The sequence below is a fragment of the Novosphingobium sp. genome (assembly GCF_041905565.1).
GTDB lineage: Bacteria > Pseudomonadota > Alphaproteobacteria > Sphingomonadales > Sphingomonadaceae > Novosphingobium.
Map to the genome: position 1 here is coordinate 1 of NZ_JAYRKX010000005.1, position 55,128 is coordinate 55,128.

The window sequence follows — 55,128 nt, forward strand, 5'->3', positions numbered from 1 at the left end:
GCACCTTCGAGGCGGCAGAATGGCGAACATATCGGGCGGAAATTCCCGCCGGGAAGGCTGGTTGCCTTTCCAAGGGAATTTTCGTTCGAGATGGAAGCCATTCTGCCGTCCCGCAGGGATTTGGCCAAAATGGCCTCTCGCAGCGTCGAGAAGTCTTGAAATATCGACATATTCCTGTGCCTTCTCTCCTCGCGACAGGCCATTTTGACTCAAACCTCGAAGGTGCGGTGCATGGGGCCTGACCCTAGGCCCCATCCCGAGGGGGACGGGGCCTCACCGCTGGGCTGGCCTCAATCCGCGATGAGGCCGATCGCAAGGTAGATCACCAGCAGGCTGCCGAAGCCGAACACCGTGCCCAGCGCGAAGGCAATGCGCACCAGCGTCACGTCCCAGCCGAAATACTTCGCAATGCCCGAGCAGACGCCCATGAACCTGGCATTGGGCTTGTCGAGGCGGAAGGCGCCGCTGGAGGGGGTGTTGCCGCCACCCATGCGATCGACCGCGCTCACGCGACGACACTCACATAGGCGCCGGCGCTGTGGGCGGGGGCTTGGCTGGGGGTGTGGACGGTGCCCTGGATGGTAACCACCGAAAGCACGAGGGCGAGAGCGGCGGCGACAGCCTTTTCGCTGATGGTGTTGAGAGAGATCATGGTCTGGTCCTTCCTGTTCAATCTGTTTCGCGGCGCTTGCCGCAGATGCAGGAATGATTGCAGGGAGCGTGCCAATTTCGAAAAGGCCCGAAAAACCGGGCTTTCTTCTCCATGAACGGATTTCGCATCATCGGCTCATTTCTGACTATTGGTGATTTTTCCCAACTTTCAGCAAGCGCCTTTCGCGTGACTTCGCGCAGGCCCCGGCCTATCGACCGCGCATGGCGCTGACGCGGCTTACCCTCACCCAGTTCCGCAACCATGCCGCCAGCCGGCTGGACGGCGCGCGCCAGTTCAACCTGCTGGTCGGCGAAAACGGCGCGGGCAAGACCAACGTGCTCGAAGCGCTGTCGCTGCTCGCCCCGGGACGCGGGCTGCGCCGCGCGGCACTGGCCGATATACCTGCCCACGGCGGCGACGGCGGCTTCGCGGTCAGCGCGGACCTGGCGAGCGAAGTGCAGCTCGGCACCGGGGTGCGGCCCGACCGGCCAAATCGCCGCGTGGTCCAGGTCAACGGCGCCGAAGCTCCGGCGCTGCGGCTGGGCGAATGGCTCTCGGTCGGCTGGCTGACCCCGGCGATGGACCGGCTGTTTGCCGAAGGCGCGGGCGCGCGGCGGCGGTTCCTGGACCGGCTGGTGCTGGCGCTTGAGCCAGGCCACGCCCGCAACGCCAGCCGGCTGGAAAGCGCGCTGCGCGAACGCAACCGCCTGCTCGGCGAAGCGGTGGAACCCGATCCCGCCTGGCTCGACGCGCTGGAAGGACAGCTGGCCGAAGCCGGGGCGCTGGTCGCGCAGGCCCGCGCGCGGCTGGTGGCGCGGCTGGCCGAAACGCTGGCCGTGCTGCCCGAAGCGCCGTTTGCCCGGCCGCTGCTGGCCTACCAGCCCGGCGGCCCGCTGGGTCCCGCAGAGCTGGCCCAGGCCCTGCGCGATGGCCGCCGCCGCGACCGCGCCGCCCAGCGCACCCTGACCGGCCCACACCGCGACGAATTGGCCGTGACCATGGTCGGCAAGCAGCAGCCCGCCGCCGAATGTTCCACCGGCGAGCAGAAAGCGATGCTGATCGCGATCACCCTGGCCCATGCCGCGCTGCTGGACGATGCGCGCCCCGGCCTCCTGCTGCTGGACGAAGTCGCCGCCCACCTTGACCCACTGCGGCGCGAGGCGCTGTTTGACCGGCTGCGCGCCGGCACCGCACAAGTCTGGCTGACCGGAACGGAACTCGCCCCGTTCAGCGCGATTGCCGATGAAGCCGCCGTCTGGCGTGTCAGCGACGGGGCCGTGCTGCCGCTTTAGGCCGGCGCTTTGGGCAGGGCCTTGGCCACCTTGTCCGCCGTGGCCGCGACGATCCGGTCGATCCCCTGCAGCGTCGGATGGATGTGATCGGCCTGGAGCAGGTCCGGCTTGCCCATCACCGGTTGCAGGAAGAACGGCACCAATGCGGCGCCATGCTTTTTCGCCAGCGCCGGATAGATCGGATCGAACTTCGCCCGGTAATCCGCCCCCAGGTTGGGCGGCGAGAGCATGCCCATCAGCATCACCGGGATCTTGCGTTCGCCCAGCCGGGTCAGGATCGCATCGAGGTTGGCGCGGGTCTGTTCAGGCGGCAGGCCGCGCAGCACGTCGTTGCCGCCCAGACTGATCAGCACCAGCGCCGGGGGCGTCGGCTGGCTGTCCAGCGTGAAATCCAGCCGCGCCAGCCCATCGGCGGTGGTGTTGCCCGAAACCCCGGCATTGGCGATCCGCGCATTGATCCCGCGCGCGCGCAAGGCGGCTTCGAGATGGGCGGGATAGCTTTGCCCCGGTTCAAGCCCATAGCCCGCGAACAGGCTGTCGCCCAGCGCCAGCACCGGTACTTCGGGGCCCATCACCGGCAGCTCGTCCGCCGGGGCGGCCAGGCTGGCACCGGGCGCGGGGGCCGCCGCTTCCTGCGTGCCGCAAGCGGACAGCAACAGGGCAAGGCCCAGGGGGGTTGCAACTCGGGCCAGGCGCTTCCATCTCATGCAGCACATCTCCTTGCCTCTCCAGCTAAGGTCTTCTCCCCGCGTGACAAGCCCCCCTTCGCCGCCCGCCGCGATTTCCGCCTCCGCGCTTACCCTGACCCTTGGCAGCGGCGACCAGGCGGTCGAAATCCTGCGCGGGATCGACCTGACCGTGCCGCAGGGGCAGACCCTGGCGCTGCTGGGGCCTTCGGGGTCCGGCAAAAGCAGCCTGATGGCCGTCCTGTCCGGGCTGGAACGCGCCAGCGGCGGCAGCCTGCAAGTGGCCGGCGCGAACTTTGCCGCGCTGGACGAGGACGCGCTGGCCGCCGCGCGGCGCGGGCGGATCGGGATCGTGCTGCAGGCCTTCCACCTGCTGCCGACCATGACCGCGCTGGAAAACGTGATGACCCCGTTGGAGCTGGCCGGCCTGCCCGATGCCCGCGCCCGCGCCGAAGCGGAACTGCGCGCGGTCGGCCTGGGCCACCGCCTGACCCACTATCCCGCCCAGCTGTCCGGCGGGGAGCAGCAGCGCGTGGCGATTGCCCGCGCGCTGGCCGCCCGCCCGGCGCTGGTCTTTGCCGATGAACCGACCGGCAACCTCGATCACGCTACGGGTGAGGCGATCATGGACCTGCTGCTGGCCCGCCGCGCCGAAACCGGCGCGACGCTGGTGATCATCACCCACGACCCGGCCCTGGCGGCGCGGTGCGAGCGGGTGATCACGCTCGCCGACGGCCACATCGCCAGCGACACGGCACCGGCGTGAACAATCCCGCCCTGCCCTGGTCCACCGCCTGGCGGATCGCCCGGCGCGACCTGTCCGCCCGGTTCCGGGGGCTGCGGCTACTGCTGGCCTGCCTGTTCCTGGGGGTCGGCGCGCTCGCCGCAATTGGCACCCTGACCGGCGCGATCGAGCGTGAGCTGAAAGACCGCGGCCAGGCGATCCTCGGCGGCGACCTGCAAATCGAAGTGTGGCAGCGCCGCGCCAGCGATGCGGAGCTGAAGGCCTTTGCCGCAATGGGCCAGGTATCGGGCGGGATCCGCCTGCAAGCCATGGCGACACGGGGAACCCTCGCCTCGCCAGTGGAGCTGAAGGCGGTCGACACAGCCTGGCCGCTGGTCGGGCGGCTGGAGCTGGACGATGGCCGCACGGTCGGCGCGCCTCAAGCGGGCGAGGCCTGGCTGTCCGGCGATGCCGCCGCGCGGCTGGGGGTCAAGCGCGGCGACAGTTTTGCCATCGGCGGGCAGGCGCTGAAGGTTGGCGGGATCATTAAGACCGAGCCCGACCGCCTGTCCGAAGGCTTTGCCCTGGGCCCGCCGGTGATCGTGGCCGACAGTTTCCCGGCCAGCGCCGGACTGACCCAGCCGGGCGCAATGTACCGTGCGCGTTACCGCGTGCTGCTGCCCCAGGGCGGCGAGCCGGTGGCCGCGATCGACAGCCTGAAGGCGAAGTTCCCGGCTGCCGGCTTCACCTATCGCCAGCGCGACAAGGCCGCGCCGGGGGCCGAACAGTTCGTTGGCCGGATGGGCGAATTCCTGGTGCTGGTTGGCCTTGCCGCGCTGGTGATCGCCGGGATCGGGATCGGCGGCGGGGTGTCCTCCTACATGGAAGCCCGGCGCGGCAGCATTGCCACGTTCAAGGTGCTGGGCGCGACCAGTGGCGACATTGCCCGGATCTATGTGTTGCAAGTGGCCAGCGCCGCGCTGATCGGCGCCTTGGCTGGGCTGGTGGTGGGCGTGCTGGTCACGCCGCTGTTCACGCAGATGCTGGGCGAGCTGCTGCCCGTGGCCCCCGGGCTGGTGCTGGACTGGAGCGCGCTGGCGCGGGCCGCCGCCTATGGCCTGCTGGTTGCGCTGGTGTTCGCCGCGCCGCCGCTGCTGGCCGCGCGGCGCTTTCCGGCGATGGCGCTGTTCCGCGCGCGGGTCAGCCCGCTGGCGGGCGCGCGGCGCGAGGCGCTGATCCCGGTGCTGGGCGGCATGGCCGCGATTGCCGCGCTGGCCATGGCCACCGCCGCGCAGCCCAGGGTCAGCGCCCTGTTCCTGGCCGGCGCGGCGGCGCTGCTGGGCCTGCTCGCGCTGCTCGGCTGGGGTATCCGCCATGGGGCCAGCCGCGCGCCGCACCCGCAGCGGCCGCTACTGCGGCTCGCGCTGGCCAACCTCCACCGCCTCTCGGCGCAGACCGGGGCGCTGGTGACGGCGCTGGGCTTTGGCCTGTCGGCCTTTGTCCTGCTGGCAGCAGTCGAAAGCGCGCTCGATGCCAATATCGCCAAGCGGGTGCCGCAGAAGGCGCCCGACTATTTCGTGCTCGACGTGCCCAAGGACCGGGCCGACGCCTTCCGCACGGCCGCGACGCAAAGCGAGCCGGGCGCGCAGGTGCGGCTGGTCCCGGCGCTGCGCGGGGCGATCCTGGCCTATGGCCCCGAAGGCGCGATGACCCGCGTCTCCAGCCTGAAGCGCATTCCCGACGATGCCTGGCCGCTGCGCGGCGAACGCGGGCTGACCTATTCGGACGAGGTGCCCGAAGGCAACATCATCACATCCGGCGAATGGTGGCCCACCGGCTATTCCGGCGAACCGCTGGTGTCGGTCGATGAACGGCTGGCCCAGATCCTGAACCTCAAGCTGGGGGACAAGATCACCGTCGGCCTGCTGGGGGTGGAACGCAGCGCGCGGATCGCCTCGTTCCGGCGGATCGACTGGGATTCGCTCGGCTTCAACTACGTCCTGGTATTCTCGCCCAACGCGATCAGCGATGCGCCGCACAACATGGCGGCGATGGTCGACGTGCCTGAGGGCGTGGACAAGGCCCCGCTGCTCCAGCGGCTGGTGCGCGAATTCCCGTCCAGTTCGGTGATCGAGGTGGGCGGCGTGCTGCGCCAGGCGCGCGATCTGCTGCGCCAGGTTTCCACGGCGATCCTCGCGGCGGCATCGGTCGCTGTGCTGGCCGGGGTCGCGGTGCTGCTGGGCGCGATTGCGGCGGCACGGGCCAGCCGGCTGTATGACAACGTGATCCTGCGCGTGCTGGGGGCAAGCCGCCGGCAACTGCTGCTGCTGCAACTGGCCGAATACGGGCTGCTGGCGCTGCTGCTGTCAGGCGTCGCGCTGGCGCTGGGCAGCGGGCTGGCCTGGGTGGTGGTGGTCAAGCTGTTCGAATTCGAATGGCTGCCCGACTGGACCCAGGTGCTGGCCGTGCTGGGCGCGGGACTGGCGCTGGTGATCGCCTTTGCCCTGGCCGGATCGCTGCCGCTGCTGCGCGCCAAGCCGACGCAGGCGCTGCGCGAATTGTAAGTCCATGCCGGGGAGCGGCATGCCCGCCCCCCGGCACGGCCGCTGGATCAGGAAAACACGTCGGCGCTGGTTGGGTCCTTGGGATCGGGGCCAAAGCGGTTCGGCCCACGCGTCCCTTCGAGGCACATGAACACCAGCACGATCAGCCCGCCGATATAGGGGATGAAGCCAAGCAGCACGAACCACCCGCTCTTGTCCTGATCGTGGAAGCGGCGAACCTGCACGGCGATGCTCGGGATCAGGCTGCCCAGCCCCCACAGCGCCAGCAGGCCGATGCCGACAAACGACAGCACGCCCATCTGCGGTTCGCCGGTGGTTTCGTCGATCCCGCCCATGCCGCCGAACATCAGCCCCAGCAGCACGATCGACACGATTACGCTGAACAGGGTGAACATCCAGTATTCCTTGCGCCGCGACCGGCCGGAAAAATCGGCATAACGGCGATACGGCATCAGCATCCATTCGAGCATGGCTTTCCCCCTTCTGCTCCCGCGCGCAAGCTGCGCTGCTGGGGGTGAAAGCACCACAAACCCCTGATCTTGGCAAACAAAAAGGGGAGCGGTTGCCCGCTCCCCTTTCGTGTCCCTGCGGGCTGGTCAGCCTACCACTTGAACCGCACCGAGCCGCCCCAGGTGCGCGGCTGGTTGGGATAGCCCGAGATCGAGCCCGACTGCGCGACCGAGTCGAACATCGCCACCAGGTAGCGGTCGTTGGTGAGGTTGCGGCCCCAGACCGAGAATTCGAGCCCGTTGGCCATGGCATAGGTCAGCGAGGCGTTGATTTCGCTCACTTCCCGCTTGAACGGCCGCGCGGCATCGAACGCCGGCTGATAGCTGACCACCTGGCCCAGCGCATTGCGCTGGATGAAGCCCGGCAGCCCTTCGAGGATCGCGACCGGCGATTCGTAGTGCCAGTCGCCCCGCGCGATCACGCGGTCGCCATTGCCCAGCTCGTGGTTCCAGGTCGCGCCGATCGTGGTCGCCAGGCCCGGAATGCCGGCCGGACGGGTGCCGCTCGCATCGCCCAGCGGCGAAGCGACGAAGCTGTCGTATTCCGGATCGAGCCAGACCAGCGACAGGTTGAGCGTCAGCTCCTTGCCCGCCTTCATCGTGCCGTCGAATTCGACGCCCTTGGTGGTCTGCTTGCCGGCATTGGCCAGCGCAAAGCCGGTGCCGGTGAAAGTGTTCGACTGGAACCCGGTGATGGTCTGCTTGAACACGGTCAGGTTGGCGCTGGCGATCCCGAAGTTGGCCTTCAGCCCGAGTTCCAGCACCTTGGCGTCTTCCGGCCCGGCAAAGCGCGAGCCGGTGGTGAGGTTGTTCACCAGCAGCCCGGCACTGCCCAGCGCGGCCAGGTCGGAACCGAGCGGACGGCTGTCGCGGCCCAGGTTGAAGCTGGTCGCCTTGAAGCCGGTGGCATAGGAAGCATAGGCGTTGACGCTGTCGGTCACGTCCCAGGCCAGCCGCGCTGTCCACGAGAAGTCGCCGTCGCGGGTCTTGCCGCTTTCCACCGCGTTGGGGAAGTTGGCGAAGGGCGGCAGGAACTGCAGCGGCTTGAGCCCCAGCAGCGAATTGACCGCCGGGTTCGCCTGGTTGGCATTGGCAAAGGCCGTCGCACCCGAAACGATCGCGCTGTAGATCGCCGGCTGGGCCCCGGCAAAGGCGGCAATCTGCGAAGCATTGGCCGAAGTGCCGAGCGACATCGCCGCGCCGACCTGCTGCGCCACCACCGTGTTGCGGATCACCCCGTTGCCGATTGCCACCAGGTTCAGCCCCGAGAAGGCATCGGTGCTGGTGACGTTGGACCGCACGTCCTTGGCGTCGTGGGTATAGTTGCCGCCCAGGGTCAGGGTCAGCTTGTTGCCCAGTTGCACATCGACATTGCCGAACACCGACCAGGCGGTGTTTTTCATGGCGAAGCTGTCGAACAGGCCCTGGCCCTGCTGCTGGAACGTGTTCAGCGGCAGGCCCAGCACCTGGGTTTCAAGCAGCGTGACCCCGCCGCCCGAGAGCAGGTTGGCATAGGGCCGGAACGCCTTGCCATAGGTCAGCGCGTTGCTGGTCTTGACCTTTTCGTCAAAGAAGAACCCGCCCAGCATCGCGTTGAACACGTCCATGAACCCGGCCGAAAGGCGCAGTTCCTGGGTGAAGGTATCGATATCCAGCGAACCGGCGTTCTGGCCGATCAGGTCGGCGCTGGTGAAGTCCGAATCCTGGTTGGTGCGGCTCTGGCTGCTGCGATAGGCGGTGATCGAAGTGATCTTCAGCGGCCCGACCGAATAATCGGCCTGGCCCGAAACGCCCCAGTTCTCGATCTGGTTGCTGCTCGGGAAGTTCGAATAGCCGACATTGCCGAACGGGGTGTTGAAATCGTTGACCTTGCCGCCCAGTGCTTCCAGCGCGGTAGTCGCGCCCGAACGGCGCAGGTTGACCACGGCGCAGCAGGCTTCGTCGATCTTGTCGTAATCGGCGATCAGGCGGATCTTCAGCGCTTCACTGGGTTCGAAGCGCAGCTGGCCGCGGGTGAACCAGCGGTCGCGTTCATTGGTGCGCCCGCCATAGCCCAGGTCCTTGACCGTGCCGTCGCGCTTGTTGATCCCGGCGGCCAGGCTGGCCGCGATGCTGTCGGTCACCGGCCCGGTGACATAGCCCTTGAGCACCATGGCATCGTAGTTGCCATAGCTCGCCTCGACATTGCCGTGAAACTTGAACGAGGGTTCGCGGGTGACCAGGCTGATCACGCCCGCGCTGGCGTTCTTGCCGAACAGGGTCGACTGCGGCCCGCGCAGCACTTCGACGCGCTGGACGTCGGGCAGGTCGCCGATCTGGGCGGCGGTGCGGCTGCGATAGACGCCATCGACGAACACGCCGACCGACGGTTCGATCCCGGCGTTGTTGGCGCCGTTACCGAAACCGCGGATGATGAAATTGGTGTTGGCGCTGCTTTGCAGCTGGGTCACGCGCAGCGCGGGGACCAGGGTCTGCAGGTCCTTGAGGTCACGCACCACGGCGCGGTCGATGGTTTCGGCCGTGGCGACCGAAACGGCCACCGGCACGTCCTGCAGCGTCTGTTCGCGCTTGGTCGCGGTGACGACGATCTCGTTCCCGTATTGCTCGGCCTGGCCATCATCGGCGGGAGGGGCGGCCTGCGCCTCTTCCTCGGCCTGGCCTTCCTGCGCCATTGCGGCGGTCGGCAGGGCAAAAGCGGTGGTGGCGATGCCCAGCAGCAGCGCCGTGCGAAGCGAACCGGCAAACACGGCAGCATTGGATTTCATGGGTAATTCCTTGCAGCGTCCATTTCAGCCCCGCGGCGCAGGCGCACCCCTGGGACCTGCGGGCCAGATAGGTCCGCCCCGCATGACTAGCAATTGTCCTGCATCAAATAATTACACGCTCGCGCAAGGCTGTTGCACGCGGGGCACACGTGCCCCTTCAGCAAGCTTGCTCCGGAGGCCCGCTTCGGCTAGGGCGCGCGCGCATATTGCGGTGCAACACGCCCCGCCCGATCCCTCTGTTACCGAAGGCCCTCTCATGTCCGCCCCCCTGCCCCTGCGCAATATCGCCATCATCGCGCACGTTGACCATGGCAAGACCACCCTGGTCGACCAGCTGTTCCGCCAGTCCGGGACCTTCCGCGACAACCAGCGCGTGGAAGAACGCGCGATGGATTCGAACGATCTGGAAAAGGAACGCGGGATCACCATTCTCGCCAAGCCGACCTCGATCGAATGGAACGGCACGCGCATCAACATCGTCGATACTCCCGGCCACGCCGACTTCGGCGGCGAGGTGGAGCGCATCCTGAGCATGGTCGACGGCGTGATCCTGCTGGTCGACAGCTCGGAAGGCGCCATGCCGCAGACCAAGTTCGTCACCGGCAAGGCGCTGGCGCTGGGCCTCAAGCCGATCGTCGTCGTCAACAAGGTCGACCGCCCGGACGAACGCATCCAGGAAGTGCTGGACGAAGTGTTCGACCTGTTCGTCACGCTCGACGCGACCGACGAACAGCTCGATTTCCCGGTGCTCTACGCCTCGGGCCGCAATGGCTATGCCAGCACCGATCCCGACCGCCGCGAAGGCACGCTGGAACCGATGTTCCAGAAGATCGTCGATCACGTGCCGCCGCCGAACCTGGATGAGGACGCCCCGTTCAGCTTCCTCGTCACCCTGCTTGATCGCGACAACTTCCTCGGCCGCGTGCTGACCGGCCGCGTCCAGTCCGGCACGGTCAAGGCCAACCAGGCGATCCATGCGCTGGATGCCGACGGCAAGGTGATCGAAACCGGCCGCGCTTCCAAGATCATGGCCTTCCGCGGGCTTGACCGCGTGCCGGTGGACGAAGCCAAGGCGGGCGACATCATCAGCCTGGCCGGCCTCGCCGTCGCGACCGTTTCCAACACCATCGCCGACACTTCGGTCAGCGTGCCGATCAAGGCCCAGCCGATCGATCCGCCGACCCTGTCGATGCGCTTTGCCGTCAACGACAGCCCGATGGCCGGGCGCGAGGGCGACAAGGTGACCAGCCGCATGATCCGCGACCGCCTGATGCGCGAAGCGGAATCGAACGTGGCGATCAAGGTCACCGAAAGTGCCGACAAGGACAGCTTCGAAGTGGCCGGGCGCGGCGAACTGCAGCTTGGCGTGTTGATCGAAACGATGCGCCGCGAAGGCTTCGAACTCGGCATCAGCCGTCCGCGCGTGCTGTTCGGCACCGATGAGCAGGGCCAGCGCACCGAACCTTACGAAACGGTCGTGATCGACGTCGACGACGAACACTCGGGCACGGTCGTCGACAAGATGAACCAGCGCAAGGCGGAAATGACCGACATGCGCCCCTCGGGCGGCGGCAAGACCCGCATCACCTTCTCGGCCCCGTCGCGCGGGCTGATCGGCTACCACGGCGAATTCCTGTCCGACACGCGCGGCACCGGGATCATGAACCGCCTGTTCGAAAAGTATGGCCCCCACAAGGGCCCGATCGAAGGCCGTTCCAACGGCGTGCTGATCTCGAACTGCACCGGCGAAGCGGTGGGCTATGCGCTCAACAGCCTGGAAGAACGCGGCGTGCTGTTCGTGCGCCCGCAGGACAAGATCTATGAAGGCATGATCATTGGCGAAAACGCCAAGCCGGAAGATCTTGAAGTCAACCCGATGAAGTCGAAGCAGCTGACCAACTTCCGCTCGACCGGCAAGGACGACGCGATCCGGCTGACCCCGCCGCGGATCATGACGCTGGAACAGGCCATCGCCTATATCGACGACGACGAAATGGTCGAAGTGACGCCCAAGTCGATCCGCCTGCGCAAGGCGATCCTCGACCCGAACGAGCGCAAGAAGGCCAGCCGCAAGAAGGAAGCGGCCTGATAGCAGCTGCGGTCGGGGCGAGCCGGCCTTGTTCAGGTTTTTTCCACAAAACCTGAACAAAGGCTGCAAGCCCCGCACCGCCGGCGTTCAGGCGCCGGGGTCCATTGCGGGTTCCAACGCGGCGAATCACCTGGCACCGGGCCAGGACACGCCGCACCGGAGCACGCAATCATGGGCACCCTTTCGCTGAAGAAGACCGTCCTGGGCACCACCCTGCTGGCTACCGCGCTGGCCAGCGCCAGCCCGGCCATGGCCAACGATTCCCGCTATCGCCGCCATGACAATGGCGACACCGTGGGCGCCGCCGTGGTGGGCGGGATCATCGGCCTGACCATCGGCGCGCTGATCGCCTCGAGCGGCAAGAACAAGCGCGACCGCTGCGACGATCGCCGCCACGACGACCGCCGCTGCTACGCCCGCGACAATCGCCCTTATTACGATGGCTACAACGGCAATGGCGGCGGTTACTACAACGGCTATCCGCAGCAGGGCGGCTATTATGGCAACGATGGCCGCTATTACCGGAATGACGGCGGCTATGCCGATGGCCAGTACGGCCGCGGTTATCGCGGTTACTGAACCACCTTTCCCGCTTTCTCCCGCGCAGCGCCCGGGGCAGCAGTGCCCCGGGCGTCTGGCGTGTGGGCGCCACATCGGCTAGAGGAGCCGCGATGAACACCGCCGACCTTCGCATCGCGCTTGTCACGGGCAACTACAACTACGTCCGCGACGGCGCGAACCAGGCGCTGAACCGGCTGGTTGAATACCTGCTGCGTCAGGGCGCGCAGGTGCGCGTCTATTCCCCGACAGTCGATCAGCCCGCGTTTGAACCGCAGGGCGATCTGGTCTCGGTGCCGTCGGTCGCCTTTCCCGGCGGGCGCGGCGAATACCGCTTTCCCCTGGCGCTGAGCCCGCGGGTGCGGCGCGATCTGGCCGCGTTCCAGCCCAACGTGCTGCACGTTGCCTCGCCCGATGTGGTGGCGCACCGCGCGGTCACCTGGGCGCGAAAGCGGCGCCTGCCGGTCATGGCCTCGGTCCACACCCGCTTCGAAACCTATTTCCGCTATTACAACCTGGCCTGGCTGGAACCGGTGATCGAGGCGATGCTGCGCCGGTTCTACCGCCGCTGCGATGCGCTGGTCGCCCCGTCGGAATCGATGGCCCAGGTGCTGCGCGACCAGCGGATGAACTACGATATCGACATCTGGTCGCGCGGGGTGGACCGCGAGCTGTTCAATCCCGAATTGCGTTCGCTGGACTGGCGGCGCGAACTGGGGATCGACGATGACGAGGTGGTGGTCGGCTTCCACAGCCGGCTGGTGATGGAAAAGGGGCTCGACGTGTTTTCCGACACGATCGACGAATTGCGCCGCCGGGGCAGCGTGTTCCGCGTGCTGATCGTCGGCGATGGCCCCGCGCGCGGATGGCTGGAAGCCCGCCTGCCCGAAGCGGTCTTCGCCGGGTTCATGGCTGGCAAGGACCTGGGCAAGGCGGTCGCTTCAATGGACGTGCTGTTCTTCCCCTCCACAACCGAAACCTTCGGCAATGTCTCGCTGGAAGCGATGGCCTGCGGCCTGCCGGTGGTGGCGGCGGCGGCGACCGGCAGCCAGAACCTGGTCAATCACGGCACGTCGGGCCGGCTGATCACGCCCGGTGCGGTGCACCAGTTCGCCGAAGCGCTGCGCGGCTATATCGACAGCCCGGCCCTGCGCGCCGAACACGGCGCGGCGGGCGAGCGCCGCAGCCGCGATTTCAGCTGGGACCAGATCAACCAGGTCGTGGCCGATACCTATCTGCGGCTGATCCGCCAGAAAGCGGCGCAGCGCGGCTGACCTAGCGCAGGATGCCCAGCCCCGCCGCGCGGCGGCTATACCACCACAGGAACGCGATCACCGCCAGGATCACCAGGGGCTGGGCCAGGGTCAGCACCCCGGCCATGGCCTGCGCCGCATAGCTGACCACCGCTCCGAGGGCCGAGACGACGAAAGCGCCAACCGCGTGGCGCGAGCGGGCCAGCATCAGCAGCGAACCCGCCAGCGAGCCCCAGATGCCAAAGGCCCAGCCCGCATGGGCCCAGACCGGCATGTTGGCGATATAGTCCAGCAGTTCCGGCGGTGCGCCGGCCGTTACCGATGGGTCACCCAGGTTCGACAGCGTACAGAGATACGCACCCAAGCCGTTCCACAACAACCCGATTACTGCGATAACCCAATAGCTGCCCGGCACGCTGCCGCTGCGGTGTTCTTCCATGCTCCCGCCCCCCCTGTTCCCGGTGGATCAAGCGAAGCTAACATGGAATTGCGCCGTAACCAAATCAGCCATGCGCGGGGAGCTCAGGCGCTTCGCGTTCCTGCCGGTCGATGCGACCTTGCCGCTCACGATTGCCTTGCCCCATATCCTGCTCGAACGCCTGCAACCGCCTGATGCAAATTCCTGCATAAGGCACTAGGCAGCATGGTGATGAGCGAGTTGTTCCCGCCCGATTCTTCCCCCCACTCCGCGCCCCAACCGGCGGGTGCCGACGCGCCGCTGGCGGACCGGCTGCGCCCGCTGCACCTTGGCGAAGTGATCGGGCAGGACCACCTGACCGGCGCCGAAGGCGCGATCGGGCGGATGGTCGCGGCGGGCAAGCTGTCCAGCATGATCCTGTGGGGCCCGCCCGGCACCGGCAAGACCAGCATTGCCCGCCTGCTGGCCGAAGCGGTGGGGATGCGTTTTGCCGCGGTCAGCGCCGTATTTTCGGGCGTGGCCGACCTCAAGAAAGCCTTTGCCGAGGCCGAGACGGCGGCCAGGGCGGGGCAGCGCACCCTGCTGTTCGTGGACGAAATCCACCGCTTCAACCGCGCCCAGCAGGACGGTTTCCTGCCCTTCGTCGAACGCGGCACGGTGACGCTGGTCGGCGCGACGACCGAGAACCCCAGCTTCGCGCTCAACGCCGCGCTGCTCAGCCGGGCGCAGGTCCTGATCCTCAACCGGCTGGACGAAGCCGCGCTCGATACCCTGCTGACCCGGGCCGAGGCGCTGGAAGGGCCGCTACCGCTGGATGGCGATGCACGCGCCGCACTGGTCGCCAGCGCGGATGGCGACGGGCGGTTCCTGCTCAACCAGGCCGAAACGCTTTACAATGCGAAGCTGGCCGAACCGCTCGACCCGGCGGGCCTCGGCAAGTTCCTGCAGCGCCGCGTGGCGGTCTATGACAAAGACCGCGACGGGCACTACAATCTGATTTCCGCCCTGCACAAATCATTGCGCGGCTCGGACCCGCAGGCCGCGCTCTATTACCTTGCGCGGATGCTGACTGCTGGCGAAGAACCGCTCTACGTGCTGCGCCGGTTGGTGCGCTTTGCCAGCGAAGATATCGGCCTGGCAGATCCGCAGGCGCTGACCCAGTGCCTGGCGGCCAAGGATGCCTACCAGTTCCTCGGCAGCCCGGAAGGCGAACTGGCGATCGTCCAGGCCTGTCTTTACCTTGCCACCGCGCCCAAATCGAACGCGGCCTATGCGGCGCAAAAGGCTGCGTGGAAAAGCGCGCGCGAAACCGGCAGCCTTGCGCCGCCCACCAACATCCTCAACGCGCCGACCAAGCTGATGAAGGACATCGGCTATGGCAAGGACTACGCCTACGACCACGAGGCCGAGGACGGCTTTTCCGGCGCGAACTACTGGCCCGAGGGCATGGCCCCGCAGGCCTATTACCAGCCGGTCGAGCGCGGGTTCGAGCGCGAGGTGCTGAAGCGCCTCGATTGGTGGGACAAGAAGCGCCGCGAACGGCGCGGCGGAGAATGATCTTGCGTTTCGCCCTATTGGCCCTGCCGCTGCTGCTGGCTGCCTGCAACGATGCCCCGGCCCCGACCCCCGCACCAAGCGGAGCAGCCTCGCTCGCTGCCAAACCCACCGCGCCCGCCGCGCCCCCACAAACATCGCCCGCGCAGCGCCCCGATCCGGCCCGCTGCCCCGCGCTGACCCGGGACGACGAAAACGGCCTGCTCGAACGCAAGGCTCCCCTGCCCGTGCCGCCGGCGCTGGCCGGTGTGGTCGCCGCCGACATGAACCAGTTCGCCGTCACCACCCTGGGCGGGGCGCAGGGCTGCATCGACGTGCGCTGGATGGAACAGACCGGCCCGCTGGCACTGAGCACCGACGAACGCTTCCTGACTTTCGCCTGGCAGGGCTACGAAGCCTTCGGGTTCGTTGTGTTTGACCGCAGTGGCAAGGGCCAGGAAGTGGACACCGGCACTCAGCCCGCCTGGTCGCCCTCGCGCGCCCGCTTCGCGGCGGTCGACCTGGGCGAGGCCGCGTTTGGCGCGCTCAACGGCTTTGGCGTGTGGGACGTGCAGCCTGCTGGGATCAAGGAACTGTCCATCCAGGCCGACGGCTTGCCGATGGGCGAATGGCGCATCACCGGGTGGCGCGGCGAACAGTGCGTTGCCCTGACCCGGCAGGGCTATGAAGGCCCGCGCGAGAACTGGTTCGCCAGCGCCGCGCAGGGGTGGAAGCTGCAAGCCGGATCATGCCCCAAGGCGTGACCCGTTTCCGCCACTTCGCCGCGATTGACTGGTCCGGTGCGGCGGGCGAGCGCCACCGCGGGATCGCCTTGGCGCTGATCGGCGCCAATGATCCGGCGCCCGCGCTGGTCCGCCCTGGCCACCGCTGGTCGCGCGGCGAAGTGCTGGACTGGCTGCTGCATGACTTGCCGGACGATACGCTGGTCGGCTTCGACATGGGCATTTCGCTGGCCTTTGCCGATCACAGTGCGTTCTTTCCCGGCTGGGCGGACAGCCCCGGCGATGCCCGCGCGCTGTGGGCCATGGTCGATGCGCTGTGCGCGGCGGACCCGCACCTTGCCGCTTCCCGTTTCGTCGATCATCCCGAGGCATCGCGCCACTTCCGCCGTCACGGCGGGCGCGAGGGTGACCGCTTTGGCAGGGGGCGCGGCCGGCTGCGCGTGACCGAGCGCGCGCAGGAGGCGATGGGCTGCAAGCCCTATTCGAATTTCAACCTGGTCGGCGCGGCGCAGGTCGGCAAGTCCAGCCTGACCGGAATGCGCGTGCTGCACCGGCTGGGGGGCCGCCTGCCGGTATGGCCGATCGATCCCCTGCCTGCTCGCGGTTCGGTCGCGGTCGAAATCTACACCACCCTCGCCGCCATGGCTGCCGGGCGCAGCGCTGCAAAAAGCAAGATGCGCGACTATACGGAACTGAACGCGGCACTGGCAGAACTGGGCACCGGGCCGGTCGCTGGCGAAGGTCCGATTGCCGATCACGCCAGCGATGCCCTGCTCACCGCCGCTTGGCTGCGCGGGGCGGCGCACGATCCGGCGCTGTGGCACCCCGCCGGGCTGACTGAAGAAATCGCCCGCACGGAGGGCTGGACCTTTGGCGCGCGCTGACGCAAAGGGACGTTGCACGACAGTGGCCGGCTTAGCACAGTGGTAGTGCAGCGGTTTTGTAAACCGAAGGTCGGGGGTTCAAATCCCTCAGCCGGCACCAGTCCTAGCGCGCGGCGGGCAGCGCCCCGCGCGTGATCAGGCGGGCCGCGCCGTGGCGCAATTGCTCGAACCGCGCACGATCGGGAATCCGGCCCGCCATGGTCAGCACCACCAGCCCGTGCAGCGCCGCCCAATAGGCATGGGCGATGATGTCGGGATCGCCCTCGAGCAGCCCGGCCTCGACCATTTCGCGGACATAGCCGGTGAGCGTGCGGTGCGAGCGCGCCTCGGCCCGGCGCAATTCGTCGGACTTGTCAGCCTCGTCCTGTTCGAAGGCGAAGATCAGCTGGTAGGCGGCTGGTTCGCTGAAAGCGAAATCGGCAAAGGCCTCGCCAATCGCGCGCGAGCGGTCCCACAGGTCGCCGGGGCCGGCCCAGGCGGCCTCGATCCGGTCGGAAAAGCGGTCGTGCGCGGCGGCGCGGGTGGCGGCGAGCAGGTCGGCCTTGCTGGCGTAATACCGATAGAGCGAAGCCGCCGCGAGGCCGCATTCCGCCGCCACCGCGCGCAGCGAGACCCCGGCCGGTCCCTGCCGGGCGATATGGCGTTCGGCCACGGCGCGAATGCGTTCGCGCGTGGCGGTCACCTGTTCGTCGGTCAGCAGCACGGCCATGCGGCTTGCCATACCGAACAGTGTTAGTTACGACAATGCCAAACAGTGTTCGGTATGAGGATTCGCCTGTCATGACCACGCGCTACCCGCACGTCTTTTCGCCGCTCAAGGTTGGCCACACCCAGATCAAGAACCGCATCCTGATGGGGTCGATGCATACGGGGCTGGAAGACCTGCCCGATGCCGGGCGGCGCATGGCGGCCTATTTCGCGGAACGCGCGAAGGGCGGCGTCGGGATGATCATCACCGGCGGGATCGGCCCCCACCCCACCGCCGGGCACGGCGCCAAGCTGCTCGGGCCGGACGATGTTGCCACCCACCGGCAAGTGACCGAGGCGGTCCACGCCGCCGCGAGCGACGTGAAGATCTGCATGCAGATCCTCCATTCCGGGCCGCTGGCCGGCACGCCCGATTGCGTCGCCCCGTCCCCGGTCAAGTCGCGCATCGCCCGCTTCACCCCGAACGAGCTGACCGAGGAAGGGATCGCCGAACAGATCGCCGCCTTCGCCAACTGCGCCGCGCTGGCGAAGGAAGCGGGCTATGACGGGGTCGAGATCATCGGTTCGGCCGGCTACCTGATTTCGACCTTCCTGGTCGAAAAGACCAACCAGCGCACCGACCAGTGGGGCGGATCGTGGGAAAACCGGATGCGCTTTCCATTGGAAGTGGTCCGCGCCGTGCGCGCCGCGGTCGGGGCGGACTTCATCTTCATCTTCCGCATTTCGGCCATGGACATGCTGCAGGGCGGCCTGGCCTGGGAAGAAGTGGTCAGCCTGGCCAAGGCGCTGGAAGGGGCCGGGGTGGACGTGATTTCGACCCACTTCTGCTGGCACGAAAGCTTCGTGCCGACCATCGCCACTATGGTCCCGCGCGCCGCTTTCACCAGCGTTACCGGGCGGCTGCGCAAGGAACTGTCGATCCCGCTGATCACCAGCAACCGCATCAACATGCCGCAGGTTGCCGAAGACGTACTGGCGCGCGGCGATGCCGACATCGTGTCGATGGCCCGGCCGATGCTGGCCGACCCGGACCTGGTCAACAAGGCACGCGAGGGCCGCGAGGACGAGATCAACACCTGCATCGCCTGCAACCAGGCCTGCCTGGACCACACCTTCACCGGCCAGCTGACCTCTTGCCTGGTCAACGCCCGCGCCTGCCGCGAGGTGGACGTGGTGGTCGCCCCCACTGCCGCGCCCAAGCGGATCGCGGTGGTCGGCGCGGGTCCGGCGGGCCTCGCCTATGCCACCATCGCCGCCGAGCGCGGCCACCAGGTGACACTGTTCGATGCGGCCAGTGAGATCGGCGGGCAGTTCAACCTCGCCAAGCAGATCCCGGGCAAAGAGGAGTTCCACGAAACGCTGCGCTATTTCGCCCGCATGGTGCAGGTGCGCGGCGTGGATCTGCGGCTCAACACGCGGGTTGACGCGCAGCTGCTGAAGGACGCCGGGTTCGACGAAGTGGTGGTCGCCACCGGCATCACCCCGCGCACCCCGGCGATCCCCGGGATCGATCATCCCAAGGTCGCCCGCTACATCGACGTGATCCGGGGTCAGGCGCCGGTCGGCCGCAAGGTTGCGATCATGGGCGCGGGCGGGATCGGCTTCGACGTGGCCGAGCTGATCACCCACGCCGGGACCAGCGCCGCGCTCGACGTGGACGTGTTCGCCAAGGAATGGGGCATCGATTTCAAGCACCACCCGCGCGGCGGGGTGACGGGGATCGAACCGCAGGTTGCCCACAACGAGCGCGAAGTGACCCTGCTCCAGCGCAAGGCCACCCCGGTTGGCCAGGGCCTGGGCAAGACCACCGGCTGGACCCACCGGCTGACCCTGCAGCGGCGCGGGGTGAAGATGGTTTCGGGCGTCGAATACGTGAAGATCGACGATGCGGGCCTGCACTGCGTGATCGGCGGCGAGCCGCAGGTACTCGATGTCGATACGGTGATCCTCTGCGCCGGGCAGGAACCGGCGCGCGGCCTTTATGACGAGCTGGTGGCCATGGGCGTGCCCGCCCAGTTGATCGGCGGCGCATTCGAGGCGAGCGAACTCGACGCCAAGCGCGCGATCAAGCAGGCGACGGAACTGGCGGTGGCGGCCTGAGCGGCCGCCCCGTCATTCCACCATGTAGTAATCGATCACCACGTGGTCGGGCTTGCGGATCCCGCGGGCGACGAAGGCGTGGCGCTGCATCCAGTCCAGTTCCGGCGCGCCGACGCGGAAATTGGGCGTGGTGCGGAAATAGTAGAGCGCGGGATCGACGTCCTCGCCCCGGGCCAGCCGTTCGACCACTTCGGCGGTCGCGGTGCGCAGGCCGGGGTTGGTCACCTCGATCACCGCGCCACTGTCGGTCTTGAGGAAGTATTTCGCTTCGACCTTGGTCAATCCGGCGGGCAGGATGGTCTGCCAGTCGCCCCCGCCGGGCAGCACCTTGCCATGCAGGCGCGGGCCATAGACCTCGCCCCCGGTGACCGCGATGAAGCGGCGGCGGCCGCCTTCGGACGGACCAACCTCGATCGCGGGGTCGAGCGTGGCCTTGACCGAGAAGACATAGGTCAGCGTCGGCGCGGGCGCGGATGCCGCGCTCGGGACATCGGCCCCGGCCGCCCCGGCAAGCGTTGCAAGACCAAGCGCGGCGGCTGCAAACAGAGCTTTCATCGTGCTCTCTCCGTCAGATCGGGAAGTGGCCGGGCTGGGTTTCAACCGTGATCCAGCGGGTTTCTGTAAAGCTGTCGATCCCCTGCTTGCCGCCGAAGCGGCCATAGCCCGACGCACCAACCCCGCCGAACGGCATCTGCGCCTCGTCATGCACGGTCGGGCCGTTGACGTGGCAAATGCCCGACTGAATGCGCTTGGCCACGGTCAGCCCCTTGGCAATGTCACGCGTGAACACGGCGGCGGACAGACCGTACTGCGTGTCGTTGGCCAGTTCCACGGCGTGCTCGCCGTCGCGCGCGCGGATCATGGCGACCACCGGGCCGAAGCTTTCGTCGCGGTAGAGGTTCATCGCGGCGGTCACGCCGTCAACCACGGTGGCGGGCATGACCACGCTGGTGCCCTTGCCGCCGGCGATCACCCGGGCGCCCTTGGCTGCGGCATCGTCGATCAGCGCATTGACGTGGGCCACGGTCTTCTGGTCAACCACCGCGCCGAGCGGGGTGTTGCCCTCGCGCGGATCGCCGGCGGCCATGCTGGCAGCCTTGGCGGCGAACTTTTCGGCAAACTGGTCGGCCACGGCATCGACCACGATGATCCGCTCGGTGCTCATGCAGATCTGGCCCTGGTTCATGAAGGCGCCGAACGCCGCCGCCTTGACCGCTTCGTCAAGGTCGGCATCCTCGAGCACGATCAGCGGGGCCTTGCCGCCCAGTTCGAGCAGGCAGGGCTTGAGGTGCTCGGCCGCGCGCTTGGCGATGATCCGGCCGACATTGGTGCTGCCGGTGAAGTTGATCCGCTTGACCTCGCCAGCGTCGATCAGCGCGCCGACCACTTCGGCCGCATCTTCCGGCGCGTTGGTGACGACCTGGACCACGCCTTCGGGAAAGCCCGCTTCGGCAAAGGCCTCGATGATCAGGGCATGGGTGCGCGGGCAGGTTTCGCTCGCTTTCAGGATCACCGCATTGCCGCAGGCCAGCGGCACGGCGATGGCGCGCACGCCCAGGATGATCGGGGCGTTCCACGGGGCGATCCCCAGGATCACGCCAACCGGCTCCTTCAGCGCCATGGCCAGGCAGCCCGGCTTGTCGCTGGGGATCACTTCGCCGGTGATCTGGGTGGTGATCGCGGCGGCTTCACGCACCATCGATGCGGCCAGCCCCAGATTGAACAGCGCCCAGCCGGCGGTCGATCCGGTTTCAGCCATCATCGCGGCAACGAAGGCATCCTTGCGGGCTTCCAGTGCATCGGCCGCCTTCATCAGCACGGCGCGGCGGGCGTTCGGCCCTTGCGCGGCCCAGGCGGGAAAGGCGGCGGCGGCCCGCGCGGCAATGGCCGGGATGTCCCCGGCCTTCATCGCCTGGGCAGAGGAAGCGGCTTCGCCAGTGATCGGATTGATGCGCGTGAATTCCATGTCGACTCTCCCGAATTGCTATGAAGCATAGCAATGAGCGCGGTGCCGTCAATATCCGCCGCCTCATCCGTTTGCATGATGTCGGTGCGGCCCGAACCTGCGAAGCGAGATGGTACAAGGCGCGGGACACCTTGCCCACGCGCCGGGGAGAGGATGAGATGACCGATCTGCCCAGCCTGCTGGCCCGCGATCCGCAGGACTTCGTCACCCACGACTATGCCGAAAGCTTCGCCCTGGGCGAGAAAGAGCGCGACGAGGCCCAGCTTGAGGCGGCCCGCCAGCGCTTTGCCACGCTGGCCCCGCGCATCGCCCCGCTGGGGCGGATGGCGGCGGAAAACGGCATCACCGAGATCACCCGCTGGGAAGACCTGGTCCCGCTGCTGTTCCCGCACACCGTCTACAAAAGCTACCCGCTGAGCTTCATCGAACAGGGCCGGTTCGACCGGATGACCAAGTGGCTCGGCCCGCTCACCACCACCGACCTGTCGGGCGTGCAAACGCAGGGCGTCGACACCATCGACGACTGGCTGCGCGCGCTGGAAGCAGGCAGCGATCTGGCCCCGATCCACACTTTCGGCACCACCGGCAAACTGTCGATCATGCCGCGCACCAAGGCCCAGATCGACCTGACCGTGCGGATCAACGCCAATTGCATCCGCGATTTCCAGCCCCAGGCGAACGGACAAAAGCGCGACCTGCTGGTCGATCACCTGCCGCTGATCTCGCCCTCCTACCGGCTGGGGGCCAGCGCGATCGCGCGGGGGATGAACCGGCAGGCGGAATTGTATGCAGGCGGGCAGGACAATGCCCTGTTCCTCTATCCCGACGCATACTTCAGCGCCGACGTGCTCTCGCTCGCCGGACGGCTCCGCGCGGCCGAGGCGCGCGGGGAAGCAGGCCAGCTTGCCCTGCCCGCCAGCCTGATCGCCCGGCGCGACGAATTCGCCGCGCGCGAAGCCGGCCGGGCGGCCGACATGGACCGCTTCTTCGAAACGGCGCTGCAGCGTTACGGCGGGCAGGACGTGTTCCTGTTCGCGGTCTGGCCGATCCTGTTCGAATGGGCGGAAGAAGGCCTGAAGCGCGGCCTCAAGGGTGTGTTCGGGCCGAATTCGATCCTGACCAGCGGCGGCGGGTCCAAGGGCAAGGTACTGCCCCCCGATTACAAGCAGCATATCTTCGAATTCCTCGGGTTCGAGCGCTGCCTCGAATTCTTCGGGATGACCGAACTGATGGCCAATGCCCCCAAGTGCGAGCATGGCAATTTCCACTTCCCCCCGGTGGTGGTCCCCTTCCTGCTCGATCCCGACAGCGGCGAGATGCTGCCGCGCGATGGTCGGCGCACCGGGCGGCTCGCCGTGCTCGACCTGCTGCCCGACAGCTACTGGGGCGGGATTGTCTCGGGTGACCGGGTGACCATGGCCGGGTTCGACGCGCCCTGCGCCTGCGGGCGGCACGGCCCTTATCTGGAACCCGACATCGCCCGGTTCAGCGATCTCAAGAACGGGGACGACAAGATCAACTGCGCCGGCGCGCCCGAAGCGCATGACAAGGCCATCGATTTCCTGCTGGAGAAGACCCAATGAGCGCCCCCTTCCGCGTTCCGCTGCTGCTGCGCGGCGAAGTGATCGAACAGGACTGGATCGAACATGGCGGCCGCCGCGGCGGCGCGCAGTTCACCGCGCCGGACCTGGCCGCGCACCTGCCGCGCCTGCCACTGGCCAACCCGTCCTCGCTGGGCGAGCTGTACAGCCTGACGCTGGACGAGATCATCGCGTTCCTGGAACAGCTTGGCGACCGGCTGGTCCTCGCCGACAATGCCTACCTGCAGGAAGCCTTCGAGCTGTCGCGGCTGACCTCGGGCCTGTCGGACCCGATCCTGCGCTATCATTACGAGATGATCCCGTCCTATTTCAGCGCCCGTTCGGTGCGCGACATTGCCGAGAGGACCATCGGGATCGACTACCTTGAAGGCTGGGTGCGCCAGCCCGACGCCGATCGAAATGCGCCGCCGGTGTCGATCCGCGCGGTCGGCGCGCGCGGCGTCCACATCATCGCCGGCAATGTGCCGGTGGTTGGCGTGACCACGGTGATCCGCAACGCGATCACCCGCAGCGACGCGATCATCAAGACCCCGTCGAACGATCCGCTGACCACCGCGGCGCTGGTCCGCACGATGATCGACATGGCCCCCGACCACCCGCTGACCAGCCACGTCTCGGTCGCCTACTGGAAGGGCGGGGACGAGCGGATCGAGCCCGCGCTGTATGACCCGCGCCGGATCGAGAAGATCGTCGCCTGGGGCGGCTTTGCCGGGATCAAGCACCTGACCCAGTATCTCCAGCCCGGGCTCGACCTGATCACGCTGGACCCCAAGCATTCCGGCTCGCTGATCGGCAAGGAAGCCTTCGCTGACGAAGCAACCTTGCAGCACGTGGCCCAGCGCCTGGCGGTGGACATCGGCGCGATGAATCAGGAAGGCTGCGTCAACGCGCGGGTGATACACGTCGAAAGCGGCACCGATGCCGAAGGGATCAAGCGCGCCGAACAGCTGGGTGAACTGACCTTCGCCGCGCTGCAGACGCTGCCGCAGCACCTGTCCACCCCGCACAAGGCATTCGACCGCGAATTGAAGGACGAGATTGACGCGCTGGCTTTCGTGGACGACGAATACACCGTGTATGGCGGACGAAGCAACGAAGGCGCGATCATTGTCTCGCGCTCGGCCAACCCGGTCGATTTCGCGCGGCAACTCGCCTGCCGGGTGGCCAATATCGTGCCCGTGGACGACGTGTCCGAGGCAGTGCGCAGCGTGAACAGCTATACGCAAACCATTGGCATATATCCCGAAAACCTCAAGACCCGGCTGCGCGATCAGTTGGCCTGGCATGGTGCCCAGCGCCTGGCTTCGCTGGGCGGGGCAGCAACGCTCAACCAGGCACCGGGGCCGCAGGACGGGATCGAACCGCTGCGCCGCATGGTCAAGTGGATCGTCGATGAAAGCGGCGACGAGGCCGCTCTGGCGGCCCAGGCCCTGGGATGACGGACGACTGGCAGGCCCTCTCGCTCGCGCTGCTTGGCGGGTTTGCCGAACGGCCGATGTGGCAGGGCCTGCTGCGCGAAATGGCGACGCGGTTCGGCGCGGGCCACATCGCCATCGCGTTCGATCCCCCGCCGGGTGGCGACGCGGGGATGGAAATCGCGCACGGCACGCCGGGGCCTGACGGACAGACGCTCGAGCAGCCGCTCGGCGGCGCGACCTTGCGCCTGTGGCGGGCCGGACCGGCGTTCCCGGACGAGGTGGCCGAGCGGCTGCGCGCAGTTGTGCCGCTGCTGAACCAGGGGGTGGCCCTGCTGCTCCACCAGGCGCAATTGCTGCGCGAACAGCGCATCCTGGCGACCGTAGCCGAAGCCGGCGAACTGGCCGTACTGGCGCTCGATCCGCGCGGGCAGCTGCTTTACGCCAACCCGCTTGGCCAGCAGTTGCTGAGCCAGCAGGACGCGCTGGCGCTGCACCACGGGCGGATCGCCTGCCTCGATCCGCGCACCACGGCGCGGCTGATCGAACTGGTGCGCCACTTTGCCGGGGAACAGCAGGCGGCGACCACGCGCGGGCTGTTCGCCCCGCTGGCCCTGCCCCGCAGCAGCGGCGAAGCGCCGCTGACCGTGCTGGTCCGCCCGGGCCCGGCGTTCGAGCCGGTCAATGCGCCCTTGCAGCGCAGCGCGATCCTGATCGTGCGCGATCCGGCGCGGCGGCCCAGCCTGTCGGCCGAAACGCTCGCCCACCTGTTCGACCTGACCCCCGCCGAAGCCGCGCTGGCAAGCGAGCTGGCCAAGGGCCTGACGCTCGACGATGCCGCCGCCGCGCTCGACATCAGCCGCAACACCGCGCGAAGCCAGTTGCAGGCGGTGTTCCGCAAGACCGGGGTCAGCCGCCAGAGCGAACTGGTGCTGCTGCTGCTGGGTTCCGTGGCAACGCTGAGCGGTTAGGCGGGATGCCGTTGCCCCACACTAACCCGTCACCCCGGGCTTGACGCCGGGGTGACGATGATGGGGGCTGTGGGATAGAAGCCCGCGGCCGGTCTGGAATCCGACCCGTCATCGACCGCCGCAGGGCTTGGCGCATCCGTTCTCTCCAACCGTTGTCGTGTTTGCCCGGCAGGCAAGAACACTTCCGGCTAGAATACATGTCGCAGGATGTATCGAACCGGCCAAGCTGGGCTTTGCCGCGGGCAAATCCGGCTGGGCTTGCCAAGCGCGCGCGGCCTGCGCATCATTCGGCCTTTCTCCCAAGGAGTTGTCCCGATGCGCCATGCCCTGATGCTGATTGCCCCGCTTGCCGTGCTGGCCGCCCCGCTCGGCGCGGTCAAGGAAACCGCCGATCCCGCCGCCGTTCCGGCCGGCACCTACACGGTCGACAACACTCATGCGACGGTGCTGGGCAAGACCATGCACCTGGGCTTTTCGGTCAACACCATCCGGTTCGACACGATCAACGGGTCGGTTACCTATGACCCGGCCAAGCCCGAAGCCAGCACGGCCGACATCACGATCGACACGACCACGCTCAATTCCGGCTTCACCCCGCGTGACAACCACCTGAAGGGCGCGCAGTTCTTCAATGTCGCCGCTTTCCCCAATGCCACTTTCAAGGCCGACAAGCTGGTCAAGACCGGGGCCGATACCGCCGACCTGCCCGGCCAGTTGACCCTGCTGGGCGTGACCAAACCGGTGACGCTGAAGGTCAAGTTCAACGGCTTTGGCAAGGGCATGGACGGCCAGCCGCGGATCGGCTTTGCCGCGACGGGCGCAATCAAGCGCAGCGATTTCGGGATGAAGGCTTTCGTCCCCGCCGTGGGCGATGACGTGGCGCTCGAAGTCGATCTCGAACTCGCCCGCAAGCCCTGAGCCGATGAGCGGGGGCATGGCCGCGCCGGCGCGCTATCACCGCGCGGCGATCACGCTGCACTGGCTGATCGCGCTGGCGCTCGTCGCGCAAGTGGCGCTGGGCTTCCGGTTGGAAGGGATTCCGGCCGGGCTGCTGCAATTCGATGCGTTCCAGTGGCACAAGTCGCTAGGGATCATCGTGCTGCTGCTCAGCCTGGCGCGGCTGGCGCTGCGCTTTGCCCTTCCCCGCCCCGCCCCGTTTGGCAGCGGGCTGTCGCTGCTGGCCGCCAGGGCGGTCCACGGCCTGTTCTACGTAGTGATGATCGGCGCGCCGCTCAGCGGCTGGGTGCTGGTCTCGACCGCCAAGATCAAGCTGCCGACCATGGTGCTGGGACTCGTCCCCTGGCCGCACCTGCCGCTGGGCCGGGCCGCGCATGAACCGGCCGAAGTGGCGCACGGCGTGCTCGGCTGGCTGCTGCCAGCGCTGATCGCCCTGCACGTGGGCGCGGCGCTGTGGCACCATGCCAAGCAGCACCCGGTGCTGGAGCGGATGCTGCCCGCCGGGCGCAATCCAAACGTCGCGCTGGCCTTGGCGGGCGTGCTGCTCGCGGGCGGCGCCTGGCTTGGCTGGACCGGCCCCGTGCCCAACTTGTGGCGCAGCGCCGCCCCGGCGGCGCCAGTCGCGGCGGCCAGCGAAGCGGCGGAACCGGAACCGGACGCCAGCACCGCGGCCCAGCCGGAACCCGCACCCAGCGCCAGCGAAAGCGCCGATGCCAAGGCCGCGCTCAGTCCCGACTGGACCGTCAAGGGCGGCACGCTCGGCTGGACGACCCAGTGGTCCGGGATGCCGATCCAGGGCAGCTTCAAGCGCTGGACCGCGCAGATCCGGTTTGACGAGACCGATCTCGCCACGGCGAAAATCGTGGTCGACGTGGACCTGGCCAGCAGCAGCAGCGGCGATGCCAGCCGCGACGAATCGATCCAGGGGCCGCAATTCTTCAACACCGCCGCCCATCCCACGGCGCGCTTCACCAGCACGCGGGTCAGCAAGGCGGGCAAGGGTTATGTCGCCGACGGCACGCTCGCGCTCAACGGCGTGACCCGCCCGGCGCGGCTGCGCTTCACCCTGAAGATCGACGGTGACCGCGCCGTGGCCACGGGCACTGCCACGCTCAGCCGCTTGGCCTACAAGGTTGGCACCGACGAATGGCAGGCGACCGACCAGATTCCCGATGCGGTGGCGGTCACTTTCACCGTGCGGGCGCAGCGCAAGGCCAGCTAGGCAAGGATCGCCCCGCTTTCGAACACATAGCGCACCAGATCGGCCTGCCCGCGCAGGCCTAGCTGGGCGTAGATTCGCTTGGAATAGTTGCGCGCCGTTTCCAGCGTCAGCCCCATGTCCGCCGCCGCCTCGGCGATCGAGCGCCCCTGGCTGAGCCGCAGCGCCAGTTCCGCCTCGCGCCGGGGCAGGCCCGACAGCTGGGCGAGCAGGGCCGCGCCCATGCCCCCGCGCGGGCGCGGCAGGCGGCAGAGCACCTGCACCACCGGCAGGCTGGAAGCGGCGGCGGGCTGGCTGCCGTTGGGCAGCAGCACGGCTTCGACGCGGGGCTCGGCGCTGAGTTCCAGCGCCTGCGGTGCAGCGGCGGGGTCCTGCGCAAAGCGGGCCGCGGCCTGGGCCAGCTCGCGCTCGGCCGCCGGATCGGGCAGGCGCAGGCGCTCACCCTGGCGCAGGGCAAAGCCGGGCAGCGCGCCCAGCCGCTCGGCCAGCCCCGCCTCGGCCGCGACCAGCCGCGCCTCGCGGTCAAGCAGCAGCCAGCCAGTGCCGCACCGCGCCAGCGCCGCGCCGTTCATCTCGGCCTCGATCCGGCGGCGTTCCTCGATCAGGAAGCCGCGCAGGGCCATCGCGACATAGGGCGCGAGGCTGGCCAGCAGCGCGCTGTCGGCCGCGCTGCATTCACTGCCGCGCGCCACCAGCAGCCAGGCGCTGATCCCGCCGTCCAGCGCCAGCCGCACGATCCGTTCATCGACGATCCCCAGCGCGGCGATGTAGCGCGCCCGAAACATGGCATAGTCGGCATCGACATCGCCGAATTCGCTGACCGCATAGACCCGCCCGGGGCGCAGCCGCTCAAACGGGAAGCGATCGAGCAGGTCAAGGCTGTCGAACCCCAGTGCGCGCGCTTCGCCGCGCAGGTCGCGCCCGGCGTGGAATTCGGTCACCTCGTGCATCGTCCGCTCGCCCTGGCGGAAGAACAGCCCGGCATAGTCCGCCTGGGTGCGCCGCCGGACCCGTTCGAGGAAGGTGGCGAAGCGCTGTTCCTCAAGCATGCCGGACAGCAGCGGCAGCAGCAGTTCGGTCTCGTCGGTGCTGGTCAGGGCCATACCCTCCCATATGGGAGGTTAACGACCGTGTCACCCCTGTATCACGCCGTCCCAGCGATACCCGCACCCAAGGATTCGGCCATGGCCCCAGCGCACACTCCCCTCACCCACCTCCAGCGGCTGGAGGCCGAGGCGATCCACATCATCCGCGAAGTGGTGGCCGAGGCGGAGCGGCCGGTGATGCTCTATTCCGTCGGCAAGGACAGCGCGGTGATGCTGCACCTGGCGCGCAAGGCGTTCTATCCCGCGCCGCCGCCGTTCCCGCTGCTGCACGTCGATACCACCTGGAAGTTCCAGGACATGTACGCGTTGCGTGACCGCATGGCCAAGGAAAGCGGGATGGACCTGCTGGTCTATCACAACCCCGAAGCCGCCGAACGCGGGATCAACCCGTTCGATCACGGCGCGCTGCACACCGACATGTGGAAGACCGAAGGGCTCAAGCAGGCGCTCGACAAGTACGGCTTCGACGCGGCCTTCGGCGGCGCGCGCCGCGACGAGGAAAAGAGCCGCGCCAAGGAACGCATCTTCTCCTTCCGCACCGCCAGCCACGGCTGGGACCCGAAGAACCAGCGGCCCGAGCTGTGGAACCTGTACAACGCCCGCAAGAACAAGGGCGAGAGCATCCGCGTCTTCCCGATCAGCAACTGGACCGAGCTGGACGTGTGGCAATACATCCACCTCAACGATATTCCGATCGTCCCGCTCTATTTCGCGGCCAAGCGCCCCACGGTGGAACGCGACGGACTGCTGCTGATGGTCGATGATGACCGCTTCCCGCTGAAGCCCGGCGAAGTGCCGGTCGAACGTTCGATCCGGTTCCGCACGCTGGGCTGCTATCCCCTGACCGGCGCGGTGGAAAGCGAGGCGAAGACGCTGCCGGAAGTGATCCAGGAAACCCTGCTCACCACCACCAGCGAACGCCAGGGCCGCGCGATCGACAAGGACGCGGGCGGCGCGGGCATGGAAGTCAAGAAGCAGCAGGGGTACTTTTGACGTGCCACGGAATGCGCAGCGTTCCGCAACGTCAACCCCGGACTTGATCCGGGGTCAGGCTTCCTTGCCTTGTGCCCAAATCAACAGCTGGATCCCGGATCAAGTCCGGGATGACGGGTGAACCTATGACCGACGCAATCTATCAGACCGACGCCCTCATCGCGGACGACATCGACGCCTATCTGGAAACCCACCAGCACAAGACCATGCTGCGCTTCATCACCTGCGGGTCGGTGGACGATGGCAAGTCCACTTTGATCGGACGACTGCTGTACGACAGCAAGATGATCTTCGAGGACCAGCTTGACGCGCTGCACGCGGATTCGAAGAAGGTCGGCACCCAGGGGCAGGACATCGATTTCGCCCTGCTGGTCGATGGCCTTGCCGCCGAACGCGAACAGGGCATCACGATCGACGTCGCCTACCGCTTCTTCAACACTGAAAAGCGCAAGTTCATCGTCGCCGATTGCCCGGGGCACGAACAATACACCCGCAACATGGTGACCGGCGCCAGCACGGCGGACCTGGCGGTGATCCTGGTCGATGCGCGCAAGGGCGTGCTGGTGCAGACCCGCCGCCATTCGTACCTGTGCCACCTGATCGGCATCCGCAACCTGGTGCTGGCGGTCAACAAGATGGACCTGGTGGACTATGACCAGGCCACGTTCGACGCGATTGTCGCCGACTATGCCGAGTTTGCGAAAAGCATCGGCATCGAGAGCTTCACCGCCCTGCCGATTTCCGGTTTCAAGGGCGACAACATCACCACCCTGTCGGCCAACACCCCGTGGTATTCGGGCCCGACGCTGGTCGAACACCTGGAAACGGTCGAGGTCAATTCGGCCCGCGATGCGGAAAAGGCCTTTCGCCTGCCAGTGCAATGGGTCAACCGCCCGAACCTCGATTTCCGGGGTTTTGCCGGGCTGATCGCCAGCGGCAGCGTGAAGCCGGGCGACGAAGTGCGGGTGCTCCCTTCGGGCAAGACCAGCACGGTCACCCGCATCGTGACGCAAGATGGCGACCTGCCCGAAGCCGTGGCCGGCCAGTCGGTCACCCTGTGCTTTGCCGACGAGATCGACTGTTCGCGCGGCAACGTCATCGCGCTGGCCGACCAGCCGCCGCAGGTGGCTGACCAGTTCGAGGCAACGCTGGTCTGGCTGAACGACGAAGCGCTGATCCCGGGCCGCGCCTATTGGCTGAAGCTGGCGACGCAGACCGTTTCGGCTACCGTGCAGCCGCCCAAATATGCCATCAATGTCAACACCCTGGAACACGTTGCGGCCAAGACGCTTGACCTCAACGCGATCGGCGTGGCCGAAGTGACGACCGACAAGCCGCTGGTGTTCGAACCTTACGGCGAGAACCGCACGCTGGGCGGCTTCGTGCTGATCGACAAGCTGACCAATGCCACGGTCGCGGCGGGCATGCTGCATTTCAGCCTGCGCCGTGCGCAGAACGTCCACTGGCAGGCGCTCGACATCAGCCGCGAGGCGCATGCCGCGCTCAAGAACCAGAAGCCGGCGGTGCTGTGGTTCACCGGCCTGTCGGGGGCGGGAAAATCAACCATCGCCAACCTGGTCGAAAAGAAGCTGCACCGGATGAACCGGCACACGTTCCTGCTCGATGGCGACAACGTCCGCCACGGGCTGAACAAGGACCTGGGCTTTACCGAGGCCGACCGGATCGAGAATATCCGCCGCGTCGGCGAAGTGGCCAAGCTGATGGCCGATGCCGGGCTGATCGTGATTACCGCCTTCATCAGCCCGTTCCGCGCCGAACGCGAAATGGTCCGCGCGATGCTGCCCGAAGGCGAATTCGTCGAAGTGTTCATCGACACTCCGCTGGCCGATGCCGAGGCGCGCGATGTGAAGGGCCTGTACAAGAAGGCGCGGTCGGGCCAGCTCAAGAACTTCACCGGGATCGACAGCCCCTATGAAGCGCCGATCAACCCCGAAATCCGCGTCGACACCACGGCGCTGAGCCCCAAGGAAGCCGCCGAACTGATCGTCGCTCGGCTGCTTGGGGACGATTGACCATGCTGCTGTTCCGGGGCCGCGAAACCCACAGCCGGTCCCTGATCAAGGGGATCAGCTGGCGCGTCCTGGGCAGCATCGACACGTTCCTGCTGAGCCTGCTGTTCACCAGCAGCGCCAAGGCCGCCGGCGCGATCGCCGGGACCGAGGTGATTACCAAGGTGCTGCTTTATTACTTCCACGAACGGGTCTGGGCATCGATCGGCTGGGGGGCCAGTCCCGCCCCGCCCCCGCCCGACGATCCCGCCGCGATGATCTGAGGAACCCTGCGATGAGCGATGCCATGACCGATGCCGAACTTGCCGCCCACCTGGCCGAAGTGGCCGGACGGCTGCTGCTGGAAGTGCGCAGCGCCGGAGTGCTGAGCCTCAAGGCGCTGGGCCGCGCCGGTGATGCCACCGCCAACCAGTTCCTGTGCCATGCGCTGCGCGAACAGCGCCCCGACGACGCGCTGCTGTCGGAGGAGGAAAAGGACAACCTCGACCGGCTGAACGCCAGCCGCGTGTGGATCGTCGATCCGGTCGATGGCACGCGCGAATATGGCGAGGAACGCGCGGACTGGGCGGTCCACGTCGCGCTGGCGGTGGACGGCGTGCCGGTGCTGGGCGCGGTCGCGCTGCCGGGCGCCGGCGAAGTGCTGCGCAGCGACCGGCCGGGCACGGTGCCCCCTGCCCCGGCGCAGCTGCGCATGGTCGTCAGCCGCACCCGCCCCGCCGCCGAAGCCGTCGCCGTGGCGGAAAAGCTGGGGGCCGAGCTGATCCCGATGGGCAGCGCCGGGGCCAAGGCGATGGCCGTGGTGCTGGGCCAGGCCGACATCTACCTGCACACCGGCGGGCAATACGAATGGGACAGCTGCGCCCCCGCCGCCGTGGCGCTGGCGCACGGGCTGCACTGCTCGCGGGTCGATGGCAGTCCGCTGGTCTACAACCAGGCCGATACCTACATGCCCGACCTGCTGATCTGCCGCCGGGAACACGCACCGCTGGTGCTGGACGCGCTGCGCGAGCTGGGCCAGCAATCATAACCCAATTGGGTTATGCACTAAAGGGAGACTCGCGTTAGGCTCATCCGCAGTCGGCCATGACCGGCAGGAGCGGGAGAGCCAGCAATGAAGTTTTCGATCATCTATGAAGCGCAAATGGTCGACACCAGCCGCGAGAACGAAGCGGCCGTGTTTCACCAGATCGTCGACCAGGCAAAATACGCCGAGGAAATGGGCTTCGACTGCATCTGGTGCGTCGAACACACCGCGCTGACCCAGTATGCCCACATGTCGGCCCCGGAAACGGTGCTGGCCTTCATCGCGGGCGCGACCAGCCGCATCCACGTTGGCCACGGCGTGGTCTGCCTGCCCCCGGCGATGAACCACCCGGTCAAGGTGGCCGAACGCGTCGCCACGCTCGACGTGCTGTCGAAGGGGCGGCTGCACTTCGGCATGGGCAAGGGCGGCACCCAGCAGGAAGCCGGCACGTTCGGCTATGACCTCAGCGAACTGGGGCCGATGATCGACGAGGCGATGTACCTGGTCCCCAAGATCCTCAAGGACGGCTTCGTCGAACACGACGGGACCTATATCAAGATCCCGGCCCGGCCGATCCACCCCGCCCCCTACCAGGACCCGCATCCGCCGCTCTACATGGCCTGCACGCGCGAAGCCACGCTGCTTCAGGCCGGCGGGCGCGGGATCGGCGCACTGGTGCTGGGCTTCTCCGGGCCCGAGGAAATCGCCAAGAAGAACGCGATCTACCGCGAGGCGTTCCGCAACCGCAAGGCCGAGGACCAGGTCGGCTACCGCCCGACCGAACACCTGGCCGCACTGTGCGCCGCGACCGTGCTGGACGACCGCGAAAAGGCCCGCAAGGTCGGCCTGCGCGGCCAGCGCTTCTTCGCGGAAAGCATCGCCTACTGGTACCAGGGCGGGCCGAAGCCGACCGTGGACGACAATCTGACCGCCGATGACCACGCCAAGGTGCTGGAATCGGGCAAACAGGCGACCATCGCCTACCTGTCGGAAGAAGCCATCCCGGTGGGCGACGAGCACCTGTCGAACTACACCGTGGCGCAGGACGCCTATGGCACGCCGGACGATTGCATCCGCTATGTCCAGCGCCTGAAAGACGCGGGCGCGGACGAGATCCTGTTCATTTTCCAGATGGGCGGCATCCCGCACGACGTGATCATGGAATCGATCCGCAACATCGGCGAAAAGGTCATCCCGCACTTCCGCGCGCTGGAACAGGCCGAAGCCGTCGCCGCCGAATAGGCGGGACTGGCCAGGAGCAACCCGATTGGGCTATGAACCGGGGATGGACCCGCGCGTCGATCCCCGGTTTTCCGATCTGCTCGCCCGCCTTTACAGCGGGATCGACGCCGAACGGCCGTGGGAACGGTTTCTCGAAGCGCTGACCGGCTGGCTGGGTTCCGCCTTTGCTACGCTGATCATCACTTCGCCGGGGCGCGCCCAGCCGGGCACTTTCGTAACCCCCGGCGCCGACCCGCGGTTCAGCGCGTTCTACATCGAAAGCCATTTCGCCAGCGACCCGTTCAAGGGCCTGCCCGAAGGGCGCGTCACCAGCTTCGGCGAATTCCTGGCGGGGCAGGATCAGCAACGCTTTGCCGCCTACCGCGAATACCTCGCGCTGACCGGGGGCGAACAGGTGCTGGGGGTCGACCTGCGCTTTGCCGGGCAGTTCGAAGCGCGCTTTCGCACCACCCGCACCCCCGACATGCCCGAATTCACTCCGGATGACCGCGCGCGGTTCCAGGAACTGGTCCCGCACCTGCGCACCGCCGTATCGCTGTTCGAAAAGCTGCAATTCGCCGGCGGCCAGCACAGCCTGCTGCGCAGCGCCACCGATGGCCTTGGCCTGGCGCTGCTGGTGCTGGACCGGCAATGCCGGCTGGTCAGCAGCAATGCACTGGCCGAACGGATCCTGACCGAAGGCGAAGGGCTGCGCCGCGCCGGGGGCGAAGTGCGGTTCGACAGCGCCATGCTGCGCCGGAAAGTGGAAGGACTGCTGCAATCCGGCCAGGCGGCGGACGGGGTTACCCGGTTCCGCATCCCCCGGCCCGAGCACGGCGACCTGGTGGCGACCGCCCGGGCGATCGACCTGCCTGCGATCCATTCCGGAACCGGCGCGCTGGCGCTGTTCCTGGCCCGGCCGGGCGATGAACTGGTGCTGGAACCCGAAACGATCCGCGAATTGCTGGGCGTGACCCCGGCCGAGGCCCGGCTGTGCTCGGTCCTCGCCCAGGGGCATTCGCTGGTCGAGGCCGCGCGCGAGCTGGGCATTGCCCACAACACGGCCAAGGCCCAGCTGCGCTCGATCTTTGCCAAGACGCAGGTTCACCGCCAGGCACAGCTGGTGAACCTGCTTGGCGCCCTGAGCGGTTAGGCCGCCAGTTCGAACTCGCTCATCACCGGCTGCTTCATCGCTTCGGCAAAGGCTTCGTAGGACCACGGCCAGCTGGCCGGCACGCCCTCGCCGTCCAGATACCAGCTCTGGCAGCCGGAGCCGAAGATCGTGGTCTTGGCCGCGGCGATGCGGCGCTCTTCATAGTCCTCGAACGCTTCGGCGCGGGGCTGCACGCTGCGGGCACGCCCGGCGCGCAATTCGTCCAGCAGGTGTTCGATGTAGTTCCACTGCTGCTCGGCAATGTCGATCAGCGAGAAGTTGCCGACCGGCCCGGTCGGGCCGTTGAGCATGAACAGGTTGGGGAAGCCGGGCATCGTCATGGCATAGTGTGCGCGCGGGCGCACCGCCCAGAAATCGTCGAGGCACACCCCGCCCGCACCCTTGACCACGGCGGGCCGGATGAAGCGGTCGGCGCGGAAGCCGGTGGCCAGCACCAGCGTGTCGAGTTCATGCAGGGTGCCGTCCTTCATCCGCACGCCAGTGGGTTCGATCCGCTCGATCCCGCCGGTTTCGACGAAGATCGAGGGTTGCTGGACCTTGTCGTAATAGTTCCACGAATAGATCAGCCGCTTGCACGCCGCGCGGTAGTTGGGGCGCAGCTTTTCCTTCAGTTCCGGATCGCGGACCGAGTTTTCGAGGTTCTGCAGGCAGGCATCCTCGATCTGCTGCATCAGCGGGCCGTCGATGTCGGTGATCGCATCGGTGAAGCGCTTGATCGCGCCCAGGTATTCATCGTTGTAGCGGATCGCGTCCATCAGCGCCGGATCCTTGCGGAACGCCTCGCGGTCGGCATCGGTATAGTCGAACTGCGGCACCGGCATGACCCACTGCGGCGAACGCTGGAAGTGGACCAGCTTTTCCACCCGGTCAGCCAGCGCGGTGACGATCTGGATGCCGGTCGAACCGCAACCGATCAGGCCGACGCGGGCGCCGTCGATCGGGGCGCTGTCGTCCCAGCGGGCGGTGTGGAACGCCGGGCCCTTGAACGTGTCCAGCCCCGCGATGTCGGGCAGCTTGGGGTGGTGCAGCACGCCCGAGGCGGCGATCACCACATCGGCTTCCACGCTGCTGCCATTGCCGAACGTCAGCGTCCAGGTGGCGGTGGCATCGTTGTAGATCGCCGAGGTCACTTCATGGCCGAAGCGGATCATCGGCGTGATGCCGTACTTGTCGGCGACATATTCGAAATAGGTCTGGATCTGCGCGCCGGTCGAATAATAGGCGTCCCAGTCCGGATAGGGTTCGAACGAATAGGTATAGGCGTGGGCCGGCACGTCGCAGGTCAGCCCCGGATAGCGGTTTTCGCGCCAGGTGCCGCCCAGCTTGTCGGCCTTTTCATAGATCGTGAACTGTTCGCCGCGTTCCTTCAGCTTGATCCCGGCCAGGATGCCGGCCATCCCCGCGCCGATGATCGCGTAACGCAGTTTGCGTGCTTCGCCCATTGTTCAGTTCCCTCTGCCAAAAATGCTTCGTTGAGCATGGAACTGACACAGCCAAAAACGCCCGCCATCACCCGAAAGGGTTATGGCCTTCGCGCCGCGCTGTGGCACCTCTTGGGCCAAGCAAGACTGGGAGAAAACGATGGGCAAGGAATTTCCGGACGGCGCCTGCATGGTGTTCGGCGGCAGCGGCGGGATCGGCCAGGGCGTGGCGCTGGAATTCGGCAAGGCGGGCAGCGACGTGGCGGTGTGCTACCGCTCGAAGCAGGACGTGGCTGAACGCACCGCCGAGGCGATCCGCGCGGCCGGGGCCAGGGCCTCGATCCACCAGGTCGACGTGCGCGACCGCGCCTCGCTCGACGCCTGCATCGCAGCGGCGGCAGCGGAACATGGCCGGATCCACTCGATGGTCTGGGGCGCCGGGCCGCTGGTTGGCCAGACGCCGCTGGCCGAATGGACCGAGGAGGCGTTCCGCAACGCGATGGAAACCGAAGCCTTCGGGTTCTACAACGCGGCGCGCGCGCTGATCCCGCACATGCGGGCGAACGGCGGCGGCAGCTTCGTCCACCTGGGTTCTGCCGGGCATGACTGGTATCCCAAGCTTGACGGCCTGTCGGTGGTGCCCAAGGCCGCCAACGAGGCGCTGATCAAGGGCATCGCCAAGGAAGAAGGCGAGCATAACATCCGCGCCAATTCGGTGCTGGTCGGCGTGATCGATGCGGGCATGTTCCACGAATTGTCCGAACAGGGCGTGTTCGGGGATGAATGGATCGCCGAAACCCACAAGCTGCTGTGCCTGCGCCGCTGGGGCCAGCCGGAAGACATTGGCGCGGCGGCGGTGTTCTTCGCCTCGAACCGGGCCAGCTACGTTACCGGGCAGACCATTTCGGTATCGGGCGGCTTCGGTGTCTGACAGCCTTGCCCCGGCGCCGCTGACGCTGGAAGCGGCGCTGGACCGGATGGCGCTGGAACGGCTGGTCGTGACCTATTGCCACGCGATCGACCGGCGCGACCTGGCGCTGGTGCGCAGCCTGTACCACGACGATGCGGTGGACGATCACGGCGCGATGTTCTGCGGCTCGCCCGACGAATATGTCGCCTGGTTGCCGGCGATGCTGGCCAACTGGCAGGCTACGCGCCATGCGGTTGGCAACATGCTGTTCCTGATCGAGGGGGACACCGCCAATGGCGAAATCCCGACCACGGCCTGGCACCGCACGGCGGACGGCACGCGCGATCTGATCGCCAATGGGCGCTATCTTGACCAATATGCCAGGCGCGGCGGCGTGTGGAAGTTCCTGCGCCGCAGCCTGGTGCTCGACTGGATGGAGGAGCGCGCGGTGGCGCCCTCCCCCGGCGGCGAGGTGGACGACGGGGTCGAGCTTGGCCGCGCCGGGCCGGACGATCCGGTCTATGCCCGCCTGCCGCTGTTCGGCGCGGACCGGCTTACGCGGGCATAAGCCCGCCGCCGTTGACGTGAAACACCTGCCCGTTGATCCACGTCCCGTCGTTTGACAGCAGCATGGCGACCACCCCGGCAATATCCTCGGCGCTGCCAACGCGGGTGCTGGGTGTGCGCGTCAGGAAAGCGGAGATCAGCTGATCGGGCACCTGCCCCCCGGCGATCATTTCCGGGGTCATCACGAAGCCCGGCGCCACGCAGTTGGCGCGCACCCCTTCGCGCCCCCAGCGGCTGGCAACATGGCGCATCAGCGCGTTCAGCCCGCTTTTCGACATGGCATAGCTGGGCCGCTGCGGCTCGGCCGAATGACTCGCCCCGGAACTGGTATAGACCACCGCCCCGCCGCCCCGCGCGAGCAAGTGCGGCAGCGCGGCGCGGGTGCACAGCAGGTGGCCGCGCAGGTTCACGTCCATGGTCCGGTCGAACACAGCGAGGTCCAGCGACAGCGCATCGCTATCGGCAAAGATCGTGCGCAGGTCGGCGGCGTTGACGTGGATCCCGTCCAGCCCGCCCAGCCAGTCCACGGCCTGGGCAATGGCGGCATTCACCGACGCTTCGTCGGCAATGTCGATCGCCAGCGCCATGGCCGCCGCGCCCAGTTCTGCCGCCACGGCCTGCGCCGCAGCCAGATTGATGTCGGCCAGCACCACCCGCGCGCCTTCGCCCACCAGCCGCCGCGCCGTGGCCGCGCCGATCCCGGTGCCCGCGCCGACAATCATCAGCGCCTTGCCGCGCAGCCGTTCTTCCATGATCCTGCTCCCATGCTAGGCGCGCAGCCTAGCGCGCGGGGAGGCAGCGGCAAGAACCTAACCGGACAAGTGTTGCGACAGGTCGCCCGGCATGTCGAACAGGCTGTAATCGCGGCTGGCAAAGCGCCACTCCCCGTCCACCCGCGCGAAGGTATCGAGATAGCGTCCGGCGGCGATTACCTGCAGCGGCAGCGTCTCGGTCTGTTGCAGCACGGTGTAGCACGACCGGCAGGTGGCGGTGCCGGCCGCCTCGTCCACTTCGATGATCGGGTTGGTCACCACATGGCGAGTGCGCGGAGTGCCGCAGGGGTGAAGCACCACCCGCCTGCGCCAGCTTGCCAGCAGTGCGGCGCTGTCCAATTCCTCGCCCCCGCGCATCTTGATGCGGGCGTGCCCGAACAGCGCGGCGGCGCCGGCCAGGTCGCCCGCATCGATCATTTCGGCATAGCGATAAAGCAGGTTGGTAATGGCGAACTGGGCGATCATGCGGACCTCGTCGGGGTTCTTGGCACGAAGTGTGCCGAACGGCAGGACTGGCCGATTGCGGCGGCCCGGACAAGGGCATAGTCAGGCATGACCGATCGGCGCAAGGGAGAGGGACAATAGCGCGCATGACCCCTGAGCAGCGTGTGCTCTATTCCGGTTCGCAGCGGCTGTTGCCGGTGCTGGACCGGCTGGCCCCGGCGCGTGCCGCCGGGTTCGATGCCGTATCGCTGTGGCCCAGCGATGTGCGCGATGCCGACCTGGCAGAGGTGCGCGATGCCGTCGCCGCCGCCGGTCTTGTCGTCAGCGAAATCGAGGTGCTGTGCTGCTGGCTGCCCGGCCAGGCCGATGCCCCGCCATCGCAGTGGGACATGCTCAAATGGCAGACGCCCGAACGGATGCTGCCGATGGCGCAGGCGCTGGGCGCGCATACCATTTCCGCCGCCGAACTGTTCGGCCTGCCCTTCGACGGCCCGGCCATGGCCGCCTCTTTTGCCGAGCTGTGCCGCCGCGCGGCGGATCACGGCCTGCGGGTCGCGCTGGAATTCGTGCCGAGCGGCGGGATCTTCGGCCTCGCCGAAGCCTGGGAAGTGGTGCAGCGCGCCGATGCGCCCAACGGCGGGCTGATGGTCGACAGCAGCCATTTCCAAACCAGCGGCTCCTCGCTCGACCTGCTGGCGAGCATTCCGGGCGAGCGGATCTACAGCGTGCAACTGGCTGACGTGCCGGCCGATGCCGATGCGCAGATGGTCAACAAGATGCAGGACCGCCTGATGCCGGGCAGCGGCGTGATCGACTTTGCCGCCTTCATGGCCGCGCTGTCCGCCACCGGCACCACGGCCCCGACGGGCATCGAGATGTTTTCCGCCGCGCTGGATGCGCTGCCCCCCGCCCAGGCCGCGCTGGAATGCGCCCAGGCGCTTGATTACTGCCTTTCGCAAGGAACCCCGAAATGACCAGCAACCGCTATCCCCACCTCCTCTCGCCCGGCAAGATCGGGACGATGGACCTCAAGAACCGCATCGCCGTTACCGCGATGGGGGTCAGCCTGTCGGAAGACGATGGCACCTGCGGCGATCAGATCATCGCCTATCACGAGGAACAGGCCAAGGGCGGGGTCGGGCTGATCATCTGCGGTGTCGCCGGGGTGGGCTGGCCGGTCGGCGCGGTGGCGCTGGGGCAGACCGCGATTTCGGATGACAAGTTCATCCACGGGCTGAAGCGCCTGACCGACGCTGTCCACAAGCACGGCGCGAAGATCGCCACCCAGCTGCACTTCGGCGGGCTGATCGCGGGCTATTCATTCCAGCGCTGGGGCCATCCGCTGTGGGCGCCCGGCTATCCCCCGGTGCCCAAGCAGAACATCTCCGAATTCTTCACCATGGACGAGCTGGCCGGCATGGCCGGGTTCAAGATGCCCGAGATCAAGGTGCTGGAGCAGGCCGACATCGACCAGCTGGTCGACATGTTTGCCCAGGGCGCGCGCCGTGCCAAGGAAGCCGGGTTCGACGGGATCGAGATTCACGCCGGCCATGGCTACATCCTGTCCAGCTTCATTTCCCCCTACACCAACCAGCGCACCGACCAGTACGGCGGCAGCCGCGAAAACCGCATGCGCCTGCCGCTGGAAGTGATCGCCGGCATCCGCAAGGCGGTCGGCCCGGACTATCCGGTGTGGATCAAGCTCGACGGCAAGGAAGTCGGCAAGCCCGGCGGCATCCAGGTCGAGGACGCGATCGAACACGCCAAGATGGTCGAGGCGGCGGGCGTCGATGCGATCACCATCACCTCGTACCACGATACGGGCATTGGCAAGCTCCATTCGCAATCGAATATCCCGCACCTGGAAAGCTGGAACCTGCCCGAAACCGCGCGGATCAAGGCGGCGGTCAAGATCCCGGTGATCGGTTCGGGCCGGATCGAGGCCGAAGTGGGCGATGCCACCATCGGCAAGGGCGAGGCCGACTTCATCGCCATGGGCCGCAAGCTGCTGGCCGATCCGCACCTGCCCAACAAGCTGCAAATGGGCATGCCGGACAAGGTCCGCCCCTGCGTCTACTGCTACACCTGCGTCAGCGCGATCTACAACGGCCAGGCGGCGCGCTGCGCGGTCAATCCGGAGCTGAGCTTCGAATTCAAGGCCCCCGCCCTGCCCGCCACCAAGGCCAGGCACGTTGCCGTGATCGGCGGCGGCCCCGGCGGCATGGAAAGCGCGCGGCGCCTCTCGGCGCTGGGCCACAAGGTCACGCTGATCGAAAAGAGCGACCGGCTGGGCGGCACGCTGCGCTTTGCCAGCCTGGCCTATGAACCGAACGAGCGCCTGCTAAACTGGCTGCGCCAGGAAGTCGAGGAAGCCGACGTGACCGTGCGTCTGTCGACCGAGGCGACGCCGGACCTGCTCCGCTCGCTGGGCGTCGATGAAGTGATCGTCGCCACCGGCGCGATCCGCGGCATGCCCGAAATTCCCGGCGGCGACCTGCCGCACGTGTTCTCGGGCGATGACATGCGCCGGATGATGCTGGGCGAAAGCAGCGAGGAACTGAAGCGCAAGACCGGCCTGTTCACCCGGATCGCGACCAAGGTCGGCGCGGCCACCGGGGCGACCGCCAACCTCGCGCTGGTGCGCAAGGCGACCCACACCTGGATGCCGCTGGGCGACAACATCGCGATCATCGGCGGCGAGCTAGTCGGCATCGAACTGGCCGAATTCCTGACCGAGCGCGGCCGCCGGGTCAACGTGATCGAGGAAGCCCCGCGCCTCGGCAAGGGGCTGACGCTGGTGCGGCGCATGCGCATCCTCTCGGAACTGGCCGAACACGGCGTCGGCCTGCACGGCGGAGCCAGCAACATCGCGATCCAGGCCGGCACGGTGACCTTCACCGACAGCGCCGGGAACAAGCAGACCGTCGCCGCCGACAATGTGATCGTTGCCAAGGGCGCGGAAGGTGACCTGACGCTGGCTGACAGCCTCAAGGCGGCGGGCTTCACCGTCCACGCCATCGGCGATGCGACCGGGGTCGGTTACATCGAAGGGGCGATGCACGGCGCGCTGGCGGCGGTAAAGGCGGTGGCGGGCACCGCGGCGTGAGCCTTGAGCTGCTGCTGGCCGAGCGCGAGATCGCGCGCGCCCTCACCCGGATCGCCCGGGCAATGGACGCGCGCGACTGGCCCGGCCTGCTGGCGGAACTGACCGAAGATGCGACGGGCGAGCTGGGCACCGGCCCGCTCGCCTCACCGGCAGCGATCGTCGCGCTGATCCGGCGCTATCTCGACCCCTGCGGGCAGACCCAGCACTTGCTGGGCAACTTGCTGGTCGAAGTGGACGGCGATCAGGCCACAAGCCGCTGCTATGTCAGCGACACGCACCTTGGCGCGGCGGGCAAGGAACACATCACTTTCGTCACGCTGGGGGATTACCACGACCAGTGGCGGCGCGTGGACGGCGCGTGGAAGCTGTGCCACCGGACCAAGCTGAACCGGGGCCACGTCGGCAGTTTCGATGTGTTCGCGCCCTGACGGGCAGCGGTTCAGCGGGCGAGGAACCCGCCGTCGACCGCCAGCGGATGGCCGGTGATGAAGCTGGCCATGTCGGACGCCAGGAACACCACGGCGTTCGCCACTTCATCGGCCTGGCCCAGCCGGTTCATCGGGTGCATCGCGGCCATGAAGCGGCGCGCTTCCTCGCCCTGGGCGTCGATCTGGGTCATCGGCGTTTCGATCGCGCCGGGGCAGATGCAGTTCACCCGGATGCCCTGCTCGGCATAGGCCATCGCGGCAGACCGGGTCAGCCCGATCACCGCGTGCTTGCTGGCGGCATAGCCCGCGCCGGTAATCCCGGTCTGGCCCGCCACGGACGAGGTGTTGATGATCGACCCGCTGCCAGCCCGCGCCATGTGGCGCAGTTCGGCCCGCATCGACAGCAGCATGCCGCGCTGGTTGATCGCCACTTCGCGGTCATAGGGCTCGGTATCGCCCCATTCGCTGCCCATGCGTTGCAGCGAAACCCCGGCATTGTTGAAGCCGATGTCGATCCGCCCCCAACGCGCGACCAGATCGTCCACCGCCGCGTTGACGGCGGCCTCGTCGGTCACGTCCAGCACCGCGCCATAGGCTTCGCCGCCCGCAGCAGTGATGGCCGCGACGACACTGGCCGGATCGGCCCGATCCGCCACGGCGACCCGCGCTCCTTCCCGCGCAAAGGCCAGCGCGGTGGCTGCGCCGATCCCGCTGGCCCCGCCGGTCACGAATGCGGTCTTGCCTGCCAGAAGTGCCATGCGGGAGTTCCTTGTGCGGTTCAGCCGCGCAGCTCGGTCTTCAGCACCTTGCCGCTGGCGTTGCGGGGGAGGTCCGTGACGAAGGCGACGCTGCGCGGGACCTTGTAGTTGGCCATGTTTTCGCGGCTCCAGGCGATCAGTTCCGCCCCGGTCGCGCTGGCGCCGGGGCGCAGGACGACATAGGCCTTGCCGACCTCGCCCATGCGTTCGTCCGGCACGCCGACCACGGCGACCATCGCGATCGCCGGGTGGACCGAGAGCAGCTTTTCGACCTCGGCCGGATAGACGTTGAAGCCCCCCGAAATGTAGAGGTCCTTCTTGCGGTCGGTGATGCGGACATAGCCGTTTTCGTCCATCGTCCCGACATCGCCGGTGTGGAGCCAGCCATCCGCGTCGATCGCTTCGGCGGTGGCTTCGGGATCGTCGAGATAGCCCAGCATCACCCCCTGCCCGCGCACCAGGATCTCGCCGGTTGCGCCGCGCGGCACTTCATGGCCGTGCTCGTCGGCCACGATCACTTCATTGCCGGGGATCGCCGCGCCGCAAGTCTGGGCGATGACGTCCGCCGGGTCGCCGGGGCGGCACGACGTGATGTTGACGCATTCGGTCATGCCATAGGCGGTGATGATGTCCTTCATCCCCAGATCGTCGCGGATGCGCTCGACCAGCACCGGCGGCACGGTCGCCGCCCCGGTGGTGCCGCCGCGCAAGCTGGACATGTCGATCGACCGCTTGTCCTGTTCGGCCAGGATCATCTGGAACACGGTGGGCGGGCCGGGGAAGAACGTGATCTTCAGCCGCTCGATCAGCGTGATCGCCTCGGCCACATCAAACTGCGCCATCGGCACGGCGACCGCGCCCGACAGCAGGCAGGCCACCCAGCCAACCTTCATCCCGAACGAATGGAAGAACGGATTGGCGATCAGGTAGCGATCGCCAAAGCGCAGACCGGTGTTGCCGATCCACACCCCGCACTGCGGCAGGACGCGGCCATGGGTCATCAGCACGCCCTTGGGGCTGCCGGTGGTGCCGCTGGTAAACAGGATGTCGCTGATCGTTTCGGCGTCGATTTGGGCGAGCGCAGCATCCACCGCCGCGTCATCCGCGCCCTTGCCGCTGGCCAGGAAGCCATCGAACCCGGTGTCGAGCATGATGGTTTCGCGCAGGTCCGGCAGGTCCTCGTCCGCCAGCAAGGCCTGGTAGTCGATCCCCAGGAAATCGGTGACGGTGAACAGCAGCCGCGCATGGGTACGGCGCAGGATGTCCCCTGCCTCGCGCCCTTTCAGCCGGGTGTTGAGCGTGACCACCGCCGCGCCCAGGCTCATCGCCCCGACCGCCGCGACGATCCATTCGCGCCGGTTGGGCGCCCAGATCGCCACGCGGTCGCCCGCCCCCACCCCGCGCGCCAGCAGCGCCGATGCGGCGGCGCGGCTGTGTTGCCACAGCTCGGCAAAGGTCCAGGTCACCTCGCCCTCGATCACGGCGGGGGCATCGGGCCAGGTCCGGGCGGCAGCCTCCGCCGCGTGCGGGATGGTCAGCGGCAGCGGATCAAGCATCAGGCAACCTCGAACAGACCCGCCGCGCCCATGCCGCCGGCGACGCACATCGACACGACGACATATTTCACGCCGCGGCGCTTGCCTTCGATCAGCGCGTGGCCGACCAGGCGGCTGCCGGTCATGCCGAAGGGATGGCCCAGCGCGATCCCGCCGCCGTTGACGTTCAGCTTGTCGGGATCGATCCCCAGCTTGCGCTGGCAATAGATCGCCTGGCTGGCGAAGGCTTCGTTGATTTCGAACAGGCCGATGTCGTCGATGGTCAGCCCGGCGCGCTTGAGCAGCTTGGGGATCGCAAAGACCGGGCCGATGCCCATTTCATCGGGCTCGCAGCCCGCGACCTGGAAGCCGCGATAGAGCCCCAGCACCGGCAGGCCTTCCTTCTGCGCCGTCGCCAGGTCCATCACCACCTGCGCCGAGGCGCCGTCAGACAGCTGCGAGGCATTGCCGGCAGTGATGTGGCGTCCTTCCTTGATGACCATGCCGTCCTTGAACACCGGGCGCAGGCCCGACAGCCCTTCGGCCGTGGTGTCGCCGCGCACGCCTTCGTCGGCGGTCAGGGTCACGCTTTCGCGGCCCGTTTCGTTGCCTTCCTTGTCCTTGAGCGACTTTTCGACGGTGATCGGCACGATTTCGGCATCGTACCGGCCGGCCGCCTGGGCCGCCCCGGCGCGCTGCTGGCTGAGCGCGGAAAAGGCGTCCTGGTCCTCGCGGCTGATGCCATAGCGTTCGGCGACCACTTCGGCGGTCTCGATCATCGCCATGTAGGCATAGGGATCGGCCGCGATCACCGCCTGCGAACGGTTGCGCCAGGCGGGCGCATACTTGTTCAGCGTCATCGAGATCGATTCCGCCCCGCCAGCCACGGCCACGTCGATTTCGTCGCACATGATCGAGCGCGCGGCGAGCGCGATGGCGTTGAGGCCCGAGGAGCACTTGCGGTCGAGCGTGAAGCCGGCCGTGGTGTTCGGCAGCTTCGAGGTGTGGACCGTCAGGCGGCCAAGGTTGTAGCTCTGCGTGTTCCAGTGGTTGCCGCAGCCCAGGTACACGTCGTCGACGCGGGCCGGGTCGATCCCCGCACGCTCCAGCGCGGCATCGACCACGTGGGCCGAAAGCACCGGCGCCTCGGTATCGTTGAACGCCCCGCGATAGGCCTTGCCGATGCCGGTCCGGGCGGTGGAGATGATGGCGGCTTCACGCATGGTCTGATCTTTCCCTCAACCCTTGGCAATCATGTTGCCCGGACCAAAAAAGGCCCGCATTTCCCGAACCTTGCCGTCCGCATTGAAGGCAAAGGTATCAATCACGTGGATTTCCATGTCCTTGCCGTCGAAGTGCAGCGGAACGTGGAATGCAAAAGCGGCATGGCCATCGGCCACGCGCACCGGACCGTCGAGCACCAGCTTCGCGCCGGTCGCCATCGAGGCCTGATAGAAGGCGCGGATTTCATCGTGCCCGCGCTTGAGGGGGGTGCCGACCGGGTCTTCCACAGTCGCATCCTCGGCAAAGATCGCCACGGCCAGTTCAGGATCGCCCGCGTCGAACGCGGCGACATAGGCATGGACGGCGGCGAGCATCTGTTCGGGGCTGGCCATGGTCATCCTTCCGGGAAATAACGGCTGATCGTGTCGACCACGCAAGCCGGCTTGTCGCTGCCTTCGATCTCGACAGTCACGCGCACGACCGACTGGATCGCGCCCTTGACCTCTTCCACCGAGGCGATCTCGCCCACCCCGCGGATGCGGCTGCCAACCTTGACCGGGCTGAGGAACCGCAGCCGGTCCGCGCCGACATTCACCGCATGGGTAAACCCGCGCACCTCGATCAGGTCGGGCAGGAAGAAGTTGACCAGGCTCATCGTCAGATAGCCGTGGGCGATCGTCCCGCCGAACGGGCCGTCCTTGGCGCGTTCGACATCGACGTGGATCCACTGGTGATCCCCGGTTACCTCGGCAAAGCCGTTGACGCGGTCCTGGTCGATGGCGAGCCACTCGGTCGGGCCGAGCCTGGTCCCTTCCTGGCCGATCAGATCGCGGGGGCTGTCGTAGATCTTCGCCATGGTCAGGCCCGCTGGCTGGAGACCGACAGCACTTCGCCGGTCATGTAGGAGGACAGGTCGGAGGCGAGGAACATCATCACGTTGGCCACTTCCCACACCTCGGCCGGGCGCCCGAAGGCTTCCTTGGCCGAAAGTTCGGCGAGCAGATCGTCTGTGGTCACCTTGGCGAGGAAAGCGTGCATCGCGATCGAGGGGGCAACGGCATTGATCCGCACGCCGTGTTCGGCCGCTTCCACCGCCGAGCAGCGGGTGAAGGCCATGACCCCGGCCTTGGCCGCGGCATAGTGCGCCTGGCCCTTTTGCGCGCGCCAGCCCAGCACCGAGGCGTTGTTGACGATCACGCCGGTCTTGCGTTCATACATCGCGGGCAGGAACGCCCGGCTCATCCGGAACACGGAATTGAGCGTGACGTCGAGCACGCGGAACCATTGGTCGTCGGTCATGTCGACCACGTCGACCTCGCCGCCCAGGCCCGCATTGTTGATCAGCACGTCAACGTGGCCCAGTTCCTTCAGCGCGGCGGCGTGCAGCGCATCGACCTGGTCCTGGCTGGTGACGTCGCAGACCACCGTGGCGGGCCGCGCACAGCCCACTTCGGCCGCGATCCGGTCCGCCGCTTCGCCGAGGCGGCGTTCGTGGAAATCGCTGATCAGCACGGTGGCGCCTTCTTCCGCCGCGCGCTTGGCGGCGGAATAGCCGATGCCGGTGCCGGCGGCGGCGGTGACCACCACGGTCTTGCCCTTGAGCAGGCCGCGGGGTTCAGGATAGGTCGGGATCAGGTTCACAGGTCACCTCGGGGTTCGCGGGGCATGCCAAGGCCGCGCTCGGCAATCAGGTTGCGCTGGATCTGGTTCGTGCCGCCGTAGATCGTGTCCGACCGGCTGAACAGGAACAGGTTGGGCAGCATGTCCCATTCGTACTCGCTGCCTTCCGCCAGTTCAGCGGCCTGGCCCAGCACGTCCATTGCCAGTTCGCCAAGGCCGCGGCGCCAGGTGGCCCACTGGATCTTGTAGGTCAGCGCCGCGCCGTCGATCTTCGAATGGTCGGTGTTCGACAGCATCCGCAGTGCGCCGTAGCGCATCAGCCGCAAGCCCACTTCGGCCTTGGCAATGCGCTGGCGGATCAGCGGGTTGTTGGCCTGGCCATTGGCCTTGGCCGCCGCGATGATCTCGTCGAGCTCATTGCGGAAGGCCATCTGCTGGCCCAGCGTCGAAACCCCGCGTTCGAAGGCGAGCAGGCCCATGGCAATCTGCCAGCCCTGCCCGACCGCGCCGATCATGCTGTCTTCGGGGCAGCGCGCATCGGTGAAGAAGGTTTCGTTGAATTCGGCGTCGCCGTTGATCTGCTTGATGCCCCGGATCTCGATCCCCGGCTGCTTCACGTCCATCATCAGGAACGACAGGCCCTTGGGGCCCTTCGAACCTTCCTCGGTCCGGGTAACAACGAAGATCCAGTCGGAGATGTGCGCCAGGCTGGTCCAGATCTTCTGGCCGTTGACCACCCATTCCCCGTTTTCGAGCCGCCCCTTGGTGCGGACCGAGGCGAGGTCGGACCCGGCGCCGGGTTCGGAAAAACCCTGGCAGAAGATCGTCTGACCCGCCGCGATGCCGGGCAAGAAGCGCTGCTTCTGCTCTTCCGTGCCGAAGGCCAGGATGGTCGGCCCGGCCAGTTCGATGCCGATGTGGTTGACGCGCCCCGGAACGCCCGCCCGGGCATATTCCTCGGCAAAGATCACCTGCTCCGCCAGGGTGGCGTCACGCCCGCCCCATTGGCTGGGCCAGCCGATGCACGACCACTTGTGCGCGGCCAGCTGCTGTTCCCATTCCTTGCGCCGTTCCGCCTTGGCGGTCAGCGTGGTGATGCCCTTGATGTCCTTGAATTCGCCGGCCATCTGGCCCTGCAGCCAGTCGGCGCATTCGGCGCGGAACTCTTCTTCCGCGGCGGAAAAGCCCAGCTTCATGCCGCTGCTCCCAAAATCATCGTTGCAACCTGCTCGCGGTGCCAGTCCCCGGCCCCGAGCATCGACTGGAGCGCGCGCGCACGCTTGAAATAGAGGTGCGCGTCATGTTCCCAGGTAAAGCCGATCCCGCCGTGCAGCTGGATCATGTTGCCCGCGCACATGAAAGCGGTGTCGGCGGCAAAGCTCTTGGCCGAGTGCAGCGCGATGGCCGCTTCGTCCGACTGCTCATCCACCGCGCAGGCCGCCCAGTAAACGGCGCTGCGGGCCTGCTCGATCTCGATCATCATGTCGGCCAGGCGGTGCTTGTAGGCCTGGAACGAACCGATCGGACGGCCGAACTGGACTCGCTCCTTGGCATAGGCGACCGTGCGCTCAAGCGAAGCCTGGGCCACGCCCAGCCCTTCGGCGGCGGCGATCACCCAACCGGCGCGCAGCGCGGCAGCCGCCGCGCCATCGGCCAGTGCTTCACCGGCCACGCCCGCCAGGGTCACGGTGGCCATCGGCCGGGTCTGATCCATGGTGGTATGCGTGGTCACACTGACGCCCGGGGCATCGGCGCGCACCAGCCAGGCGCTGTCGCCGCAGCCCAGCACGAACAGGTCGGCCACGCCGCCATGGGTTACAAACGGCACGCTGCCCGACAGCTTGCCATCGGCCACGGACAGCCCATCGGCGGCCGCGTAAACGCCAATCGCCTCACCGGAAACCAGCTTGCCCAGCCATTCGCCCTGCTGCGCCGCGCTGCCGCCAGCGGCAATCGCCTGCGCGGCCATCGCCTGGCCCAGCAGCGGCAGCGCCGCCACCTGGCTGCCCGCAGCTTCCGCCACGATCGCCAGTTCGACCATGCCCAGGCCCGCCCCGCCCAGGTCTTCGGCAATGCCGATCCCGGCCAGACCCAATTCAGCGCAGAACGCGCTCCACAGGTCACGGTCGATCCCGTCAGCGGCCATCGCCTTGCGGGTGCGTTCGCTGGTGGCGTGTTCGGCAAAGAAACCCTTCACGGTTTCCGCGATCATCGCCTGTTCTTCGGTAAAGACGAAATGCATCAGGCGGTCCCCCACACCTTGCGCGGCGGCACGCGGCTGGCGATCAGCTGTTCAACCGCCGCGCCGACTTCCGCCGGTTCCCACTTGGCGCCCTTGTCCACCACCGGACCTTCGCGCCAGCCATCTTCCAGCATGATCTTGCCGCCTTCGAGTTCGAAGACGCAGCCGGTCACGTCGGCGCTCTGGCTGGAACCCAGCCAGACCACCGTCGGGGCGATGTTCGCCGGGTCCATCACGTCGAACTGCTGGCCTTCGGTCGCCATCTTGTCGGCAAAGGCCTGTTCGGTCATGCGGGTGCGGGCCGAAGGGGCCAGCGCATTGGCCGTGATGCCATAACGCCCCAGTTCCGCCGCCTGGACCAGCGTGAGCGAGGCGATCCCGCCCTTGGCCGTCGAATAGGCAGCCTGCGCGATGCTACCCTGCAGCCCCGCGCCCGACGAGGTGTTGATGATCCGCGCGTCGGGATTTTCACCGCGCTTCTGCTTTTCGCGCCAGTAGTTCACCGCGTGGCGCGCCAGGCAGAAATGTCCGCGCAGGTGGACGTGCATGGTCGCGTCCCATTCTTCCAGCGTGGCGGAGACAAACATCCGGTCGCGCACGATCCCGGCGTTGTTGACCACCACGTGCAGGTCGCCAAAGGCATCGAGCGCGCACTGGACGATCCGCCCGGCGGCGTCCCAATCGGTGATGTCCTCGTAATTGGCCACGGCGTTGCCGCCCGCAGCCTTGATTTCCTCGACCACGCCGTCAGCGGCGCTGGTGTCACGCCCTTCGCCGTTCAGCGAGGTGCCGATATCGTTGACCACCACGTTCGCGCCTTCGGCGGCAAAGGCCAGGGCATAGGCCCGGCCCAGGCCGCGCGCGGCCCCGGTGATGATGACGGTGCGTCCTTCGCAGATACCCATTACAGCCTCTCGATAATCGTGACGTTGGCCTGCCCGCCGCCTTCGCACATGGTCTGCAGACCATAGCGACCGCCGGTGCGTTCAAGCGCGTTGAGCATGGTGGTCATCAGCCGCGCGCCAGTTGCGCCCAGCGGGTGGCCCAGCGCGATCGCGCCGCCATGGATGTTGACCTTTTCGTGCGGAATGCCGAGCTCCTTCATCCACGCCATCGGCACCGAGGCGAAAGCCTCGTTGCATTCGAACAGGTCGATGTCGGCCACGGTCATGCCCGCCTTCTTCAGGGCATATTCGGTCGCCGGGATTGGCGCGGTCAGCATCCACACCGGATCATCGGCGCGAACCGAAATGTGGTGGACGCGGGCGCGGGGCTTCAGGTTGTGTTCCTTCACCGCGCGTTCGCTCGCCACCAGCATGGCGGCGGCGCCGTCGCAGTTCTGGCTGGAAATCCCGGCAGTGATGATCCCTCCTTCCTGCACCGTGCGCAGGCCCGCCAGGCCTTCGAGCGAGGTCGTCGGGCGGACGGTTTCGTCCGCGGCCAGTTCGGCCATCGGCGCCACTTCATTGGCGAACCAGCCATTGTCCAGCGCCGCCTGGGCGCGCTGGTGGCTGGCCACGGCGAAGGCTTCCATTTCGGCGCGGGTCAGGCCCCACTTGGCCGCGATCATTTCCGCCGAATTGATCTGGTTGAGGATGCCGTCGCCATAGCGCGCGACCCAGCCGGGCGAAGTGTTGAACGGGTTGGAGAAGCCATAGGGTTCCGCCGCGAGCATCGCCGCCGAGATCGGAATGGCATTCATCGCCTGGCTGCCGCCGGCGACGACCAGGTCCTGCGTCCCGCTCATCACGCCCTGCGCGGCAAAATGCAGCGCCTGCTGGCTGGAACCGCACTGGCGGTCGATCGTGGTGCCGGGCACGTGCTGCGGCATGCCCGCCACCAGCCAGACGGTGCGGCCGATGTCGCCCGCCTGCGGGCCAATGGTGTCGCAGCAGCCCCAGACCACATCGTCGACCAGGTTGGCGTCGATCCCGGTACGCTCGATCAGTGCCTTGATCGGATGGGCCCCCAGGTCCGCCGGGTGAACCTGGGCAAGGCTGCCCTTCTTGCGCCCGATCGGGGTGCGGACAGCGTCGATAATATAGGCTTCGGCCATGTGTTTCCTCACGCGAAAGTGTGTTCGGGACCGATCGGCAGGGTGCCACCCAGCACCGCGTCATCGACCCGCTTGAGATGAAAGGCCCGGTCGCCCCAGGCGCCGCACAGCGCCCAGCTGCGCTTCATCCAGAAGTGCAGGTCGACCTCGTAGGTATAGCCCATGGCCCCGTGGACCTGGATCGCGGTTTCGGCGGTCAGCATCGCCGCGTCGCTCGCCGCAACCTTGGCGTGGCTGACGTGGACGGACGCGCTGTCCAGCCCATCCTCCAGCGCCTGCGCAGCGCGCCAGACCACCGGCTTGGCGAACTCGATCGCGACCGAGCAGCTCGCCAGCTGGTGCTTCAGCCCCTGGAACGCGCCGACCGGCTGACCGAACTGGGTGCGGATCTTGGCGTATTCGACTGCCTGGTGCAGCATCGCATCGGCCAGGCCGACCAGCTGCGCCGCGCTCATCAGCGCGCCAAGGTTGAGCAGGTGCGGATCATCGGTGGTATCGCCTGCTGCCGCCAGGTTGCGCAGCGGATCGACGCTGGTCAGCGCCGCACCGGCCCCATCGGCCTCCCACGGATTGATCGCATGGGGTACGGGCACGCGGCGCGTTCCCGCCACCACGTCCTCAAGCCCATCGAGCTTGCCCTGCGCCACCAGCCACGGCACGCCGACAAAGGCAGTGTCGACCAGCGGTTCGGCGAGGCACGCGCGGCCGCATTCGGCAGCGATCAGCGCGGCTTCCGGCAGGCCCATGCCCAGCCCGCCCTGCGCTTCGGGCACGCACAGGCCAGTCAGGCCCATGTCGACCAGGCCCTGCCAGATCGCGGGATCGCGGCTCCCTTGTTCGTCGAGGCGGCGCAGCACTTCGGGTCCGTGCGTCCCGGCCAGGTAATCGCGCACCCCTTCGGCCAGGGTCAGTTGATCGTCGGTGAAACGGAAATCCATCAGCCTGCTCCCACTCGCGGCAGGCCGAGCAGGCGTTCGGCCGTGATGTTGCGCTGAACCTCGTTCGAACCCGCATAGATCGGGCCGGACAGCGAGAAGATATAGCCTTCGAGCCACTGGTTGACCGAGCCATCGGCAAACCGCTTGAGCTCTGCCGCCGCGCCCAGCAGCTGCATCGCGGTGCGGTGCATCGAACGGTCAAGCTCGGACCAGAAGATCTTGTTGAGGCTGGCCTCTGCCCCGATCTTGCCCCCGGCCATGATCTTCGCCGCCACGCCATAGGTGTTGTAGGCATAGGCCTGCGTCGCGCCCCAGGCCTGGACCACGGCTTCGCGCGCGGCGGGCGAGGCCTTGTCGGCATTCTGGCGGTAGAGTTCGACCAGCCGCTTCGCCGTCGCCTGGAAGCGGCCCGGCGAGCGCAGCATGAGGCCGCGTTCAAACCCGGCGGTGGCCATGGCGACATTCCAGCCCTGCCCTTCGCCCGCCAGGCAGTTTTCCACCGGCACGCGCACTTCATCGAAGAACAACTCGGCAAAGCCGGTGTCGCCATGGAGCTGGCGGATCGGGCGGCGGGTAATCCCCGGGCTGTTCATATCGAACAGGATGAAAGTCAGCCCCTTGTGGCGCTTGCTGTCGGGATCGGTGCGGAAGATGCCGAAGCCCCAGTCGGCAAAGGCCGCGCGGCTGGACCAGGTCTTCTGCCCGGTGATGACATAGTGATCGCCGTCGCGCACCGCCTTGGACTGGATCGCGGCCATGTCGCTGCCCGCGCCCGGTTCCGACCAGGCCTGCGCCCAGATCACTTCACCCTTGGCCATCGGGGTCAGGAAGCGCTGCTTCTGCTCCTCGGTGCCGAATTCCATGATCGTCGGACCCAGCAGGAAGATGCCGTTCTGGTTGGCCCGGTTCGGCCCGCCGGCGCGGAAGTATTCTTCCTCGAAGATCAGCCACTGGATCAGGTCCAGCCCGCGCCCGCCATAGGCTTCGGGCCAGGTGACCATGCCCCAGTTGCCGCTGGCGAGCGTGCGTTCCCACTCAACATGCTGGTCATAGCCTTCGCGGCATTCCAGCGTGACGAGCGGTTCCTTGGGCACGTGCGCTTCCATCCAGGCGCGCACTTCGGCCCGGAACGCCTGCTGTTCGGGGGTATATTCCAGCTGCATCAGAACTTCGCTGCCTTGCCGGTTTCGACGAAGGCGTCGCGGCTCTTCTGGCTGTCCTCGTGCATGTACATTTCGAGCGTGAAGCCCTGTTCCCAGCGGTAGCCGCGATCGACGTCGCGCGGCTCAAGCCCGTTGAGGGCTTCCTTGGCGATCACCAGCGCCTTGCGGCTCTTGCTGGCGATCACCGCGCAGAACGCGCGGGCCTCGGCCACCAGCTGGTCACGCGGGACGACCTTTTCGACCGCGCCCAGGCGGTAGGCTTCCTCGGCCGGGATGTTGCCGCCGGTGAAGAAGGCCGCGCGAACCTTGTGCAGGGGCAGCATGCGCGAGAGGTGGCTCGCCCCGCCCATCGCGCCGCGATCAACCTCGGGCAGGCTGAAGAAGGCATCGTCCGCCGCGATGATCGTGTCGGAGGCGCCGCAAATGCCGATCCCGCCGCCGATCACGAACTTGTGCGCGGCGACCACCACCGGCACTTCCGCATCGCGGATCGCCTTGAAGGTAAGGTAATTGCCGCGGTTGAGCACAGTGATGCGTTCTGGGTGAGCCTGCATTTCCTTGATGTCGACCCCGCCGCAGAACCCGCGCGCCTCTTCGGCAGCGCGGATCAGCACACAGTTCACTTCGGGGTTGCTGGCCGCCGCCGTGATGATCGCCGGCAGGCTCATCCAGGTTTCGCTGTCGAACGCGTTGACCGGCGGCACGTCGAAGACGATCTCGGTAATCCGGTCCTTGATTTCAGTCGTAATCGGCATGGGTTCAGTTCCCGGCACACAGCGCGGCAATGC

54 protein-coding genes and 1 tRNA gene (1 of these 55 only partly in view) are annotated in these 55,128 nt (G+C 67.4%); 28 read left to right on the forward strand and 27 right to left on the reverse strand.

Going from position 1 to position 55,128, the window contains the following annotated elements:
- Positions 1-242: hypothetical protein (locus tag ACE3N9_RS05345; RefSeq protein ID WP_374281605.1), on the forward strand; the 242-nt coding region annotated here is incomplete at its 5' end.
- Between the two features lie 48 nt (positions 243-290).
- Here the strand turns inward: ACE3N9_RS05345 and ACE3N9_RS05350 are convergent.
- Positions 291-509: a PspC domain-containing protein gene (locus tag ACE3N9_RS05350; protein ID WP_374281607.1), complete on the reverse strand. Its 219-nt coding sequence runs from the start codon at positions 507-509 to the stop codon at positions 291-293.
- Positions 506-652, reverse strand: a complete 147-nt coding sequence (locus ACE3N9_RS05355; RefSeq protein WP_374281609.1) for a hypothetical protein — start codon at positions 650-652, stop codon at positions 506-508. Before ACE3N9_RS05355 ends, ACE3N9_RS05350 begins: the two co-directional genes overlap by 4 nt.
- Before the next feature lie 221 nt (positions 653-873).
- Here ACE3N9_RS05355 and recF point away from each other — a divergent pair, with 221 nt between their 5' ends.
- Positions 874-1,944 carry a DNA replication/repair protein RecF gene (gene recF / locus ACE3N9_RS05360; RefSeq protein ID WP_374281611.1) on the forward strand — a complete coding sequence of 357 codons (1,071 nt, stop codon included), beginning with the start codon at positions 874-876 and terminating at the stop codon, positions 1,942-1,944.
- Here the strand turns inward: recF and ACE3N9_RS05365 are convergent.
- Positions 1,941-2,651, reverse strand: a complete 711-nt coding sequence (locus ACE3N9_RS05365; RefSeq protein ID WP_374281613.1) for an arylesterase — start codon at positions 2,649-2,651, stop codon at positions 1,941-1,943. The genes recF and ACE3N9_RS05365 overlap by 4 nt on opposite strands.
- On the opposite strand from ACE3N9_RS05365, the gene ACE3N9_RS05370 reads away from it, so the two are divergent.
- Complete coding sequence (locus tag ACE3N9_RS05370; RefSeq protein WP_374281615.1) at positions 2,650-3,396, forward strand: ABC transporter ATP-binding protein; 747 nt, start codon at positions 2,650-2,652, stop codon at positions 3,394-3,396. The genes ACE3N9_RS05365 and ACE3N9_RS05370 overlap by 2 nt on opposite strands.
- Entirely contained in the window at positions 3,393-5,918 is a 2,526-nt protein-coding gene (locus ACE3N9_RS05375; protein ID WP_374281617.1) for an ABC transporter permease, read from the forward strand. The genes ACE3N9_RS05370 and ACE3N9_RS05375 overlap by 4 nt, the downstream gene beginning before the upstream one ends.
- Positions 5,919-5,965: 47 nt before the next feature.
- Here ACE3N9_RS05375 and ACE3N9_RS05380 read toward each other — a convergent pair whose 3' ends face one another.
- On the reverse strand, positions 5,966-6,388 hold the full coding sequence (locus ACE3N9_RS05380) for a DUF805 domain-containing protein (RefSeq protein ID WP_374281619.1): 423 nt from the start codon (positions 6,386-6,388) through the stop codon (positions 5,966-5,968).
- 131 nt (positions 6,389-6,519) lie between these two features.
- Positions 6,520-9,192 carry a TonB-dependent receptor gene (locus ACE3N9_RS05385; protein ID WP_374281621.1) on the reverse strand — a complete coding sequence of 891 codons (2,673 nt, stop codon included), beginning with the start codon at positions 9,190-9,192 and terminating at the stop codon, positions 6,520-6,522.
- A 256-nt stretch (positions 9,193-9,448) separates the two neighbouring features.
- Here ACE3N9_RS05385 and typA point away from each other — a divergent pair, with 256 nt between their 5' ends.
- The 3 genes from typA to ACE3N9_RS05400 all read left to right on the forward strand — a co-directional run bounded on the left by typA (position 9,449) and on the right by ACE3N9_RS05400 (position 13,113).
- Positions 9,449-11,281, forward strand: a complete 1,833-nt coding sequence (typA, locus tag ACE3N9_RS05390) for a translational GTPase TypA (RefSeq protein WP_374281623.1) — start codon at positions 9,449-9,451, stop codon at positions 11,279-11,281.
- A 171-nt stretch (positions 11,282-11,452) separates the two neighbouring features.
- On the forward strand, positions 11,453-11,860 hold the full coding sequence (locus ACE3N9_RS05395) for a hypothetical protein (RefSeq protein ID WP_374281625.1): 408 nt from the start codon (positions 11,453-11,455) through the stop codon (positions 11,858-11,860).
- Between the two features lie 92 nt (positions 11,861-11,952).
- Positions 11,953-13,113 (forward strand): glycosyltransferase family 4 protein, encoded by a 1,161-nt coding sequence (locus ACE3N9_RS05400; RefSeq protein WP_374281627.1) that lies wholly within the window; start codon positions 11,953-11,955, stop codon positions 13,111-13,113.
- Between the two features lies 1 nt (position 13,114).
- Here the strand turns inward: ACE3N9_RS05400 and ACE3N9_RS05405 are convergent, their stop codons facing one another.
- Positions 13,115-13,531, reverse strand: a complete 417-nt coding sequence (locus tag ACE3N9_RS05405) for a hypothetical protein (RefSeq protein ID WP_374281629.1) — start codon at positions 13,529-13,531, stop codon at positions 13,115-13,117.
- A gap of 210 nt (positions 13,532-13,741) precedes the next feature.
- Between ACE3N9_RS05405 and ACE3N9_RS05410 the strand changes: the two genes are divergently transcribed.
- The 4 genes from ACE3N9_RS05410 (at position 13,742) to ACE3N9_RS05425 (ending at position 16,770) form a co-directional block, all read left to right on the forward strand.
- Entirely contained in the window at positions 13,742-15,067 is a 1,326-nt protein-coding gene (locus tag ACE3N9_RS05410; RefSeq protein WP_374281630.1) for a replication-associated recombination protein A, read from the forward strand.
- On the forward strand, positions 15,064-15,807 hold the full coding sequence (locus ACE3N9_RS05415; RefSeq protein WP_374281632.1) for a hypothetical protein: 744 nt from the start codon (positions 15,064-15,066) through the stop codon (positions 15,805-15,807). The genes ACE3N9_RS05410 and ACE3N9_RS05415 overlap by 4 nt, the downstream gene beginning before the upstream one ends.
- Positions 15,792-16,670, forward strand: coding sequence for a hypothetical protein (locus ACE3N9_RS05420; protein WP_374281996.1), 879 nt, complete (start codon positions 15,792-15,794; stop codon positions 16,668-16,670). Before ACE3N9_RS05415 ends, ACE3N9_RS05420 begins: the two co-directional genes overlap by 16 nt.
- A 25-nt stretch (positions 16,671-16,695) precedes the next feature.
- Positions 16,696-16,770: transfer RNA gene (locus ACE3N9_RS05425), tRNA-Thr, on the forward strand.
- 3 nt (positions 16,771-16,773) lie between these two features.
- Here the strand turns inward: ACE3N9_RS05425 and ACE3N9_RS05430 are convergent.
- The gene (locus ACE3N9_RS05430) at positions 16,774-17,379 is read right to left on the reverse strand and encodes a TetR/AcrR family transcriptional regulator (protein ID WP_374281634.1); all 606 of its coding nucleotides are present in this window, start codon (positions 17,377-17,379) and stop codon (positions 16,774-16,776) included.
- 71 nt (positions 17,380-17,450) lie between these two features.
- On the opposite strand from ACE3N9_RS05430, the gene ACE3N9_RS05435 reads away from it, so the two are divergent.
- Positions 17,451-19,478, forward strand: coding sequence for an FAD-dependent oxidoreductase (locus ACE3N9_RS05435; RefSeq protein WP_374281636.1), 2,028 nt, complete (start codon positions 17,451-17,453; stop codon positions 19,476-19,478).
- Positions 19,479-19,490: 12 nt separating this feature from the next.
- On the opposite strand, the gene ACE3N9_RS05440 is transcribed toward ACE3N9_RS05435, so the two are convergent.
- Together ACE3N9_RS05440 and ACE3N9_RS05445 are read right to left on the reverse strand one after the other, a co-directional pair.
- Positions 19,491-20,033: a DUF3237 domain-containing protein gene (locus ACE3N9_RS05440; RefSeq protein ID WP_374281638.1), complete on the reverse strand. Its 543-nt coding sequence runs from the start codon at positions 20,031-20,033 to the stop codon at positions 19,491-19,493.
- Positions 20,034-20,046: 13 nt separating this feature from the next.
- On the reverse strand, positions 20,047-21,444 hold the full coding sequence (locus ACE3N9_RS05445) for an aldehyde dehydrogenase (RefSeq protein WP_374281640.1): 1,398 nt from the start codon (positions 21,442-21,444) through the stop codon (positions 20,047-20,049).
- A gap of 158 nt (positions 21,445-21,602) precedes the next feature.
- On the opposite strand from ACE3N9_RS05445, the gene ACE3N9_RS05450 reads away from it, so the two are divergent.
- From ACE3N9_RS05450 to ACE3N9_RS05470, 5 genes are all read left to right on the forward strand, one after another.
- Positions 21,603-23,027, forward strand: a complete 1,425-nt coding sequence (locus ACE3N9_RS05450; RefSeq protein ID WP_374281642.1) for a hypothetical protein — start codon at positions 21,603-21,605, stop codon at positions 23,025-23,027.
- A complete protein-coding gene (locus ACE3N9_RS05455; RefSeq protein WP_374281644.1) occupies positions 23,024-24,484 on the forward strand; it encodes an acyl-CoA reductase in 1,461 nt (486 codons plus the stop codon). The genes ACE3N9_RS05450 and ACE3N9_RS05455 overlap by 4 nt, the downstream gene beginning before the upstream one ends.
- Positions 24,481-25,431 carry a helix-turn-helix transcriptional regulator gene (locus ACE3N9_RS05460; protein ID WP_374281646.1) on the forward strand — a complete coding sequence of 317 codons (951 nt, stop codon included), beginning with the start codon at positions 24,481-24,483 and terminating at the stop codon, positions 25,429-25,431. Before ACE3N9_RS05455 ends, ACE3N9_RS05460 begins: the two co-directional genes overlap by 4 nt.
- Positions 25,432-25,746: 315 nt before the next feature.
- Complete coding sequence (locus ACE3N9_RS05465) at positions 25,747-26,349, forward strand: YceI family protein (RefSeq protein ID WP_374281648.1); 603 nt, start codon at positions 25,747-25,749, stop codon at positions 26,347-26,349.
- On the forward strand, positions 26,303-27,610 hold the full coding sequence (locus tag ACE3N9_RS05470) for a YceI family protein (RefSeq protein ID WP_374281650.1): 1,308 nt from the start codon (positions 26,303-26,305) through the stop codon (positions 27,608-27,610). Before ACE3N9_RS05465 ends, ACE3N9_RS05470 begins: the two co-directional genes overlap by 47 nt.
- Here ACE3N9_RS05470 and ACE3N9_RS05475 read toward each other — a convergent pair.
- Positions 27,607-28,710 carry a helix-turn-helix transcriptional regulator gene (locus ACE3N9_RS05475; RefSeq protein ID WP_374281652.1) on the reverse strand — a complete coding sequence of 368 codons (1,104 nt, stop codon included), beginning with the start codon at positions 28,708-28,710 and terminating at the stop codon, positions 27,607-27,609. The two genes, ACE3N9_RS05470 and ACE3N9_RS05475, sit on opposite strands and share 4 nt — an antisense overlap.
- A gap of 81 nt (positions 28,711-28,791) precedes the next feature.
- Between ACE3N9_RS05475 and cysD the strand changes: the two genes are divergently transcribed.
- The 6 genes from cysD to ACE3N9_RS05505 all read left to right on the forward strand — a co-directional run bounded on the left by cysD (position 28,792) and on the right by ACE3N9_RS05505 (position 35,134).
- Complete coding sequence (gene cysD / locus ACE3N9_RS05480; RefSeq protein ID WP_374281654.1) at positions 28,792-29,706, forward strand: sulfate adenylyltransferase subunit CysD; 915 nt, start codon at positions 28,792-28,794, stop codon at positions 29,704-29,706.
- 125 nt (positions 29,707-29,831) lie between these two features.
- Positions 29,832-31,739: a sulfate adenylyltransferase subunit CysN gene (gene cysN, locus ACE3N9_RS05485; protein ID WP_374281656.1), complete on the forward strand. Its 1,908-nt coding sequence runs from the start codon at positions 29,832-29,834 to the stop codon at positions 31,737-31,739.
- A gap of 2 nt (positions 31,740-31,741) precedes the next feature.
- Positions 31,742-31,999, forward strand: a complete 258-nt coding sequence (locus ACE3N9_RS05490; RefSeq protein WP_374281658.1) for a DUF2061 domain-containing protein — start codon at positions 31,742-31,744, stop codon at positions 31,997-31,999.
- Between the two features lie 11 nt (positions 32,000-32,010).
- Entirely contained in the window at positions 32,011-32,763 is a 753-nt protein-coding gene (locus tag ACE3N9_RS05495) for a 3'(2'),5'-bisphosphate nucleotidase CysQ (RefSeq protein ID WP_374281659.1), read from the forward strand.
- Between the two features lie 84 nt (positions 32,764-32,847).
- Positions 32,848-34,002 carry an LLM class flavin-dependent oxidoreductase gene (locus ACE3N9_RS05500; RefSeq protein ID WP_374281660.1) on the forward strand — a complete coding sequence of 385 codons (1,155 nt, stop codon included), beginning with the start codon at positions 32,848-32,850 and terminating at the stop codon, positions 34,000-34,002.
- Positions 34,003-34,027: 25 nt separating this feature from the next.
- Positions 34,028-35,134 carry a helix-turn-helix transcriptional regulator gene (locus ACE3N9_RS05505; protein WP_374281662.1) on the forward strand — a complete coding sequence of 369 codons (1,107 nt, stop codon included), beginning with the start codon at positions 34,028-34,030 and terminating at the stop codon, positions 35,132-35,134.
- On the opposite strand, the gene ACE3N9_RS05510 is transcribed toward ACE3N9_RS05505, so the two are convergent.
- On the reverse strand, positions 35,131-36,597 hold the full coding sequence (locus tag ACE3N9_RS05510) for a flavin-containing monooxygenase (RefSeq protein WP_374281664.1): 1,467 nt from the start codon (positions 36,595-36,597) through the stop codon (positions 35,131-35,133). The genes ACE3N9_RS05505 and ACE3N9_RS05510 overlap by 4 nt on opposite strands.
- A 139-nt stretch (positions 36,598-36,736) precedes the next feature.
- Here ACE3N9_RS05510 and ACE3N9_RS05515 point away from each other — a divergent pair, with 139 nt between their 5' ends.
- Positions 36,737-37,507: an SDR family NAD(P)-dependent oxidoreductase gene (locus ACE3N9_RS05515; RefSeq protein ID WP_374281666.1), complete on the forward strand. Its 771-nt coding sequence runs from the start codon at positions 36,737-36,739 to the stop codon at positions 37,505-37,507.
- On the forward strand, positions 37,500-38,054 hold the full coding sequence (locus ACE3N9_RS05520; RefSeq protein ID WP_374281668.1) for a nuclear transport factor 2 family protein: 555 nt from the start codon (positions 37,500-37,502) through the stop codon (positions 38,052-38,054). Before ACE3N9_RS05515 ends, ACE3N9_RS05520 begins: the two co-directional genes overlap by 8 nt.
- Here the strand turns inward: ACE3N9_RS05520 and ACE3N9_RS05525 are convergent.
- Together ACE3N9_RS05525 and ACE3N9_RS05530 are read right to left on the reverse strand one after the other, a co-directional pair.
- Positions 38,041-38,805 (reverse strand): SDR family NAD(P)-dependent oxidoreductase, encoded by a 765-nt coding sequence (locus ACE3N9_RS05525; RefSeq protein ID WP_374281670.1) that lies wholly within the window; start codon positions 38,803-38,805, stop codon positions 38,041-38,043. The two genes, ACE3N9_RS05520 and ACE3N9_RS05525, sit on opposite strands and share 14 nt — an antisense overlap.
- 57 nt (positions 38,806-38,862) lie before the next feature.
- Complete coding sequence (locus tag ACE3N9_RS05530) at positions 38,863-39,291, reverse strand: nuclear transport factor 2 family protein (RefSeq protein ID WP_374281672.1); 429 nt, start codon at positions 39,289-39,291, stop codon at positions 38,863-38,865.
- Between the two features lie 125 nt (positions 39,292-39,416).
- Between ACE3N9_RS05530 and ACE3N9_RS05535 the strand changes: the two genes are divergently transcribed.
- Genes ACE3N9_RS05535 through ACE3N9_RS05545 form a run of 3 tightly spaced genes read left to right on the forward strand, consistent with a single transcriptional unit; the run spans position 39,417 to position 42,804 of the window.
- Positions 39,417-40,244, forward strand: a complete 828-nt coding sequence (locus ACE3N9_RS05535; protein ID WP_374281674.1) for a sugar phosphate isomerase/epimerase family protein — start codon at positions 39,417-39,419, stop codon at positions 40,242-40,244.
- Positions 40,241-42,376, forward strand: a complete 2,136-nt coding sequence (locus ACE3N9_RS05540; protein WP_374281676.1) for an FAD-dependent oxidoreductase — start codon at positions 40,241-40,243, stop codon at positions 42,374-42,376. Before ACE3N9_RS05535 ends, ACE3N9_RS05540 begins: the two co-directional genes overlap by 4 nt.
- Positions 42,373-42,804 (forward strand): nuclear transport factor 2 family protein, encoded by a 432-nt coding sequence (locus ACE3N9_RS05545; protein ID WP_374281678.1) that lies wholly within the window; start codon positions 42,373-42,375, stop codon positions 42,802-42,804. Before ACE3N9_RS05540 ends, ACE3N9_RS05545 begins: the two co-directional genes overlap by 4 nt.
- Before the next feature lie 11 nt (positions 42,805-42,815).
- On the opposite strand, the gene ACE3N9_RS05550 is transcribed toward ACE3N9_RS05545, so the two are convergent.
- The 14 genes in view from ACE3N9_RS05550 to ACE3N9_RS05615 are tightly spaced (at most 20 nt apart) and all read right to left on the reverse strand, a layout consistent with a single transcriptional unit that may run on beyond the window.
- Complete coding sequence (locus ACE3N9_RS05550) at positions 42,816-43,562, reverse strand: SDR family NAD(P)-dependent oxidoreductase (RefSeq protein WP_374281680.1); 747 nt, start codon at positions 43,560-43,562, stop codon at positions 42,816-42,818.
- Between the two features lie 20 nt (positions 43,563-43,582).
- Positions 43,583-45,118 (reverse strand): FadD3 family acyl-CoA ligase, encoded by a 1,536-nt coding sequence (locus ACE3N9_RS05555; RefSeq protein ID WP_374281682.1) that lies wholly within the window; start codon positions 45,116-45,118, stop codon positions 43,583-43,585.
- On the reverse strand, positions 45,118-46,320 hold the full coding sequence (locus ACE3N9_RS05560; protein ID WP_374281684.1) for an acetyl-CoA C-acyltransferase: 1,203 nt from the start codon (positions 46,318-46,320) through the stop codon (positions 45,118-45,120). Before ACE3N9_RS05560 ends, ACE3N9_RS05555 begins: the two co-directional genes overlap by 1 nt.
- A gap of 15 nt (positions 46,321-46,335) precedes the next feature.
- The gene (locus ACE3N9_RS05565) at positions 46,336-46,719 is read right to left on the reverse strand and encodes a nuclear transport factor 2 family protein (protein ID WP_374281686.1); all 384 of its coding nucleotides are present in this window, start codon (positions 46,717-46,719) and stop codon (positions 46,336-46,338) included.
- Positions 46,716-47,177 carry a MaoC family dehydratase gene (locus ACE3N9_RS05570; protein WP_374281688.1) on the reverse strand — a complete coding sequence of 154 codons (462 nt, stop codon included), beginning with the start codon at positions 47,175-47,177 and terminating at the stop codon, positions 46,716-46,718. Before ACE3N9_RS05570 ends, ACE3N9_RS05565 begins: the two co-directional genes overlap by 4 nt.
- 2 nt (positions 47,178-47,179) lie before the next feature.
- Positions 47,180-47,962, reverse strand: coding sequence for an SDR family oxidoreductase (locus ACE3N9_RS05575; protein ID WP_374281690.1), 783 nt, complete (start codon positions 47,960-47,962; stop codon positions 47,180-47,182).
- On the reverse strand, positions 47,959-49,137 hold the full coding sequence (locus ACE3N9_RS05580; protein ID WP_374281692.1) for an acyl-CoA dehydrogenase family protein: 1,179 nt from the start codon (positions 49,135-49,137) through the stop codon (positions 47,959-47,961). Before ACE3N9_RS05580 ends, ACE3N9_RS05575 begins: the two co-directional genes overlap by 4 nt.
- Positions 49,134-50,183 carry an acyl-CoA dehydrogenase family protein gene (locus ACE3N9_RS05585; protein ID WP_374281694.1) on the reverse strand — a complete coding sequence of 350 codons (1,050 nt, stop codon included), beginning with the start codon at positions 50,181-50,183 and terminating at the stop codon, positions 49,134-49,136. The genes ACE3N9_RS05580 and ACE3N9_RS05585 overlap by 4 nt, the downstream gene beginning before the upstream one ends.
- Positions 50,183-51,088 carry an SDR family oxidoreductase gene (locus ACE3N9_RS05590; RefSeq protein ID WP_374281696.1) on the reverse strand — a complete coding sequence of 302 codons (906 nt, stop codon included), beginning with the start codon at positions 51,086-51,088 and terminating at the stop codon, positions 50,183-50,185. The genes ACE3N9_RS05585 and ACE3N9_RS05590 overlap by 1 nt, the downstream gene beginning before the upstream one ends.
- Positions 51,088-52,239, reverse strand: coding sequence for an acetyl-CoA C-acetyltransferase (locus ACE3N9_RS05595; protein ID WP_374281698.1), 1,152 nt, complete (start codon positions 52,237-52,239; stop codon positions 51,088-51,090). The genes ACE3N9_RS05590 and ACE3N9_RS05595 overlap by 1 nt, the downstream gene beginning before the upstream one ends.
- An 8-nt stretch (positions 52,240-52,247) precedes the next feature.
- Positions 52,248-53,177 carry an acyl-CoA dehydrogenase family protein gene (locus ACE3N9_RS05600; RefSeq protein WP_374281700.1) on the reverse strand — a complete coding sequence of 310 codons (930 nt, stop codon included), beginning with the start codon at positions 53,175-53,177 and terminating at the stop codon, positions 52,248-52,250.
- Positions 53,177-54,340 (reverse strand): acyl-CoA dehydrogenase family protein, encoded by a 1,164-nt coding sequence (locus tag ACE3N9_RS05605; RefSeq protein WP_374281702.1) that lies wholly within the window; start codon positions 54,338-54,340, stop codon positions 53,177-53,179. The genes ACE3N9_RS05600 and ACE3N9_RS05605 overlap by 1 nt, the downstream gene beginning before the upstream one ends.
- Positions 54,340-55,095 (reverse strand): enoyl-CoA hydratase family protein, encoded by a 756-nt coding sequence (locus ACE3N9_RS05610; protein ID WP_374281704.1) that lies wholly within the window; start codon positions 55,093-55,095, stop codon positions 54,340-54,342. The genes ACE3N9_RS05605 and ACE3N9_RS05610 overlap by 1 nt, the downstream gene beginning before the upstream one ends.
- Positions 55,096-55,099: 4 nt before the next feature.
- On the reverse strand, positions 55,100-55,128 hold the final stretch of the coding sequence (locus tag ACE3N9_RS05615; RefSeq protein WP_374281706.1) for an NAD(P)H-dependent flavin oxidoreductase. The gene runs 1,039 nt beyond the window's last position; only the last 29 of its 1,068 coding nucleotides appear in the window; its start codon lies off the right edge, out of view — the gene reads right to left on this strand; its stop codon occupies positions 55,100-55,102.

Excerpts from the sequence above, each read along its gene's own strand:
- ACE3N9_RS05355 (WP_374281609.1), bottom strand. The coding sequence starts at position 652 with ATGATCTCTCTCAACACCATCAGCGAAAAGGCTGTCGCCGCCGCTCTC.
- recF (WP_374281611.1), top strand. The coding sequence starts at position 874 with ATGGCGCTGACGCGGCTTACCCTCACCCAGTTCCGCAACCATGCCGCC.
- ACE3N9_RS05370 (WP_374281615.1), top strand. The coding sequence starts at position 2,650 with ATGCAGCACATCTCCTTGCCTCTCCAGCTAAGGTCTTCTCCCCGCGTG.
- ACE3N9_RS05365 (WP_374281613.1), bottom strand. The coding sequence starts at position 2,651 with ATGAGATGGAAGCGCCTGGCCCGAGTTGCAACCCCCCTGGGCCTTGCC.
- ACE3N9_RS05380 (WP_374281619.1), bottom strand. The coding sequence starts at position 6,388 with ATGCTCGAATGGATGCTGATGCCGTATCGCCGTTATGCCGATTTTTCC.
- ACE3N9_RS05385 (WP_374281621.1), bottom strand. The coding sequence starts at position 9,192 with ATGAAATCCAATGCTGCCGTGTTTGCCGGTTCGCTTCGCACGGCGCTG.
- typA (WP_374281623.1), top strand. The coding sequence starts at position 9,449 with ATGTCCGCCCCCCTGCCCCTGCGCAATATCGCCATCATCGCGCACGTT.
- ACE3N9_RS05395 (WP_374281625.1), top strand. The coding sequence starts at position 11,453 with ATGGGCACCCTTTCGCTGAAGAAGACCGTCCTGGGCACCACCCTGCTG.
- ACE3N9_RS05400 (WP_374281627.1), top strand. The coding sequence starts at position 11,953 with ATGAACACCGCCGACCTTCGCATCGCGCTTGTCACGGGCAACTACAAC.
- ACE3N9_RS05405 (WP_374281629.1), bottom strand. The coding sequence starts at position 13,531 with ATGGAAGAACACCGCAGCGGCAGCGTGCCGGGCAGCTATTGGGTTATC.
- ACE3N9_RS05410 (WP_374281630.1), top strand. The coding sequence starts at position 13,742 with ATGAGCGAGTTGTTCCCGCCCGATTCTTCCCCCCACTCCGCGCCCCAA.
- ACE3N9_RS05415 (WP_374281632.1), top strand. The coding sequence starts at position 15,064 with ATGATCTTGCGTTTCGCCCTATTGGCCCTGCCGCTGCTGCTGGCTGCC.
- ACE3N9_RS05420 (WP_374281996.1), top strand. The coding sequence starts at position 15,792 with ATGCCCCAAGGCGTGACCCGTTTCCGCCACTTCGCCGCGATTGACTGG.
- ACE3N9_RS05430 (WP_374281634.1), bottom strand. The coding sequence starts at position 17,379 with ATGGCCGTGCTGCTGACCGACGAACAGGTGACCGCCACGCGCGAACGC.
- ACE3N9_RS05435 (WP_374281636.1), top strand. The coding sequence starts at position 17,451 with ATGACCACGCGCTACCCGCACGTCTTTTCGCCGCTCAAGGTTGGCCAC.
- ACE3N9_RS05440 (WP_374281638.1), bottom strand. The coding sequence starts at position 20,033 with ATGAAAGCTCTGTTTGCAGCCGCCGCGCTTGGTCTTGCAACGCTTGCC.
- ACE3N9_RS05445 (WP_374281640.1), bottom strand. The coding sequence starts at position 21,444 with ATGGAATTCACGCGCATCAATCCGATCACTGGCGAAGCCGCTTCCTCT.
- ACE3N9_RS05450 (WP_374281642.1), top strand. The coding sequence starts at position 21,603 with ATGACCGATCTGCCCAGCCTGCTGGCCCGCGATCCGCAGGACTTCGTC.
- ACE3N9_RS05455 (WP_374281644.1), top strand. The coding sequence starts at position 23,024 with ATGAGCGCCCCCTTCCGCGTTCCGCTGCTGCTGCGCGGCGAAGTGATC.
- ACE3N9_RS05460 (WP_374281646.1), top strand. The coding sequence starts at position 24,481 with ATGACGGACGACTGGCAGGCCCTCTCGCTCGCGCTGCTTGGCGGGTTT.
- ACE3N9_RS05465 (WP_374281648.1), top strand. The coding sequence starts at position 25,747 with ATGCGCCATGCCCTGATGCTGATTGCCCCGCTTGCCGTGCTGGCCGCC.
- ACE3N9_RS05470 (WP_374281650.1), top strand. The coding sequence starts at position 26,303 with ATGACGTGGCGCTCGAAGTCGATCTCGAACTCGCCCGCAAGCCCTGAG.
- ACE3N9_RS05475 (WP_374281652.1), bottom strand. The coding sequence starts at position 28,710 with ATGGCCCTGACCAGCACCGACGAGACCGAACTGCTGCTGCCGCTGCTG.
- cysD (WP_374281654.1), top strand. The coding sequence starts at position 28,792 with ATGGCCCCAGCGCACACTCCCCTCACCCACCTCCAGCGGCTGGAGGCC.
- cysN (WP_374281656.1), top strand. The coding sequence starts at position 29,832 with ATGACCGACGCAATCTATCAGACCGACGCCCTCATCGCGGACGACATC.
- ACE3N9_RS05490 (WP_374281658.1), top strand. The coding sequence starts at position 31,742 with ATGCTGCTGTTCCGGGGCCGCGAAACCCACAGCCGGTCCCTGATCAAG.
- ACE3N9_RS05495 (WP_374281659.1), top strand. The coding sequence starts at position 32,011 with ATGAGCGATGCCATGACCGATGCCGAACTTGCCGCCCACCTGGCCGAA.
- ACE3N9_RS05500 (WP_374281660.1), top strand. The coding sequence starts at position 32,848 with ATGAAGTTTTCGATCATCTATGAAGCGCAAATGGTCGACACCAGCCGC.
- ACE3N9_RS05510 (WP_374281664.1), bottom strand. The coding sequence starts at position 36,597 with ATGGGCGAAGCACGCAAACTGCGTTACGCGATCATCGGCGCGGGGATG.
- ACE3N9_RS05515 (WP_374281666.1), top strand. The coding sequence starts at position 36,737 with ATGGGCAAGGAATTTCCGGACGGCGCCTGCATGGTGTTCGGCGGCAGC.
- ACE3N9_RS05525 (WP_374281670.1), bottom strand. The coding sequence starts at position 38,805 with ATGGAAGAACGGCTGCGCGGCAAGGCGCTGATGATTGTCGGCGCGGGC.
- ACE3N9_RS05530 (WP_374281672.1), bottom strand. The coding sequence starts at position 39,291 with ATGATCGCCCAGTTCGCCATTACCAACCTGCTTTATCGCTATGCCGAA.
- ACE3N9_RS05535 (WP_374281674.1), top strand. The coding sequence starts at position 39,417 with ATGACCCCTGAGCAGCGTGTGCTCTATTCCGGTTCGCAGCGGCTGTTG.
- ACE3N9_RS05540 (WP_374281676.1), top strand. The coding sequence starts at position 40,241 with ATGACCAGCAACCGCTATCCCCACCTCCTCTCGCCCGGCAAGATCGGG.
- ACE3N9_RS05550 (WP_374281680.1), bottom strand. The coding sequence starts at position 43,562 with ATGGCACTTCTGGCAGGCAAGACCGCATTCGTGACCGGCGGGGCCAGC.
- ACE3N9_RS05555 (WP_374281682.1), bottom strand. The coding sequence starts at position 45,118 with ATGCTTGATCCGCTGCCGCTGACCATCCCGCACGCGGCGGAGGCTGCC.
- ACE3N9_RS05560 (WP_374281684.1), bottom strand. The coding sequence starts at position 46,320 with ATGCGTGAAGCCGCCATCATCTCCACCGCCCGGACCGGCATCGGCAAG.
- ACE3N9_RS05565 (WP_374281686.1), bottom strand. The coding sequence starts at position 46,719 with ATGACCATGGCCAGCCCCGAACAGATGCTCGCCGCCGTCCATGCCTAT.
- ACE3N9_RS05570 (WP_374281688.1), bottom strand. The coding sequence starts at position 47,177 with ATGGCGAAGATCTACGACAGCCCCCGCGATCTGATCGGCCAGGAAGGG.
- ACE3N9_RS05580 (WP_374281692.1), bottom strand. The coding sequence starts at position 49,137 with ATGAAGCTGGGCTTTTCCGCCGCGGAAGAAGAGTTCCGCGCCGAATGC.
- ACE3N9_RS05585 (WP_374281694.1), bottom strand. The coding sequence starts at position 50,183 with ATGCATTTCGTCTTTACCGAAGAACAGGCGATGATCGCGGAAACCGTG.
- ACE3N9_RS05590 (WP_374281696.1), bottom strand. The coding sequence starts at position 51,088 with ATGGGTATCTGCGAAGGACGCACCGTCATCATCACCGGGGCCGCGCGC.
- ACE3N9_RS05595 (WP_374281698.1), bottom strand. The coding sequence starts at position 52,239 with ATGGCCGAAGCCTATATTATCGACGCTGTCCGCACCCCGATCGGGCGC.
- ACE3N9_RS05600 (WP_374281700.1), bottom strand. The coding sequence starts at position 53,177 with ATGGATTTCCGTTTCACCGACGATCAACTGACCCTGGCCGAAGGGGTG.
- ACE3N9_RS05605 (WP_374281702.1), bottom strand. The coding sequence starts at position 54,340 with ATGCAGCTGGAATATACCCCCGAACAGCAGGCGTTCCGGGCCGAAGTG.
- ACE3N9_RS05610 (WP_374281704.1), bottom strand. The coding sequence starts at position 55,095 with ATGCCGATTACGACTGAAATCAAGGACCGGATTACCGAGATCGTCTTC.